This window comes from Herbidospora cretacea (genome assembly GCF_001570605.1).
Lineage (GTDB): Bacteria > Actinomycetota > Actinomycetes > Streptosporangiales > Streptosporangiaceae > Herbidospora > Herbidospora cretacea.
In genome coordinates, this window is sequence record NZ_BBXG01000001.1 from 115,344 (window position 1) to 173,014 (window position 57,671).

The 57,671-nt window shown below is 71.9% G+C and carries 43 protein-coding genes and 1 pseudogene (2 of these 44 cut by a window edge); 22 read left to right on the plus strand and 22 right to left on the minus strand.

Annotation, left to right across the window (positions count from 1 at the left end):
- Nucleotides 1-696, plus strand: partial view of an alpha/beta hydrolase gene (locus AW270_RS00460; RefSeq protein ID WP_218009040.1) — the 3' portion only. The gene continues 84 nt to the left of window position 1, outside the view; the window shows 696 of its 780 coding nt (coding positions 85-780); its start codon lies off the left edge, out of view; it ends in the stop codon at nucleotides 694-696.
- Here the strand turns inward: AW270_RS00460 and AW270_RS38290 are convergent.
- Genes AW270_RS38290 through chvE form a run of 6 tightly spaced genes read right to left on the minus strand, consistent with a single transcriptional unit; the run spans nucleotide 611 to nucleotide 6,409 of the window.
- Nucleotides 611-1,072, minus strand: coding sequence for a DUF3147 family protein (locus AW270_RS38290; RefSeq protein ID WP_169807231.1), 462 nt, complete (start codon nucleotides 1,070-1,072; stop codon nucleotides 611-613). The two genes, AW270_RS00460 and AW270_RS38290, sit on opposite strands and share 86 nt — an antisense overlap.
- Nucleotides 1,069-1,410 carry a DUF3147 family protein gene (locus AW270_RS00470; protein ID WP_061288966.1) on the minus strand — a complete coding sequence of 114 codons (342 nt, stop codon included), beginning with the start codon at nucleotides 1,408-1,410 and terminating at the stop codon, nucleotides 1,069-1,071. The genes AW270_RS38290 and AW270_RS00470 overlap by 4 nt, the downstream gene beginning before the upstream one ends.
- 57 nt (nucleotides 1,411-1,467) lie before the next feature.
- Nucleotides 1,468-2,490, minus strand: coding sequence for a LacI family DNA-binding transcriptional regulator (locus AW270_RS00475; RefSeq protein ID WP_061288969.1), 1,023 nt, complete (start codon nucleotides 2,488-2,490; stop codon nucleotides 1,468-1,470).
- 18 nt (nucleotides 2,491-2,508) lie between these two features.
- Nucleotides 2,509-3,756: a multiple monosaccharide ABC transporter permease gene (gene mmsB, locus AW270_RS00480; protein WP_061288973.1), complete on the minus strand. Its 1,248-nt coding sequence runs from the start codon at nucleotides 3,754-3,756 to the stop codon at nucleotides 2,509-2,511.
- Complete coding sequence (gene mmsA, locus AW270_RS00485) at nucleotides 3,753-5,297, minus strand: multiple monosaccharide ABC transporter ATP-binding protein (protein WP_061288975.1); 1,545 nt, start codon at nucleotides 5,295-5,297, stop codon at nucleotides 3,753-3,755. Before mmsA ends, mmsB begins: the two co-directional genes overlap by 4 nt.
- Nucleotides 5,294-6,409 carry a multiple monosaccharide ABC transporter substrate-binding protein gene (chvE, locus tag AW270_RS00490; protein ID WP_157521593.1) on the minus strand — a complete coding sequence of 372 codons (1,116 nt, stop codon included), beginning with the start codon at nucleotides 6,407-6,409 and terminating at the stop codon, nucleotides 5,294-5,296. The genes mmsA and chvE overlap by 4 nt, the downstream gene beginning before the upstream one ends.
- Before the next feature lie 209 nt (nucleotides 6,410-6,618).
- Here chvE and AW270_RS00495 point away from each other — a divergent pair, with 209 nt between their 5' ends.
- The gene (locus AW270_RS00495) at nucleotides 6,619-7,518 is read left to right on the plus strand and encodes a bile acid:sodium symporter family protein (protein WP_369408968.1); all 900 of its coding nucleotides are present in this window, start codon (nucleotides 6,619-6,621) and stop codon (nucleotides 7,516-7,518) included.
- Here AW270_RS00495 and AW270_RS00500 read toward each other — a convergent pair.
- Nucleotides 7,472-8,245: a class I SAM-dependent methyltransferase gene (locus AW270_RS00500; protein ID WP_169807233.1), complete on the minus strand. Its 774-nt coding sequence runs from the start codon at nucleotides 8,243-8,245 to the stop codon at nucleotides 7,472-7,474. The genes AW270_RS00495 and AW270_RS00500 overlap by 47 nt on opposite strands.
- A 33-nt stretch (nucleotides 8,246-8,278) precedes the next feature.
- On the opposite strand from AW270_RS00500, the gene AW270_RS42015 reads away from it, so the two are divergent.
- From AW270_RS42015 to AW270_RS00515, 4 genes are read left to right on the plus strand one after another with little or no spacing between them, the layout of a single operon-like run.
- A complete protein-coding gene (locus AW270_RS42015) occupies nucleotides 8,279-8,440 on the plus strand; it encodes a helix-turn-helix domain-containing protein (protein ID WP_218009041.1) in 162 nt (53 codons plus the stop codon).
- A complete protein-coding gene (locus AW270_RS37180; RefSeq protein WP_369408969.1) occupies nucleotides 8,386-9,471 on the plus strand; it encodes an RNA-guided endonuclease InsQ/TnpB family protein in 1,086 nt (361 codons plus the stop codon). The genes AW270_RS42015 and AW270_RS37180 overlap by 55 nt, the downstream gene beginning before the upstream one ends.
- Before the next feature lie 53 nt (nucleotides 9,472-9,524).
- A complete protein-coding gene (locus AW270_RS00510) occupies nucleotides 9,525-10,613 on the plus strand; it encodes an S-(hydroxymethyl)mycothiol dehydrogenase (protein ID WP_061288984.1) in 1,089 nt (362 codons plus the stop codon).
- A complete protein-coding gene (locus AW270_RS00515) occupies nucleotides 10,610-11,215 on the plus strand; it encodes an MBL fold metallo-hydrolase (protein ID WP_061288987.1) in 606 nt (201 codons plus the stop codon). The genes AW270_RS00510 and AW270_RS00515 overlap by 4 nt, the downstream gene beginning before the upstream one ends.
- Nucleotides 11,216-11,227: 12 nt before the next feature.
- On the opposite strand, the gene AW270_RS00520 is transcribed toward AW270_RS00515, so the two are convergent.
- Genes AW270_RS00520 through AW270_RS00530 form a run of 3 tightly spaced genes read right to left on the minus strand, consistent with a single transcriptional unit; the run spans nucleotide 11,228 to nucleotide 13,075 of the window.
- A complete protein-coding gene (locus tag AW270_RS00520; protein ID WP_061288992.1) occupies nucleotides 11,228-11,992 on the minus strand; it encodes a hypothetical protein in 765 nt (254 codons plus the stop codon).
- Nucleotides 11,989-12,516 (minus strand): RNA polymerase sigma factor, encoded by a 528-nt coding sequence (locus AW270_RS00525; RefSeq protein WP_245674508.1) that lies wholly within the window; start codon nucleotides 12,514-12,516, stop codon nucleotides 11,989-11,991. Before AW270_RS00525 ends, AW270_RS00520 begins: the two co-directional genes overlap by 4 nt.
- A gap of 31 nt (nucleotides 12,517-12,547) precedes the next feature.
- Entirely contained in the window at nucleotides 12,548-13,075 is a 528-nt protein-coding gene (locus AW270_RS00530) for a hypothetical protein (RefSeq protein ID WP_061290088.1), read from the minus strand.
- Between the two features lie 103 nt (nucleotides 13,076-13,178).
- Here AW270_RS00530 and AW270_RS00535 point away from each other — a divergent pair, with 103 nt between their 5' ends.
- Nucleotides 13,179-13,982, plus strand: a complete 804-nt coding sequence (locus AW270_RS00535; protein WP_061288995.1) for an SAM-dependent methyltransferase — start codon at nucleotides 13,179-13,181, stop codon at nucleotides 13,980-13,982.
- A gap of 100 nt (nucleotides 13,983-14,082) precedes the next feature.
- Here AW270_RS00535 and AW270_RS00540 read toward each other — a convergent pair whose 3' ends face one another.
- From AW270_RS00540 to AW270_RS00550, 3 genes are all read right to left on the minus strand, one after another.
- Nucleotides 14,083-14,433, minus strand: a complete 351-nt coding sequence (locus AW270_RS00540) for a PepSY domain-containing protein (protein WP_061288998.1) — start codon at nucleotides 14,431-14,433, stop codon at nucleotides 14,083-14,085.
- A 75-nt stretch (nucleotides 14,434-14,508) separates the two neighbouring features.
- Nucleotides 14,509-15,765 carry a sensor histidine kinase gene (locus AW270_RS00545; RefSeq protein ID WP_061289002.1) on the minus strand — a complete coding sequence of 419 codons (1,257 nt, stop codon included), beginning with the start codon at nucleotides 15,763-15,765 and terminating at the stop codon, nucleotides 14,509-14,511.
- Entirely contained in the window at nucleotides 15,762-16,445 is a 684-nt protein-coding gene (locus AW270_RS00550; RefSeq protein ID WP_061289005.1) for a response regulator transcription factor, read from the minus strand. Before AW270_RS00550 ends, AW270_RS00545 begins: the two co-directional genes overlap by 4 nt.
- Nucleotides 16,446-16,496: 51 nt before the next feature.
- On the opposite strand from AW270_RS00550, the gene AW270_RS00555 reads away from it, so the two are divergent.
- Nucleotides 16,497-16,901 (plus strand): hypothetical protein, encoded by a 405-nt coding sequence (locus AW270_RS00555; RefSeq protein ID WP_061289007.1) that lies wholly within the window; start codon nucleotides 16,497-16,499, stop codon nucleotides 16,899-16,901.
- Here the strand turns inward: AW270_RS00555 and AW270_RS39975 are convergent.
- The 3 genes from AW270_RS39975 to AW270_RS00570 are packed head-to-tail and all read right to left on the minus strand — an operon-like array spanning nucleotide 16,898 to nucleotide 22,032.
- Complete coding sequence (locus AW270_RS39975; protein ID WP_061289010.1) at nucleotides 16,898-18,703, minus strand: serine/threonine-protein kinase; 1,806 nt, start codon at nucleotides 18,701-18,703, stop codon at nucleotides 16,898-16,900. The genes AW270_RS00555 and AW270_RS39975 overlap by 4 nt on opposite strands.
- Nucleotides 18,703-20,580 carry a WD40 repeat domain-containing serine/threonine protein kinase gene (locus AW270_RS00565; RefSeq protein ID WP_061289012.1) on the minus strand — a complete coding sequence of 626 codons (1,878 nt, stop codon included), beginning with the start codon at nucleotides 20,578-20,580 and terminating at the stop codon, nucleotides 18,703-18,705. Before AW270_RS00565 ends, AW270_RS39975 begins: the two co-directional genes overlap by 1 nt.
- Before the next feature lie 21 nt (nucleotides 20,581-20,601).
- On the minus strand, nucleotides 20,602-22,032 hold the full coding sequence (locus tag AW270_RS00570) for an MFS transporter (protein WP_245674509.1): 1,431 nt from the start codon (nucleotides 22,030-22,032) through the stop codon (nucleotides 20,602-20,604).
- A 121-nt stretch (nucleotides 22,033-22,153) separates the two neighbouring features.
- On the opposite strand from AW270_RS00570, the gene AW270_RS00575 reads away from it, so the two are divergent.
- From AW270_RS00575 to AW270_RS00585, 3 genes are all read left to right on the plus strand, one after another.
- Nucleotides 22,154-23,710 (plus strand): molybdopterin-dependent oxidoreductase, encoded by a 1,557-nt coding sequence (locus AW270_RS00575; RefSeq protein ID WP_218009042.1) that lies wholly within the window; start codon nucleotides 22,154-22,156, stop codon nucleotides 23,708-23,710.
- Nucleotides 23,711-23,732: 22 nt separating this feature from the next.
- Complete coding sequence (locus tag AW270_RS00580; RefSeq protein ID WP_061289023.1) at nucleotides 23,733-24,353, plus strand: fasciclin domain-containing protein; 621 nt, start codon at nucleotides 23,733-23,735, stop codon at nucleotides 24,351-24,353.
- Nucleotides 24,354-24,439: 86 nt separating this feature from the next.
- A complete protein-coding gene (locus tag AW270_RS00585) occupies nucleotides 24,440-25,723 on the plus strand; it encodes a VanZ family protein (RefSeq protein ID WP_061289030.1) in 1,284 nt (427 codons plus the stop codon).
- Between the two features lie 12 nt (nucleotides 25,724-25,735).
- On the opposite strand, the gene AW270_RS00590 is transcribed toward AW270_RS00585, so the two are convergent.
- From AW270_RS00590 to AW270_RS00600, 3 genes are all read right to left on the minus strand, one after another.
- Nucleotides 25,736-27,058 (minus strand): phytase, encoded by a 1,323-nt coding sequence (locus AW270_RS00590; protein ID WP_061289037.1) that lies wholly within the window; start codon nucleotides 27,056-27,058, stop codon nucleotides 25,736-25,738.
- 35 nt (nucleotides 27,059-27,093) lie between these two features.
- Entirely contained in the window at nucleotides 27,094-27,621 is a 528-nt protein-coding gene (locus AW270_RS00595) for a DUF305 domain-containing protein (protein WP_063819042.1), read from the minus strand.
- A gap of 68 nt (nucleotides 27,622-27,689) precedes the next feature.
- The gene (locus AW270_RS00600) at nucleotides 27,690-28,433 is read right to left on the minus strand and encodes a lytic polysaccharide monooxygenase (protein WP_061289045.1); all 744 of its coding nucleotides are present in this window, start codon (nucleotides 28,431-28,433) and stop codon (nucleotides 27,690-27,692) included.
- A 164-nt stretch (nucleotides 28,434-28,597) separates the two neighbouring features.
- Between AW270_RS00600 and AW270_RS00605 the strand changes: the two genes are divergently transcribed.
- Nucleotides 28,598-28,945, plus strand: a complete 348-nt coding sequence (locus tag AW270_RS00605) for an MmcQ/YjbR family DNA-binding protein (RefSeq protein WP_061289048.1) — start codon at nucleotides 28,598-28,600, stop codon at nucleotides 28,943-28,945.
- Nucleotides 28,942-29,748: an aldo/keto reductase gene (locus AW270_RS00610; RefSeq protein WP_061289052.1), complete on the plus strand. Its 807-nt coding sequence runs from the start codon at nucleotides 28,942-28,944 to the stop codon at nucleotides 29,746-29,748. Before AW270_RS00605 ends, AW270_RS00610 begins: the two co-directional genes overlap by 4 nt.
- On the opposite strand, the gene AW270_RS00615 is transcribed toward AW270_RS00610, so the two are convergent.
- A complete protein-coding gene (locus AW270_RS00615; protein ID WP_061289055.1) occupies nucleotides 29,727-30,347 on the minus strand; it encodes a TetR/AcrR family transcriptional regulator in 621 nt (206 codons plus the stop codon). The genes AW270_RS00610 and AW270_RS00615 overlap by 22 nt on opposite strands.
- Before the next feature lie 205 nt (nucleotides 30,348-30,552).
- On the opposite strand from AW270_RS00615, the gene AW270_RS00620 reads away from it, so the two are divergent.
- Complete coding sequence (locus AW270_RS00620; RefSeq protein WP_061289057.1) at nucleotides 30,553-30,966, plus strand: multicopper oxidase domain-containing protein; 414 nt, start codon at nucleotides 30,553-30,555, stop codon at nucleotides 30,964-30,966.
- 24 nt (nucleotides 30,967-30,990) lie between these two features.
- Nucleotides 30,991-32,472 (plus strand): TLP1 C-terminal extension domain-containing protein, encoded by a 1,482-nt coding sequence (locus AW270_RS00625; RefSeq protein ID WP_061289060.1) that lies wholly within the window; start codon nucleotides 30,991-30,993, stop codon nucleotides 32,470-32,472.
- 33 nt (nucleotides 32,473-32,505) lie between these two features.
- On the opposite strand, the gene recD2 is transcribed toward AW270_RS00625, so the two are convergent.
- Entirely contained in the window at nucleotides 32,506-34,617 is a 2,112-nt protein-coding gene (gene recD2 / locus AW270_RS00630; RefSeq protein ID WP_061289061.1) for an SF1B family DNA helicase RecD2, read from the minus strand.
- Nucleotides 34,618-34,653: 36 nt separating this feature from the next.
- Complete coding sequence (locus AW270_RS40875; protein ID WP_061289064.1) at nucleotides 34,654-36,585, minus strand: fibronectin type III domain-containing protein; 1,932 nt, start codon at nucleotides 36,583-36,585, stop codon at nucleotides 34,654-34,656.
- 306 nt (nucleotides 36,586-36,891) lie between these two features.
- Between AW270_RS40875 and AW270_RS00640 the strand changes: the two genes are divergently transcribed.
- The 7 genes and pseudogenes from AW270_RS00640 to AW270_RS40890 all read left to right on the plus strand — a co-directional run.
- Nucleotides 36,892-37,314, plus strand: a complete 423-nt coding sequence (locus tag AW270_RS00640; protein ID WP_061289068.1) for a hypothetical protein — start codon at nucleotides 36,892-36,894, stop codon at nucleotides 37,312-37,314.
- Complete coding sequence (locus tag AW270_RS00645) at nucleotides 37,311-37,631, plus strand: winged helix-turn-helix domain-containing protein (protein ID WP_061289070.1); 321 nt, start codon at nucleotides 37,311-37,313, stop codon at nucleotides 37,629-37,631. Before AW270_RS00640 ends, AW270_RS00645 begins: the two co-directional genes overlap by 4 nt.
- A gap of 89 nt (nucleotides 37,632-37,720) precedes the next feature.
- Nucleotides 37,721-38,140: pseudogene (locus AW270_RS42020) on the plus strand (ATP-binding cassette domain-containing protein); the annotation flags it as partial.
- 21 nt (nucleotides 38,141-38,161) lie between these two features.
- On the plus strand, nucleotides 38,162-38,653 hold the full coding sequence (locus AW270_RS40885; RefSeq protein WP_245674511.1) for a DrrA family ABC transporter ATP-binding protein: 492 nt from the start codon (nucleotides 38,162-38,164) through the stop codon (nucleotides 38,651-38,653).
- A complete protein-coding gene (locus AW270_RS00655) occupies nucleotides 38,650-39,489 on the plus strand; it encodes an ABC transporter permease (RefSeq protein ID WP_082801197.1) in 840 nt (279 codons plus the stop codon). The genes AW270_RS40885 and AW270_RS00655 overlap by 4 nt, the downstream gene beginning before the upstream one ends.
- Before the next feature lie 18 nt (nucleotides 39,490-39,507).
- The gene (locus AW270_RS00660; RefSeq protein ID WP_061289073.1) at nucleotides 39,508-42,570 is read left to right on the plus strand and encodes a type I polyketide synthase; all 3,063 of its coding nucleotides are present in this window, start codon (nucleotides 39,508-39,510) and stop codon (nucleotides 42,568-42,570) included.
- A 20-nt stretch (nucleotides 42,571-42,590) separates the two neighbouring features.
- Nucleotides 42,591-57,671: the 5' portion of a type I polyketide synthase gene (locus AW270_RS40890; protein ID WP_061289076.1), read on the plus strand. It continues 7,746 nt past the right edge of the window; only the first 15,081 of its 22,827 coding nucleotides appear in the window; it begins with the start codon at nucleotides 42,591-42,593; its stop codon lies off the right edge, out of view.

Sequence of the window (57,671 nt, forward strand, 5' to 3'; positions counted from 1 at the left end):
CCGGTCAAACCCACCGTCGTCCTGATCCACGGCGCCTGGGCCGACACGTCCAGCTGGAACGGCGAGGTCCGGGCGCTCCAGAAGGCCGGATACGACGCCCGCGCCATCGGCAACCCGCTCCGCGGCCTGACGAGCGACGCCGAGACCGTGCGCGACTTCCTGAACACGGTCAAGGGCCCGGTCGTCCTGGTCGGCCACTCCTACGGCGGCTCGGTCATCACCAACGCCGCCACCGGCGACCGCGACGTCAAGGCGCTCGTGTACGTCGACGCCGCCGCCCCCGACATGGGCGAGACCACCGGGCAGCTCAGCGGCAAGGGCTCGGCCCTCGGCGGGGAGCCCGCGACCCTCTACGATCAGGTCGGCACCGACCTCTACCTGAAGAAGGACGTCTTCCAGAACTCCTTCGGCCAGGACCTGCCGAAGACCGAGTCGGCCCTGCTCTGGGCCGGTCAGCGGGCCGCCGCGATGGCCGCGTTCACGACCCCGTCGCAGGAGCCCGCCTGGCGGTCCATCCCGTCGTGGTACTTCATCGCGACCGGCGACAAGATCATCGTGCCGGAGTCGCAGCGGGCCATGGCCAAACGGGCCAAGTCGAAGGTCACCGAGTTCAACGGGGGGTCGCATCTGGCCCTGGTCTCCCACCCGGAGGCGGTGACCCGCGTGATCGAAGACGCGATCTGCTCGCTTCGCTGAGGTCGTACAGGAGCGTGGACACCGCGGCCCACACGGCCAGGGCGACGATCAGCAGCAGCCACGCCGGGAGCCGGGTCGCGAACATCCACACGCACACCGCGAACGCGGTCAGGCCGCACGCCCCGAGGATGGCGCCCATGGCGTCCTTCGCGGCCGGGCCGCGTCTGTGCTCCTCCTCCTCGATGAGGGTGAGCGTCGCGCCGAGGATGGCGGGGAAGCCCAGCCAGACGCCGCCGGCGGCCCTTCCCCAGCGCTGGCCGACCAGCCCCGCGATCACCGAGATGGCCGCGCCGAAGACGAACCGGATCGCGAGGTCGCGGAAGCGGGTGTTCCGCAGCCGCGAGGCCTTGAAGCGGACCCGCTTGTGACTCGTCACGAGACCACCATCCAGCCCAGCCAGGCCACCGCCGCCCACAGGATCAGCGACCACGCCGATCCCGCGAGCGCGCCGAACCGCCTGACCAGCGGGACCGCCAGGGCGCAGTAGGCCACCAGCGCCACCGCCCCGGCGATCATGCCCAGCCCCGACCGCTGGAGCGCCTCGCCGCCCCCGTCGACGGCGGTGATGGTCATCCCGCCGATCGCCACCGCCGGGGCAGCGGCGAAGATCCCGGCGAAGCGCTTCGGCGAGGTCGCCTCCCCGAGGAGGGCGAAGCACATCACCAGCACGCCCCCCAGCACCCCCCGCGCCACGAGCAGCCACACGTCGTCCATGGGAGATCGTTGCCCGCTGGGGCACTGTGATCAGGTCATGGGCGGGGTAATTCGGGTTTACCGGCGGCTGGTCGACTCCCTCACGACCAGTTCCGGTTCGACCGTGCGGCGCTCGGTGGTGCCGAGGCCCACCATCCGGTCGAGCAGAAGCTGGAACGCCTGGCGGCCGAGGGTGGCGAAGTTCTGCCGGACGGTGGTCAGCGGCGGCCAGAAGTGGGCCGCCTCCGGCACGTCGTCGTAGCCGACCACGCTGACGTCCTCGGGCACCCTGCGCCCGCTCTCGCGGAAGGCCCTGATCAGGCCCAGCGCCATCGGGTCGTTGGCCACGAACACCGCCGTCACCGACGGGTCGCGGCACAGCCGTTTGCCCTGTTCGTAGCCGCTGTTGGCGGACCAGTCGCCGACCAGCGGCGGCGGGGCCTCACGGTCGCGCAGGGCGTGGCGCCAGCCCTGGATGCGGTGGTAGCCGTCGATCCAGTTGACCGGTCCGCTCAGGTGGTGGACGGTCTCGTGGCCCAGGTCGAGCAGGTGCCGGGTGGCCCGGAACGCTCCCGAGTGGTGGTCGACGGCGACCGCCGGGATGGCCAGCCGCTCGCCGCCGCCGACGTCGACCACGGGCAGGTCGGGCGGCAGGTCGCGCAGGCCCTCGACGGCCGACTCGTGGGGGGCGATCACGATCACCCCGTCGACCGACTGCTGGCGCAGCCGGTCGACGCCCTCGGCGATCGACTTGCGGGTCATCGTGGCGAGACTGGCGATGTTGACCAGGTAGTCGTGCTCCCTGGCGGCGCGTTCGATGGCGTAGAGGGTGGAGGCGGGGCCGTACAGAGTGGTGTCGAAACTGACCACTCCGAGCACGCCCGAGCGGCCCGTCACCAGAGAACGGGCCGCGAAGTTGGGCCGGTAGCCGAGCTCCTGGACGGCCGCCAGCACCCGCGCGCGGGTCTCCGGACGCACCTTCTCAGGAGCGTTGAGCACACGCGAGACCGTCATGGCGGACACGCCCGCGAGGCCGGCGACGTCTTCGAGGACGGCCGCTTTGCTGCGCTCGGCCGGCCCGCCGCCGGAAGTTGTCGTCATAACATCCAAGCGTAGGACCTATTGAGCGGCACGCCGCTTCGCCCATACATCGAAGGCGACCGCGGCCAGCAGCACGACACCCTTCACGAGCATCACGCGCTCGCTCGGGGAGCCGATGAGGGACATTCCGTTGTTGATCACACCCATGATCAGGCCGCCGGTGATCGCTCCCACGACCTTCCCGACGCCGCCCTGCACCGCCGCGCCGCCGATGAAGGCCGCCGCGATGGCGTCGAGCTCGAAGGTGTTGCCGGCGGTCGGCCCGGCCTGGTTCAGCCGGCCCGCGAAGATCACACCGGCCAGCGCGGCCAGCACGCCCATGTTCACGAACAGCCAGAACACGACCTGCTTGACCTTGATGCCGGACAGCACCGCCGCCTGCAGGTTGCCGCCGATCGCGTAGATCTGCCGCCCGAACACCGCCCGGGTCGTGACCAGCGAGTACGCCAGCACGAGCAGCGTCAGCAGCACCAGCACCCACGGCAGGTTCCGGAACCGGGCGAGCTGGACCACCACGAACAGGATCACCGCCGCCGCCGCGACGATCTTCAGCAGGAAGACCGGCAGCGGGTCGACGGCCTGGCGGTAGCCGAGCCGGGCGGTCCTGGTCCGCCACTGCGACAGCGCCATGCCCCCGACGGCGACGACCCCGATGATCAGCGAGAACAGGTCGGCCCCGCCGAGCGCGCCGAGGCCGATGTTGCCGATGTAGCCGTCGGTGAACCCGTTCGACAGCGTCCTGACGGGGTCGGGGAAGGGCCCGATGCCCTGGTTCCCCAGGACGGTCAGCGTCAGCGCCCGGAACAGCAGCATCCCGGCCAGCGTGACGATGAAGGCCGGGATCCCGAAATAGGCGATCCAGTAGCCCTGCCAGGCCCCGATGACCCCGCCCGCGACGAGGGTGATCAGCAGCGCCACCGGCCACGGAATGCCGTAGTCGACCATGAGCACGGCGGCGATCGCCCCGGTGACCGCGACCACCGAGCCGACCGACAGGTCGATGTGCCCGGCGATGATGATCAGGATCATCCCGATCGACAGGATGAGGATGTAGGAGTTCTGCACGATGAGGTTGGAGATGTTCTGCGGCTGCAGCAACGCCCCATCGGTGAGAACCGCGAACAGCACCACGATCAGCGCGAACGCGATGTAGATGCCGCTCTGCCGGATGTTCAGCGAGACCCCGAAGACTCTGGTCCGCGCGGGACCCGCCGGCGGCGGTCCGGCGGGGGCGGTCGGGACGTCGGTGGGGGAGATGCTGCTCATCGGGCCGGGTCCTTGCTGTTCAACGTGGTCATCAGTGTCATCAGGCGTTCCTGGGTGGCCTCGTGCCGGGACAGTTCGCCGGTGATCCGACCGGCGGACAACGTGTAGATGCGGTCGCACAGGCCGAGCAGCTCGGGGAGTTCCGACGAGATGACCAGCACGGCCTTCCCCGCGTCGGCCAGCCGGTTGATGATCGAGTAGATCTCGTACTTGGCGCCGACGTCGATGCCCCGGGTGGGTTCGTCGAGGATCAGGACGTCGGCGTCGGTGAAGATCCACTTCGACAGCACGACCTTCTGCTGGTTGCCGCCGCTCAGCTTCCCCGTGACGCTCAGCACGCTCGGGGCCTTGATGTTCATGTCGCGCCGGTATTCCTCGGCGACGCGGAACTCCTCGTTGTCGTCGACCCAGCCCCGTTTCGCGAGTCTCCCCAGGTCGGCGGCGGAGATGTTGCGCTTGATGTCCTCGATCAGGTTCAGGCCGTAGCGCTTGCGGTCCTCGGTGGCGTAGGCGATGCCGTGGGTGATCGCGTCGCGGACGGTCCTGATCTCCACGGGACGGCCGTCGCGCAGGACGCGTCCCGAGATGCCGACCCCGTAGGAGCGGCCGAACACGCTCATCGCGAGTTCGGTGCGGCCCGCGCCCATGAGCCCGGCCAGGCCGACGATCTCGCCGTGGCGTACCGACAGATTGGCCTTGGAGACGACCACCCGGTCCCGCTGGGTGGGGGAGTGGACGGTCCAGTCCTCGATGCGGAAGGCCTCCTCGCCGATCGACGGCTCGTGCGGCGGGAAGCGGTGTTCCAGGTCGCGGCCGACCATGCCGGAGATGATGCGGTCCTCCGTCACGTCGTCGGCGCGCATGTCGAGGGTCTCGATCGACCGTCCGTCGCGCAGGATCGTGACCCGGTCGGCGACGGCGGCGATCTCGTTGAGCTTGTGGGAGATGATCACGCAGGTGATGCCCTCGGCCCGCAGGCCGCGCAGCAGGTCGAGCAGGTGCGCCGAGTCCTCGTCGTTGAGGGCCGCCGTGGGCTCGTCGAGGATGAGCAGGCGCACCTCCTTGGCCAGGGCCTTGGCGATCTCGACGAGCTGCTGCTTGCCGACCCCGATGTCCGAGACCGTGGTGACCGGGTGTTCCCGCAGGCCCACCCGTTCGAGCAGCCGGGCCGCCTCGTGGTTGGTGCGGTTCCAGTCGATCAGGCCGCGCCGGGACCGCTCGTTGCCGAGGAAGATGTTCTCCGCGATCGAGAGCTGCGGGCAGAGCGCCAGTTCCTGGTGGATGATGACGACGCCGCGCTGCTCGCTGTCGCGGATGCCGCCGAAGCGGCACTCCTCGCCGTCGAAGGTGATCTCGCCGTCGTAGGAGCCGTGCGGGTAGACCCCCGACAGGACCTTCATCAGCGTCGACTTCCCGGCGCCGTTCTCACCGCAGATCGCGTGGATCTCGCCCCGGCGCACGGACAGGTTCACGTCCTGGAGCGCCCGTACGCCGGGGAAGGTCTTGGTGATCTCCCGCATCCGAAGGATGTGGTCGCTCATTGCAACTCGGAGGCCTCGTAGTAGCCGGAGTCGACGAGGGTCTGGGTGTTGGACTTGTCGACGATCACCGGGTCGAGCAGGTACGACGGCACGACCTTGTTGCCGTTGTCGTAGTCCTTGGTGTTGTTGACCTCGGGGGTCGAGCCTTTGAGCAGGGCGTCGGTCATCTTCACGGTCACCTCGGCGAGCTGGCGGGTGTCCTTGTAGATGGTCGAGTACTGCTCGTCGGCGAGGATCGACTTCACCGAGGCCAGCTCGGCGTCCTGCCCGGTCACGATCGGGTAGGGCTGGTCGGAGGTGCCGTAGCCGTTCGACTTCAGCGCCGACAGGATCCCGATCGACAGTCCGTCGTAGGGGGACAGCACGCCGTCGACGTGGTCACCGCCGCTGTAGGTCTTGGTGAGGATGTCCTCCATCCGCTTCTGGGCGGTGGCCGGGTCCCAGCGCAGGATGGCGACCGTCTTGAAGTCGAGCTGGCCGCTCTTGACGTTCAGGACCTTCTTGTCGATGTACGGCTGGAGCACCGACATCGCGCCGTTGAAGAAGAAGGTCGCGTTGTTGTCGTCGGGCGATCCGGCGAACAGCTCGACGTTCAGCGGCCCCTTGGTCGACTCGTCCACCTTCAGGCCCTTGAGCAGCGAGGTCGCCTGCTGCACACCGACCTTGAAGTTGTCGAACGTCGCGTAGTAGTCGACGTTGGGCGAGTTGCGGATCAGCCGGTCGTAGGCGATGACCGGAATCTTCTTGTCCGCCGCCTCCTGGAGCTGGGTGGTGATGGCGGTCCCGTCGATCGAGGCGATGATCAGGAGCTTGGCGCCCTTGGTGATCTGGTTCTCGATCTGGTTGATCTGGGTCGGGATGTCGTTCTCGGCATATTGGAGGTCGACCTGGTAGCCGAGCTTCTCCAGCCCGGCCTTGACGTTGTCGCCGTCGGAGATCCAACGCTCCGACGACTTGGTGGGCATCGTCACTCCGACCAGGGTGCCGGCACTGCCGGCGGCGGCCGGCTGGGAGGCCTCCACGTCGACGGTCTTCTGGGTTGATCCGCACGCGGTCAGCGCAAAAGCCAGGACGAGGATGGCGGTGATTCGGGGGAATCTCACGTCCGTCATCCCCGTACTGTTATCGCTAACACTGATCATGTCAACCGGTTCAGTTAAATCCGATGACCCTTGATCGCCGGAGCCGCGCCGCCGCTGTCTCCGAAGAGTTACGCGTGGGTGTCGCCCGAGAGGCTCACGACGTCGCGTTCCTGCGGCGCAGGGGGCTTGATCGTCGTGGCCGCCCCTGTTAGAACCGGCGGAACCCCCTGAGAAATGCGGTGTTCCGCTTGCAACAGTCGATTCTCACCACCGTCGCCCTCCCCGCCGCCCTCGGTCTGATCATGTTCGGCCTGGGCCTCTCGCTGACCTGGCAGGACTTCGCCGGTGTCGCCCGCCGCCCCAAAGCCGTCGTGATCGCGCTGGTCGCGCAGGTGCTGATCCTGCCCGCGATCTGCTTCGGGCTGGTCGTCCTGTTCGGCCTCGAACCGCTGCTCGCGGTCGGCATGATGCTGCTGGCCGCCTCGCCCGGCGGCACCACCGCCAACCTCTACAGCCACCTGTTCGGCGGCGACGTCGCGCTGAACGTGACGCTGACGGCGGTCAACTCGGTGCTGGCCGCCTTCACCCTCCCACTCGTGGTCAACCTCTCGATCGCCCACTTCGTCGACGGCGGCGAGGCGCTCGGGCTGCAGGCCGACAAGGTCGTCCAGGTCTTCGCGCTGGTCCTGATCCCGGTCGTGCTCGGCATGCTGGTCCGCCGCTGGAAAGAAGGCTTCGCCGACCGGGCCGACAGGCCGGTCAGGATCGCGTCGGCCCTGGTCCTGGCCGCGGTCATCGTCGGCGCGATCGTCCAGGAACGGGAGCGGCTGCTCGACCACCTGGCCTCCGTCGGCGCCGTGGCCGTGCTGTTCTCCGCGCTCAGCCTGACGATCGGCTACTGGCTGCCGAGGCTGTTCCAGGTGGAGCGCCGCCAGGCCATCGCCTCGGGCATGGAGATCGGCATCCACAACAGCACCCTGGCGATCACCATCGCCCTCAGCCCGACACTGCTGAACAACTCGACGATGGCGATCCCCCCGGCGGTGTACGGAGTGCTGATGTTCGCGACAACATTGATCTTCGGTTACGCGGTCAGGGATTCGTCCAAATCCGTGCCAGCGTCGCCGGGAACGGGATGACCTCCGGCTCCGACAGCAGTTCGCGCAGCCGCCGGTCGAACTCCGGGAGCCGGGCGCCGAAGCGGTGGCGGGTGGAGCTCGACATCGAGTAGACCTCGGCGACCCGCGTCTCCGGGTCGCGGGTCAGGGTCCCCTCGGTGCGGACGGTCAGCCGTCGCGGGCCCCGCCAGCCCGCCGCCGCCAGCACCTCCTCCTCGTCGTCGAGCTTCGGCCGCCGGTATTCACCCAGGAATTCGGCGATCAGCTCCTTGACCTGCGGCGGGATGCGGCCGGGCCGGTGCATCTCGGAGACCAGCGCCAGATGGCCGCCCGGCCGGACGAACGCGCGGAGCCGGGCGGCCATCAGCGGCCGGTCGGTCCAGTGGAAGGAGCGGCCGAAGACGACCGCGTCGAGCTCGCCCGCCTCGAAGGCCAGGTCCTCGGCGCGGGCCCGCAGCCAGGTGACCGACGCGTCGCGGCGGCGGCCCCGGGCCAGCATGTCGGGGTCGGGGTCGACGCCGATCACCCGGCCGCAGTAGGGGGCCAGCGCGATCGCGAGCGGACCCGGCCCGCAGCCGATGTCGGCCACCACCGACTCGGGGCCGAGACCGATCTCCTCGGCCAGCACCTCGGGAAGCCGCGCGGCGTAGGGCAGGCGGCCGAGTTCGTAGTATTCGGCCGCGCCTTTGAACAGGTCGTCGTCTCTCGGGGCCACCTCGCGCTCCTTCCCGTCGGAGATCCAGTCCACCACGGAAGCCTGCTCACCCGGCGATCTGTCTCCGTGTCCCGCTATCGGATCCAGCCGACGCCCGCTCAGGCGGCGCTTCTGTTGGAGTATTGCGGACATGCGCGTTTCGTCTGGAACCTCGCGGTGGAGCAGCACGGTTTCTGGAACCGGGCCGGAAATCCTCACCAGGGTTCGCCGAACAGTGCCGTCAGCTGACCGAGGCCCGAGCTGAATTCGCATGGCTGCGAGCCGGTTCGGTCGTCGTTCAGCAGCAGTCGCTCAGGGATTTCGCCCAGGCCATGGCGAACTTCGTCGCCGGGACTCACGGAAGGCCGGGTTTTCGCAAGCGCGGGAAGCATGAAGGTTTCCGGATCATCGCGGTCAAAGCGACCGATATTCGGCGTCTGTCCCGCAACGTCGGCGAGGTCAGGATTCCCAAAGCAGGTTGGATCCGCTTTCGGTGGTCGAGACCTGTCCCCGATGGCGTGAAGTCCTTCCGCGTCACCCGTGACCGGGCCGGACGTTGGTTCATCGCTTTCGCCGCCATTCCTCAACCGATCGCCGCGCCGAGGACCGGTGAGGTCGCCGGTGTAGATCGCGGAGTGACCGTCAGCGCGGCGTTGTCCACCGGTGAACTGCTCATCGTCCCGGCGCTGCGGGACTCTGAGAAAGCCCGGCTCCTGCGGCTGGTCCGCAAACTGGCGCGGGCGATGCGGAGGTCGAAGCGCCGCTGCGCGGTCAAGGCGGCTATTGCCAGGCTGAAGGCCCGTGAGACCGACAGGAGAAAGGACTGGGTCGAGAAGACGAGCACTCAATTAGCGCAGCGTTTCGACGTGATAGGCGTCGAAAATTTGAAGATACGGAACATGACCCGGTCAGCGCGGGGGACGAAGGACGCGCCGGGGAAGAACGTCCGCCAGAAAGCTGGACTCAATCGGGCTGTTCTCGCCGCTGGCTGGGGTGGTCTCGTCACCCTGCTGGAGCACAAAGCCCCAGGCCGGGTCGTAAAGGTCGATCCCGCGTTCACCAGCCGGCGTTGTTCAGCATGTGGAATCGTGGATCGGAGGGCGCGCGAGAGCCAAGCCGTCTTCCGATGCCGATCCTGCGGATTCACCGGCAACGCCGATGTGAACGCAACCAGGAACATCCGAGACATCGCCGCAGGGCATGCGGTGAATGCGCGGGGAGGCGACCGGGATGCCGGGCCTGTGAACCGCGAACCTCGACTCGTCCCGCCGCTGGCATGAGACGAGTCGGAATCCCGCTCGGTAGCCGAGGGGGAGGATGTCAAAATCGCCTTATGACACACGAAGTACGCGGAGTGGTGGCCCGGGCCAAAGGCGCCCCGGTGACGTTGGAGACGATCTTGGTGCCCGATCCGGGCCCGGGTGAGGCGCTGGTGCGGGTGGAGGCGTGCGGCGTCTGCCACACCGACCTCCACTACCGCGAGGGCGCGATCAACGACGACTTCCCGTTCCTGCTCGGCCACGAGGCCGCCGGCATCGTCGAGGCCGTCGGCGAGGGGGTCACCGAGGTCGCGCCGGGCGACTTCGTCATCCTGAACTGGCGCGCCGTCTGCGGGCAGTGCCGGGCCTGCCTGCGGGGACGTCCCTGGTACTGCTTCAACACCCACAACGCCACGCAGAAGATGACCCTGGCCGACGGGACGCCGCTGTCCCCGGCCCTGGGCATCGGCGCGTTCGCCGACAAGACCCTCGTCGCCGCCGGGCAGTGCACCAAGGTCGACCCGGCCGCCGGCGCGGCCGTCGCGGGCCTGCTGGGCTGCGGCGTCATGGCGGGCTTCGGCGCGGCCATGAACACCGGCGGCGTCGGCCGGGGCGACTCGGTCGCCGTCATCGGCTGCGGCGGGGTCGGCATCGCGTCGGTCATGGGCGCCCGGCTGGCCGGGGCCGCCAAGGTCATCGCGGTCGACATCGACGGGCGCAAGCTCGAATGGGCGAAGAACCTGGGCGCGACGCACACGGTCGACTCCTCCGCCACCGACCCGGTCGAGGCGATCCGCGAACTCACCGGCGGCCACGGCGCCGACGTCGTGATCGACGCGGTCGGCATCCCGAAGACGTACGAGCAGGCCTTCTACGCCCGTGACCTGGCCGGGACGGTCGTGCTGGTCGGCGTGCCGTCGCCGGAGATGAAGCTGGAGCTGCCGCTGCTCGACGTGTTCGGGCGGGGCGGCGCGCTGAAGTCGTCGTGGTACGGCGACTGCCTGCCCTCCCGCGACTTCCCGATGCTGATCGACCTGCACCTCCAGGGCCGCATCGACCTGGCGGCGTTCGTCTCGGAGACGATCCCGCTCGACGGCGTGGAGGCCGCGTTCGAGAAGATGCACCACGGCGAGGTGCTGCGCTCCGTGGTGGTGTGGAAGTGACCGCCCGGATCGACCACGCGGTGACGTCGGGGACCTTCAGCCTCGACGGGCAGACCTTCGACGTCGACAACAACGTCTGGGTGCTCGGCGACGACACCGAATGCGTCGTGTTCGACGCGCCCCACGACGTCGACGCGATCCTGAAGGTCGTCGGCGGCCGGCGGGTGACCGCCATCCTGGCCACCCACGCCCACGACGACCACGTGCGCCAGGCACCCGCGCTGGCCGAGGCGACCGGCGCGCCGATCCTGCTCCACCCCGACGACCTGCCGGTCTGGCGGCTGACCCATCCCGACCGCGCCCCCGACGGGGAACTGTCCGACGGGCAGCGCATCGAGGTCGGCGGCACCGAGCTGACGGTCCTGCACACCCCGGGCCACGCGCCCGGCGCCTGCTGCTTCCACGCCCCCGGCCTGGGCGTCGTCTTCACCGGCGACACCCTGTTCCAGGGCGGTCCGGGCGCGACCGGCCGGTCGTTCTCCGACTACGACACGATCGTGGCGTCGATCAGGGAGAGGCTGCTGACCCTGCCGCCGGAGACCGTGGTGAAGACGGGCCACGGCCCCGACACGACGATCGGGGCGGAGAGCCACCCCGCCTGAGGACGCCGGTCCTCAGCACAGGGCCCTGGTGTTCACCGGGCCGGCGTGCTCCGGCACGTCCGGGGACGGACCGGCCAGCAGCAGAGCCGTGTCGGCCGCCCACATGACGCCGTCGTGGACGAACCAGTCGTCCTCGGCGGCGCCGCCGGCGGCCGTCACGTTCGTGACGCCCTTCTCCGCCAGCAGCGCCTTCACCGCGCCGAAGCGCAGGCTGCGGAAGTCGACGCAGTGCAGCGGCTCGCCGGGGGCGTCGATCCGGCCCGGCATGGCGTAGCGTTCCCCGGCGGCGGCCTCCCGGCCGAGGCTGATGCCGATCGGGCCCGAGTAGCCGACCCTGATGCGCAGGCCGACGATGCAGTCGGTCAGGACGCAGTCGCCCTCCTTCGACAGGAAGTCGACCCCCTGGATGAGTTCGGGGCCGCCGGGGAGCGCGGTGCCGACCAGGCTGGGCGGGGCGGGGACGGTCCGCAGTTCGACCTCCAGCCCGACGCCGCGCAGCAGGTTCCGGTAGGTCACCGGGTCGGCGGTCAGGTCGTTCACCGTCACCACGTAGGCGTCGCCGTCGCGGTGGATGTCGAGGGCGGCCGCCGGGCTCGGCCAGGCCGCCCAGGTCACCGTCGCGGCCGTGACGGCCGCGAGAGGCACGGCCACCCGGGTCCGGCGGCGTCTCGGTGACGGGAGTGTCTTGACCTCCTCCAGCAGCGCGAGCGCGCCGGGCGTGATCGGGGCGTCGTCACGGGCGGGGTTGATCCGCGCCACCATCTCGTCGACGTTCATGAGTGTCCTTTCGCCAGGGAGGCGGCGCGGGAGCCGTACCGGGACAGGTCGAGGTCGGCCGCGGCGAGCAGCCGGGCGAGGCGCTTGCGCGCGCGGTGGAGACGCACCCGGGCCACGCCCTGCGGGCAGCCGAGCACCGTCGCGATCTCGGCGGTGGTCAGCCCCTCCCAGCCCGCCAGCGACAGGACCTCGCGGTCGAGGTCGCTGAGCTGGGTGAACGCGGCGCGCACGGCGTCGGTGTCGTCATCGGGTTCTGGCTGCGGCCGGGTGGCGAGCTCGTCGCGCAGCCGTCCGGCCAGGGCGGTGTGCCGGTGGTCGGTGCGCCGCTGGTTGGCCAGCACTCGGCGGGCCACGCCGAACAGCCACAGGCGGGCCTCGGCGGGGATCGCGTCGCGTCTGCGCCAGGCGGTGGCGAAGGTCTCCGCGATCGCGTCGGCGGCGTCGTCGGGTAACGCCGTGCGGCGTCTGATGTAGCCCATCACCGCGGGGTAATGGGTCAGGTAGAACTCGTCGAATGCCGTCACGACCGGGTAGATGTCCGGATCTCCCGAGAAGTTACAGGGACGCCCCGACACCGGCCACGGCCAGCAGCAGTCCCGCCGCGGTGAGCACCGCCCCGGCGATCGCGGCGAACCGGCGGCCGGGCAGCCGCAGCCAGTAGAGGATCACGTAGGGCAAATAGCCCAGCCCGCCGAGCCCCACCCCGACCAGGGCCAGCGCCGCCAGCACGCCCTTCACGCCGGTCGGCTCGGCCCGGTCGCCCTCGGGGGTGAGCTGGGCCCGCTCGACGTCGCCCGCGTCGGAGTCGGGGGAGGCGTCCACCGCGATCGCCGGGCCGCCCGAGTCGGGCCGGAAGGTCCCCTTGCAGTCGTACCGGCCCTGGCCGAGCGCGACGCACGACTTCACGGTCAGCGTCCCCGGGGTGCCGACCTGGCCGGTGGCGAGCCGGAGCGCGGGCACCGCGAAGTAGACGGGCATGACGCTGACGGTCAGCCACAGCACGATCAGGATGATCTTCCCGAACAGCCCGGGACCCCGGCGGCCAGGGGTGACTCCGGTGAGGACATCGGCGAACTCGCTCATGACGCCCATCGTGGCCGAAGCGACTTGTGGTTCTCTTGTAACGCTCTTCGCCACTAAAAGTATGATCTTGACGTCCCGGAACATTTCCGTACAGGGAGCCGATATGGCCGACGACTTAACGAACCCGCGGGCCGACTACGCGGCCAAACTGAACACGAACGTGCCGCACGCCGCGCGCATCTGGAACTACTGGATGGGCGGCAAGGACAACTACGCGGCCGACCGCCAGGCGGGTGACGCGGTCGCGTCGGTCTACCCCGACATCGTCACGATGGCCAAGCAGTCGCGGAAGTTCCTCATCCGCACCGTCGGCTGGGTCGCGGAGGAGGGCGGCGTCAAGCAGTTCCTCGACATCGGCACCGGCCTGCCGACCATGCAGAACACCCACGAGGTCGCCCAGTCGGTCCACCCCGACGCGCGCATCGTCTACGTCGACAACGACCCCATGGTCCTGGTCCACGCCCGCGCCCTGCTGGTCAACACGACCCCCCAGGGCGTCACGACCTACGTCGAGGCCGACTACCACGACCCCGAGCTGATCGTCGCCGACGCGAAGAACGTCCTCGACTTCACCCAGCCGATCTGCGTCATGTTCATGGGCGTCCTCGGCTACGTCGAGAAGCTCGACGAGCTCAAGTCGATCGTCGACCGCGTCATGGCCCACGTCCCGTCGGGCAGCTACATGATCTTCTGGGACAGCACCGAGGGCGACGAGATCGGCGACGGGGCCGACAAGCTGGTCGAGTCGGGCGGCGTGCCCTACTACCTGCGCAGCGTCGAGGAGCTCAAGTCGGTCTTCGACGGCCTGGAGTTCGTCGAGCCGGGCCTGGTCCCGCTGGCGGAGTGGCACCCCTCGGGCTACGAGCGCTCCATCGACTCCTACGGCGGCGTCGCCCGCAAGCCGTAGCGCCGAAGCGGCGGCCGGACCGGGCCGGCCGCCGTCTTCGAAGCCTCATTCTCCGTTACGGCTCCCGCCTGAGGTCAGACGGTCCACGGCCGGAAGCCGGTCAGTCGTCGTCCTGGCCGTCGTCGTCGGTGTCGTTGGCGTCGTCGTCCGCGGGGGCCTGCACGACCGTGCCCTTGGCGGCGTCGACGTACACCTCCTTGACGGTGCCGTCGGTCCCGGCGACCTCGATCTCCCACGTGGCGCCCTCGAGGTCGGACGAGACGACCCACCCGCCGGCGACCTGGCCCACGGCGGTGCGCTGCGCGGCGTCGATCAGCACGGCCGGGCGCGTGGGGGCCTTGTCGGGGGTGTCCGTGCCGTCGCTGTCGGCCGACGCGATGCCGACCCCGGTCACCCCGGCGGCCAGAGCGGTGGCGAGGACGCCGGTGGCGATAAGAGTCTTCCTGCGCATGTCATCTCCTCAAGTGGTTCCGTGCTTGCTCCTCCACCATCGGAGACCGGGGCCTATCGAGGCCCTGCCGGTTTCCTAACGAATTCCCAAGTCCACGACCACCTGCGCGCCCACCGGCCCGTTCCGCACCCGCAGCGCCCCGCCCGACCCCTCGGCGGTCCGGCGGGCGATGTCCAGCCCCAGCCCGGTCGAACCGGCCCCGCTGACGCCCCGTTCCACCAGGTCGGAGCCCGGGAAGCCGGGGCCTTCGTCGCTGACGGTCAGCCGCGCGCCGCCGGGCCGTCCGGTGAGCTCGACCGCGAAGGGGGTGCCCTCGGGGGTGTGCGCGAACACGTTCTCCAGCAGCAGGTCGACGAGCGCGGCCAGGTCCTCGGCGCGGACCGGGACGGGGAGGGGGCCGGGCGAGAGCCGTACCGAACGAGGGCGGTTCTGGTCGTCGGCCAGAGCCGACCAGAACGCCACCCGCTCGGCCACCACCTCGGCCGCGTCGCAGGCCGGGCCGGGTTCCGCGCCCGAGCGGCGGGCCTCGGTGATGACCTGGGTGACCATGCGTTCGACGCTGGCCACGGCGCTCCCGACGCGGGCGGCGTCCTCGCGGTCGCGCATCGCGTCGACCTCCAGGCGCAGCGCCGTCACCGGGGTGCGCAGCCGGTGGGACAGGTCGGCGACGGACTCCCGCTCGCGGCGCAGCAGGCCGTCGATCCGCCCGGCGAGCTGGTTGAGCGCCGTGCCGACGTCCCGGATCTCCGGCGGGCCGCCCGGGGTGACCCGCGCGGCGAGGTCGCCGCCGCCGAGCCGCCGCGCCACGCCCGCCGCGTCGGCCACCGGGCCGATCAGCGACCGGGCCAGCCGGTCGGCGACCAGCGCCCCCACGGCCAGCAGGACCAGCCCCATCAGGCCGAGCACCAGCCACGTGCGGGTCACCCCCTCGCGCAGCCGATCGGGCGGGACCAGCGCCCGGACCACCGACGTCCCGTCGCCCTGCACGGCGACCAGCACCTCCCGGCCCTGCGGCGTGTCGACGGTCAGGCTGCGGCCGAGTTCGGCCAGCCGCACGCCCGGCCCCCGCGCGGCGGGCTCGCCCACGAACCGGTCGCCCGGCAGGAACACCGTCACCGGCACGCCCGCGCCCCTGGCCTGCGCGACGGCGGCGGCCAGCGCCTCGCGGTCGCCGGTCGCGGCCGTCGCGGCGACGGAGGCGGCCCAGGCGGCCGCCGCCCCGGTGGCGCGCTCGGCGGCCAGCGCCTGGACCAGCACGGCCAGCGGGACCAGGAACGCCACCAGCACCAGCGACGTCGTCGCCAGCGCCAGCGAGGCCAGCCGCCGCCTCACCGGGTCGGGTCGACGATCTTCACGCCGACCCCGTGCACCGCGTGCAGGTAACGCGGGTTCTGCGCTGTCTCGCCGAGCTTGCGCCGCAGCCACGACAGGTGCACGTCCACCGTCTTGTCGCCGCCCCCGTAGGCCATCCGCCAGATCTCGGCCAGCAGTTCGCGTTTCTGCACCACCTGCCCGGCCCGCGCGGCGAGGTGGTGCAGCAGGTCGAACTCCTTCGGCGTCAGGTCGAGCCGCCGCCCGTCGAGCGAGGCCTCCCGCGCCGCCGGCTCCACCCGCAGCCCGCCCACGACGATCACCTCGGGCTCGGCCTGCTCCCGGCCGCGCCGCAGCACCGCCCGCACCCGCGCGTCGAGCTGCGCGGCCCCGAACGGCTTCACGATGTAGTCGTCGGCCCCCGCGTCGAGCGCCTTGACGATCTCCGGCTCGGCGTCCCTGGCGGTGGCCACGATCACCGGGATCGCGCTGACCGCCCGGAGCATCCGCAGCACCTCGCACCCGTCGACGTCGGGCAGCCCGAGGTCGAGCACGACCAGGTCAGGCCGCTCCTCCAGGGCCTGGCTCAGCCCGGCCATGCCCTGCGACGCCGAGCTGACGGCGTGCCCCAGCCCGGTCAGCGCCCGGATCAGGGCCGATCTGACCTGGGGATCGTCCTCCACGAGAAGCAGGTGTGCCACCTGGCCGCCTTTCTGGGTAGTGACTCTTGCGTTCCCTCAGAAAGGCGGAAGATGCGCGGAGCGGGACTGGCGGGCTGGCTGCTGGCGGCGGCCTGCGCCACGTCGGTGGGCGTCTGGGCGGTCTCGCTCGTCGCGCCCGGCGACGTGCTCACCGTGGCCCAGGTCGAGGAGGCGCTGGTCACCGCCTCGGCGCTGCCCCCGCCGCCGCCGGGTGTGACCCTCCGGGCCGGTGGCAGCTTCGCCTACCAGGAGGGCTCGGTGACCGCCGCCTGCTCGGGCGGCCGGGCCGTGCTGCTGTCGTGGACCCCGGCCCAGAACCACAGCGTCGAGGACGTCGAGCGGGGCCCGGCGGCCACGGCCTCGGTGACCTTCGAGTCGGCCGACGACCGGACGGCCACCGTGACCGTCCGCTGCCCCGGCCCGGTCGCCTCGGTCGTGCGCGGCACCGACGACTAACGGACGGTCCAGTAGAGCCGCATGTCCTCGAACACCTTGTCCGGGCCGTCGGCGACGACCCTGACCTGCTCGCCGTCGAGATCGAGCAGGACGACCTCGAACCTGTCCCCGCTCCGCCGGCTCGCCAGGACGTGGTCGTCGTCGAGCCAGCCGTCCACGTTCAGCCCCTCGTCCAGCGCGAAGCGCCGCCGCTCCGCGCCGGTCGCCGCGTCGAGCACGCACACCTGCCCGTCCGCGCAGCCGGTCAGCAGCCGGTCGTCGCGGGTGGCGTGCAGGTCCCCGGTGTCCTTCAGGACCCTGACCACCTCGCCGGTCAGGGTGTAGACGGTGGTGGTGCCGCCGGTCTCCCGGGCCAGGGTGTCCTTGTCCGGTCCCCAGTGGAACGCCTCCTGACCGGGGAGCGAGAGGTCCCGGACGGTCGCGGTGACCGCCACCGGGTCGACCAGCACGAAACCGGTGACCGCGCTGTCGGGCTCGTCCCCCCGGACGGTCATCAGCAGCCGCGCCCCGTCGGCCGACCAGGCGGGCTGGTGGCCCAGCGCGGGGCGGGGGACCGTCCCGACCTCCCGGGTCGCGCCGGTCCGCCGGTCGGTGACGCGGACGAAGTCGGCGTCGGGCGCCAGCAGCCGGGCCGCCGACAGGACCGCGACGAACCGGCCGCCTGGGGAGACCAGGGGGTCGGCCAGGTTTCCCACGGAGCTGAACCTCCCGGTTGCGGGGTCGCGGACGTAGCCGCCGCTGGTGCCCCGCGAGTCCTCGTAGGAGGAGACCCAGAGGCCGTCGCCGGGGTTCTCGTGGAGCGTGACGCCCAGCGACTCGATCTCGACGTCGACGGTGGAGGTCGCGGCCATCGGCCTGGCCACGACCGGGACCACGACCGGAGCCGGGGCCGGGGCGACCGGGGGGCCGGGCCGGGTCGCCACCACGGCGACGGTGACGGTCACCGCGAGGGCGACCGCGACGGCCGGCCACCATCTCCGGGATCGGCGCGGCCGGGGCAGCTCCTCCGTGGCCGTGATCTCCGTGCTCGTGGTCTCCGGCCGCGTCTGGTCGCCGAGCAGGCGCATCAGCGCCGACTGTGCGGTCGGCCGGGCCGCCGGGTCCTTGTCCAGGCAGGCCACGACCAGCTCGCGCAGGTCTCCGTCGAGTCCGCCCAGGTCGAGTCCGCCCAGGTCGGGCTCGCGGTTGAGGATGCGGTTGACGACGGCAGGAACGGGCTCGGTCCCGAACGGCGGCCGGCCCGTCGCCGCGCAGACGATCGTCGACGCCCACGCGAACAGGTTGGCGGGCGGTCCCGACGGGCCGCCCCGGAACTGCTCGGGGGCCATGTAGGGCGGCGTGCCGACGACCTCGGAGGCGGTCGCGTCGCCGAGCTGGGCGATGCCGAAGTCGATCACCCGTGGCCCGTCGCGGCCGAGCAGCACGTTGGCCGGTTTGAAGTCGCGGTGCACCACCCCGGCGCGGTGGATGGCGGCCAGCGCCGTCATCGTCCCGATGGCGAGCCGGCCGAGCTCGGCGTTCCTGAGAGGTCCGCGCTCGGCGAGGGCGGCGGCCAGGCTGGGGCCGTCGACGTACTCGCTGACGATGTAGGGCGACCCGTCGGCCACGCCGGTCTCCAGCACCTGGGCGGTGCAGAAGGTGCGCACCCGGCGCACCATGTCCGACTCGGCCAGGAACGCCCCGACGTCGCCGCCGCGCAGCACCTTGACCGCCACCCGCTCCCCGGAGGGCGATTCGCCCAGGTAGACGACGCCCTGGCCGCCGGATCCGAGCTGCCCGAGGATCCGGTGGCCGCCGATCATCACGGGAGCGCGCCGAAGCGGAAGAAGACCGTCTCCTTCTTCTGCTCGACCGTCGCCAGCACCCGCTCGACGTTGCCGAGCAGGTCCACGATCCGGAGTTCGTAGCCCTTCTTGGTCGGCACCCGCACGACGAAGTGGCGGTCGGTGAACCATCCCTGCCAGTACGAGTACGAGTCGTCCGGGGTCGGCACCGTGGCCAGCCGGGCGCCGGATTTCATGTCCCAGACGCAGATGTCGTCGGAGTTGGGGCAGAGCGTCGCCAGGCTGCGGCCCGACGGGCTGAACCAGCTCCGGTCCCGGGGCACGCCCACCCAGTGGAGCGTCCGGGTCAGCATGCCCTGGGTGTCGTAGACCTCCAGCCCGCGATGCCGGCCGTCGGAGTAGCCGCGCGCGACCTGCCCGTCGGGGGTGAAGCCGAACGGGTAGGCGGTCCCGCCGGTGTACTCGGTCTTGACGAAGTTCGCCACCCGCGTGCCGACGTCGACGACGACGAACCCGACCGTGCGCTTCTCCTCGGTGTCCTCGACGGAGAGCACGATTCTCGTCCCGTCGCGCGACCAGCTGGGCACGACGGTCTGCAAGGGTTTGCGCACGGTGTTCACGGTGAACTCGGCCCCCGTCTTGAGGTCGCGGACCGTGACGTAGTCGTAGTCGGAGCGCAGGTACTTCACCCACGGGCTCAGCACCACCCGCTTCCCGTCGGGCGACACCATGGGCTCCTCACCGCGCCCGACCTCCGTCACCGTGCCGTTGGCCCGCCGGACATAGGAGGCGAACGGGGCGTCCAGCAGCAGATAGCCGTTCATCCGCACCGGGTCGTCGGCGCTCTCGCGCAAAACGACCGGCGCACCGTCGATCCTGACCGCCGTCGTCTTCTCGGGCACCGAGTCGAGCTCCACCGCGACGGTCGCCGCGGCGGTGACCGAAGGGGGAGCCACCGGCACGCGCACCACCTCGGTCCGGGGCGGCACGGCGAAGAAGACGGCCGGCCCGGCGACCAGCGCCCCCGCGAGGAACGCCGCCCCGGCCCGCCAGGAGACCCTCCTCCGCCGCCGGGACGCCTGCCCGGTGACCTGGAACAGCGACTCCTCACCGATGAGCCGTAACAGGACGTCACTGGCGACCAGCCGATCGGCGGGATCCTTGGCCAGGCAGCGCGCCAGCACGCTCCGCAGCTCCACGTCGATCACGCTGAGATCGGCCGGGTCGTGCAGCACCCGGTTGACCGTCGCCGCCACCGAGTCGCCGGCGAACGGGTCGCGTCCGGTGGCCGCGAACACCATCGTGGCCGCCCACGCGAAGACGTCGGCGGGAGGCCCCGCCCGCGCGTCCGAGAACTCCTCGGGCGCCCGGTAGGCCGGTTTCCCCACGTGCCGCGTGGCGGTGGTCTCGGAGGTGCGCAGCGCCTCGTTCAGCCCGAAATCCGACATCCGCGGGCCGTCTGGCCCCAGCGCGACCGTCCCCGGCCGGATGTCGCCGTGCAGCACCCCGGCCTGGTGGATGGCGACGACCGCGCTCATGGTCCCCACCGCGAGCCGGTGCAGCGCCGCCCCGCTCAGAACCCCGCTTTCCTGTACGGCTTCCGCCAACGTCGGGCCGTCCACGTGTTCGGAGACCACGTAGGGCCGATCGCCGAGCGTGCCGCTGCCGAGGACCTGGGCGACGCAGAAGGCGGGCACCCCCTTGAGCGGCCCCACGGCGGCGGTGACCCGCTCGGGCTCCGCGACGGCGGCCAGCAGCCGGACGACGACCGGCGTGCCCTGCGGATCGGTGGCCAGATAGGCGTCCTCCGGTCCGGGCTCGTCGAACCTGGCGGTGATCCGATATTCGCCGACGACGGTGGGATCGTCGGGCCCGAGCGGAACGGCGCGCGCCATGGAGACATTATGTGCGCATATCTACGGATGCCACATCTTCTCCAGCGGATGCTTGTGGACGTGCCGGTAGACCGCCCGCTGCGCCCACCGCCCGGTCGTGACCAGCCCGATCGTCATCACCAGCAGCCCGCACAGCACGATGATCGACCAGCTGATCCGGTAGGCGGCGGTGAACCCGGGCCCCGGCGCCAGCACGGTGGTGTGCATGGCGATGACGCTCCCGATGACCGCCACCCCGAGCGTCACCCCCGTCTGCCGCATCGTCGACACGATGCTGGCGGCCACCCCCGCCTGCGCGTTGGGCATCCCCGACACGGCGGTCGTGGTGATCGCGGCGTTCATCCAGCCGAGCCCGAACCCCATGAGGGCGTAGCAGACGTACATGCGGAGCCCGAGCGGAAGCTCGGCCGGGACGGCGGCCAGCAACCCCGCGCAGACGCTCCCGGCACTGCCGATCGCCAAGGACGGCCGGGGCCCGTAGCGGCCGACCACCCGCCCGGAGATCGGCCCGAACAGCGCCTGCATCGCCGGCATCGGCAGGATGGAGAGCCCCGCCTCCAACGGCGAGAACCCCAGCACGGCCTGCAGGTACAGGGTGTTCACGATCAGGAACCCGCCCTGGGCGGTGTACATGAGCAGCGCGATCGCGGTGGCCCCCGAGAACGGCGGCGACCGGAAGAACCTCACGTCGATCAGCGGCTCCTGCTTCCGCAGCTCGACCACGACGAGGACGCAGAGACAGACCACCGAGGCGACCAGCGACAACACGGTCTGCGGCGCCCCCCAGCCGGCGTTCGGCGCCTCGATGATGCCGAACGTCAGCAGGAACACCGCCGCGATGACGAGGATCTGCCCGGCCGGGTCGAACTTCCTCGGCTGCGGCGCCCGCGACTCCGGAACGTGCAGTTTCGCGAGCACGAACGCCGCGATCCCGATGGGAATGTTGACCCAGAACACCGCCCGCCAGTCGACGAACTCGACCAGCGCACCCCCGATGAGCGGCCCCGCCGCGACGCTGACCCCCACCATCCCGCCCCAGACCCCGATGGCCCTGGCCCTCTCCCGCGGTTCGGTGAACGTGTTGGTGATGATCGACATGGCGACCGGGTTCAGCATGCTGCCCCCCACGGCCTGGATCGCCCGGAACACGGTCAGGGCCTCAAGACTGGGAGCGAGGCTGCACAGCAGCGACCCGAAGGTGAAGACCACGAGCCCCGTCTGGAACACCTTGCGCCGCCCGATCCGGTCGGCGGTCGAGGCCGACAGCATCAGGAACGAGGCGAGGGTGAGCGTGTAGGCGTCGAGGGTCCACTGCGCACCGGAGATGCTCGCGCCGAAGTCCCGCTTGATCGAGGGCAGGGCGACGTTGAGGATGCTGCTGTCCATGCCGACGATGAACACGCTCACACAGCAGATGGCCAGCACGACGCCGGGCCGGGAACATGTGGCCACCCGCCATGCCTACCCTGCTTGAGCTGGGCCGATGTGATGGCGCGCGCACACTTTGTCATTGGGTGATGACGATCTGTGAAGTCAGGCCAATCCGGAAGGTGAGCGGCCCCGAAGACCCGGCGTGAGATTCGACGGGGACTCGGCACGCGGTCTGCTCGCCGCGGCGGTGGCGCTGGGCGTGGGCGAACTGGCCGCCCTGGTGGTCCGGCCCTCGGCCTCGCCGCTGGTCGCGGTCGGCGGAGCGGTCGTCGACACCGCCCCGGCGGCCCTGAAGGACTTCGCCATCCGGACGTTCGGCGTGCACGACAAGGCCGTCCTGCTCGGCTGCGTGGTCGTGGTGGTCGCCGTGGTCGCCGTCTTCGTCGGCCGGGCATCCGCGCGGTGGCCCCTGATCGCCGTCGCCTCCATCGGATGCGCCTCGACGGCCGCCGCGACAGTGGCGGCCGGTCGCCCTGCGGCGGGCCCGCTGGACGTGGTTCCCTCAGTCGTCTCCGGTCTGGCCGGAGCGGCCGCGCTCTTGACGGCCCTGGCGTGCCGAGGCGGGCGCGCGCGGCAGAGGGTCTTTCCGCCGGGCTTGTTGCCGGAGGTGCTGACCCGTTCCGCACCTGAAGCGCGGCGTTCGGCGGGGCGGCGGATTTTCCTCGCGGGGTCGCTGGGGTTGCTCGTGGTCGCTGCCGTCGGGGGAGTGGCAGGTCGTCTGGCCGGGTCCGGGCGTGCGGTGGCGGCGACGTTCCGCCTGCCCCGGCCGGCGTCGCCGGCGAAGCCGTTGCCCCAAGGTGCCGACCTGCGGATTCCTGGGCTCGCCCCCTTCACCACGCCGAACCACGACTTCTACCGGGTCGACACCGCCTTGGTCGTGCCGAGGATCGACCCCCGCGAATGGACGCTGCGGATCACCGGCATGGTCGACCGCCCCATGGAGATCACCCTCGAAGACCTGCTCGCCCGCCCACTCGTCGAACGTGACATCACCCTGACCTGTGTCTCCAACGAGGTGGGCGGCCCCTACGCGGGCCACGCGCGATGGCTGGGCGCACCCCTGCTGAACCTGCTCCGGGAAGCGGGCGTGCGACGGGGCGCCGACCAGCTCCTCAGCGTCTCCGCCGACGGCTTCACCTGCGGCACCCCACTCGCTGCCGTCATGGACGGCCGCGACGCACTCCTGGCCGTGGCGATGAACGGCGAGGTCCTCCCCGCCGAACACGGCTTCCCGGCCCGCATGGTCGTCCCCGGCCTGTACGGCTACGCCTCCGCCACCAAATGGGTCGTCGACCTGAGACTCACCACGTTCGCCGCCGAACAGGCCTACTGGGTCCGCCGGGGCTGGGCGGCCGACGGACCGGTCAAGACGATGTCGCGCATCGACGTGCCCGCCCCGCTGGCCAGGGTGCCGGCCGGGCCCGTCCAGGTCGCCGGTGTGGCGTGGGCGCAACGACGGGGCGTCGCCGCCGTCGAGGTCCGCGCCGACGACGGCCCCTGGTCGCCCGCCCGCCTGGCCGACGTGCCCGGCATCGACACCTGGCGTCAGTGGGTGTGGACGTGGCAGGCCACGCCCGGCACCCACCGCCTGGAGGTCCGCGCCACCGACGGCACGGGCCGAACCCAGCAGACGGTCCGTGTGCCGCCCTTCCCGGACGGCGCCACCGGCGATCACTCAATCGTGGTCACGGTCCCGTGACCCGTACCGGAAAGAGGATCCGATGAAGAAGACGTTCCAGCTCGCCCTGGCCACCGCAGCCATCGCCGCGACGTCGGCCTGCGGAGCCGGAACCGCCGGCACGGCCGCCGAGAGCCCGGCGAACGTGCCTGCCTCACCCCCCGCGTTGGCCCCGGCCGCCGCCCAGCCGGTCGCGGCCCCCTTCGGCCCGGCCTGCTCGGCGGTGCCCACCGACGGCGAGGGCAGCTTCACGGGGATGGCCGACGACCCGGTCGCCACGGCGGCCTCCAACAACCCGGTCCTCTCGACGCTCGTGACCGCGGTGAAGAAGGCCGGCCTGGTCGACACCCTCAACAGCGCCAAGGACATCACCGTGTTCGCGCCCACCGACGACGCGTTCGCCGCCATCCCGAAGGACCAGCTCGACAAGGTCCTGGCCGACAAGGAGACGCTGACCAAGATCCTCACGTATCACGTGGTGCAGGGCCGCCTGGCGCCCCCGGCCCTCCCCGGCGCCACGCCCGCCACCCTTCAGGGCGGCACCCTCGCCGTGACGGGAACGGGTGAGGACCTCTCGGTCAACGAGGCGAAGGTGGTGTGCGGGGGCGTCCAGACCGGCAACGCGACCGTCTACATCATCGACAAGGTCCTCATGCCGATGTAGTCCTGCGAGTAGCGGCTCTGTGGTCGGCCGGGCCGGTCCGTGTGTGGCAGGCTCAGGCTCGTGCCGACCACAGAGATGTCGATGCGGTGAACCATTTCGTGGTCGTGGCGCCGCTGATCCTGATCGTTGCCGTGGTCGTCTCCACGGTGGTCTTCTTCGCGGTACGCCGCCGCTTCGCGGACTTCCTGCTGACCGGCGCCGCGGTGACCTTCGTCCTGGTCACCCAGGTGATGCCCTACGGGGGCGAGACCGGCCACCACCTGAACCTGGAGCCGCTGAGGCACCTGAGGGTGGCGCTCGAACACGGCGTCGTCAGCGCACCCCCGCTGACCCAGGTGCTCCTGAACATCCTGCTGACCGTCCCGATCGGCGTTCTGCTGCCGATCGTGTTCCCCGAACGCTTCGGCCGGCTTCGCGTGGTCTTCGCGGCCGGTCTGGTGGTGTCCGTGATGACGGAAGGCGTGCAGTACCTCACCGGACGGCAGGCGGACCTCGACGATGTTCTGGCCAACACGGCAGGGGCTGTCCTGGGCGCGGCGCTCGTCCTCCTCGTTCGCCGGCGGAGCGTCCGGTCGGCGGCTCTTTCTGTCGTGGTGGTGGTCGCGCCGATGGCGGCGGTGTACGTGATCGACACCCCTGGCTCGGTGCACTACTGGAGCATCCGGGCGTCCGCGGTGCGGGTCCCGGAGGGGATCTCGTCGCGTGGGTCGACGGCTGTGCTCTACCGCCACTCGGACGCGGAATCCCAGGAGCAGACCATGGCCCGTTTACGCGCCCATCTTGAGGAGCCGCTGAACTGCGAGGACCAGAGCGGAGACCTGGTCTGCTCGGACGGACGGCTGACACGGCTCGCGGTGCACCGCTGGAACACCTGGAGCTACCTGACCGACCCCGGCTCCACCGCCGGTCCGGCGGTGGCCATGATCGAGCGGACGGCCGAGGACCGGGCGGCGCGCCACCTGGCCGTCATGGGCGTCGACATCGGGACGCTCACCTTCGTCGAGGCACGGGCCGACCCCGTCTCCGATCGGATGACGGTCACCTTCGAGAGCTCCGTGGAACAGCTCTGGGGCCGGGTGCACGTCACCCTCGACGGCGACGGGGACCTGGCCGCCGTTCAGGACGGCCGGATCCCCATGAGGGTCGTCGAGCGGGTGGAGACGAGGTCGCCGAGGTCGGCCATCGACATCGCCCAGGACCTCGGCGACGGTCCCGCCAGCGGTGTGGCGGTGGTGCGCTCGGTCGAGATCGACCACGAGTTCGACGAGGAGAGCGGTTATCTGATTCCGGTGTGGCGGATCAGGGGCATCCTGACGACGGCCGATGGCCGGAGGGTGGACTGGGCGCCGGCCATCGACGCCCGGTCGTGAAGCGGGCGTCCGTCAGAAACGCGGGTCGTTGCCCCGGCCCGTGTCGACCTTGAGCTTCAGCGCGCGCGCCACGTCCCCCCACGACACGTACGAGAAGTTGGTCGCGTCGCGCTTCTCGTTCACGTTCCGTCCCGTGTCGGGCTCGTCGTGGGTCACCAGGAGGCCCTTCGTGTACTTCCCGACGGGCCGGTTCGTCACCGTCAGGCCGTCGGAGCCGTTGACGTCGTCCACGCCCTTGACGCCCTTGATCCGGAACGTCCCCAGCGCCTTGTTCGCGCCCTGCCGGTCGTACACCGCGAACGTGTCGTCGCCCTGGCTGGACACGATCACATACCCTGACGAGCCGCCCGCGTAGTAGACGTCGACGCCCTCCGCGTCAGCGGTCAACTGGTCGCCGCCGAAGCCGGTGGCCTTGGGGTCGACCGGCTCGCACTCCTCGGTCTCCTCGTCGTAGGTGTCCTCGACGCCGAAGTCCTTCACCTTGTCGACCAGGGTCGGCTTCGACGAGCCCAGCGGCAGCGGGAGACGCCACAGGCCGACGTCCTCCTGGGCGGCGTACAGGACACCGGAGCGCTGGTCGACGGCCAGGCCCTCGAAGTGGGGGAGGACGCCGGGCTCCTCGCACGGCTTCCACGTCGTCCCGTCCGGGAGGGGGAAGGTCGCCGGCATGGTCTGCCGGCGGATGTCGGTGTAGCCCAGGCGGCCGTTCTTCTCGACGATCCGGGCGGTGGCGAGGGTGGTCGCGCCCTCCTGGGTGACGACGGCGTAGGACACGCCGGGCCTGGGCTGCCAGACGGCCAGGCCGTAGGCGGTGTGCTCCTCGTCGACCGCGTCGCGGTCCTTGCTGAACAGGAACCTCTGGTCGGGGGCGGTCACCTCGCGGAGCGGCTTGGGCGCCGCCGAGCCCGCCGGATCGATGGCGAAGAAGCGGATCTGGTCGTTGTAGCGGTCGGAGACGACGGCCACGTCGACCTCGCGGCCTCCCAGGCGCACGCCGTAGGCGATGTCGACGTTGTTGTAGCGTCCCTCCGCGCCGTCGCGGCGGGGGGCCTTGGTGGCCTTCAGCGACTGGAGTTCGCGGGAGCGCAGGTCGTAGACGCGCAGGCCGCCCTCCTTGGCCGTCACGATGACGACGGACTTGCGGGAGTCGCGGGGGTGGACCCAGATCGCCGGGTCGTCGCCGGAGGCGTTCCCTCCACGCTGGTCGTCGTAGAGGACGGGGGTCTCGTTGTCGGTCGTCACGACCTTGGGGCCCTCGGCCTGGGCGGGGGCGGCGGAGAGCAGGACGGTGGCGAGGACGCCTACCGCCAGCGCGGCTCTGGGGGTGCGTGTCACGGGGGTGAGGGTGCCCGATCAATCTGACCAGCGGGTTAACGCTGTGGTGCCGACAGGAGCCGGAGCATCTCCTTGATCTGGGCCTCGCGCGACTCCTCGATGTGTCCGGCCAGGTCCTTCGTGGCGGTGTCCCGGCCCGTCTTCATCTCGGTGCGGGCCATGTCGACGGCGTTGTGCTGGTGGCCGGTGAGGAGGTTCAGGAAGTTCGTGTCGAACTGGTCGGCCGGGACGTCGTTCAGCGACAGGATGTCGGAGGCGCGGGTCTCGTGCAGGCCGCCGTGGGCGTCGTGGGAGCCGGGGGGCGCGTCCATCGGCTGGTCCCAGCCGGTCAGGCGGGTCGTCATGGTCTTCGCCTCGTCCGACTGGGTGGCGCGGATCGCCGACGCCAGCGCCTTCACCTCGGGGCGGGCCGACCGGGCCTCCGCGATCTTCGCCATCTCGATGCCCTGCTCGTGGTGCGGGATCATCATCTGCAGGAACATCACGTCGGCCGCGTTGAACGCCGGCGGGGGCGGCGCGGAACAGCCCGCCACTAGGGCGAGGACGATTGCCAGACGCTTCATGGCTCCCTCATTGTTGGTCGGAGCCGGCACGGCGCGCGGACTGCGCCGTGCCGGCGGTCTTCAGACGGCTACACGCGCGACCACAGCGCGGGCACGTTCGGCGGCTCCCAGCCGGCGAGCGAGGTGTGCGCCTGGAGGCAGCGGTAGGTGGCGCCGCCGTAGGTCACGGTGGAGCCGGTGGCGTAGTAGGTGCCGGTGCGCCACGTGCCGCCCGCCGGGGGCGGGGTGACGGTGGGCGTCGGCGACGGCGGACGGGGGGTCACGGTCGGCGTCGGGGTCGGCTGCGGGTTGCCGCCGCCACCGCCGATCTGGAGGTCGACGCAGCTGTAGAAGGCCATCGGGGTGTCGGCGATGTTCCAGACGGCCAGCAGGCGCTGACGTCCGGAGAAGCCGCCGAGGTTCACGTTGTGGGAGACCGTGGCGCCCGGCTGGCGTCCGCCGTCGTTGAAGACGGCGACCCGGGTGTTGCCGATGAAGTACTCCCACGTGCTGGTCGAGTGGCGGGCGGTCAGGACCCAGTTGAACGTCACATTCTGACCGACCGACGTGGCCGGCCACGGCTTGCTCTCATCGCTGAGCTGCGCGAACTGGGAGAGACCGCCGTGACAGTTCTTCTGGCCCTTGGCGCCCTCGACCGACTGGGGCTCGTAGACGATCGGGCCGCAGTTGGCCACCCGGCCCTGGGCGCAGTTCGCCTGCCGGCTGGGCGGCGAGGAGATGTAGCCGTGCGCGCTGGCGGGGGCGGTGAGGACGACCAACGTCGATGCCACGGCGGCCAGCGCCGTGCCGATCGACAAGATCGTTTTTCTCATGTGAAGCTCTCCTTCCTGGGGGGCTTCCTGGCAATGTAAAAGAAAGTTTCTTAAGAGTAAATGGCGTATGGGGCCTCCTGTCAGGGCCTTGGTCAACAGCGTCAGGTAGTTGTCGGTACACCCAGATACGGTGCTCCCGACGGCCGCGTTCAAGGAGGATTCCGATGGTCGACGTCGACGACGTGCGCCGGGTCGCGCTGCCCCTGCCCCGCACCACCGAGCACCTCATCCGCGACCGGGTCAAGTTCCGGGTGGGGCGCATCGTCTACGTCGCGTTCTCCCGCGACGAGACCACGATGGGGTTCGGCTACCCGAAGGAGGAGCGGGCGGCCCTGGTCGCGGCCCAGCCCGAGACGTTCTTCCTGCCGGGGCCGGTCGACATGCGCTACCAATGGGTGGAGTGCCGCCTCGACCGCCTCGACCCCGCGCAGATGGAGGAGCTGGTGGTGGACGCCTGGCGCATGTGCGTCCCGAAGAAGGTCGTCCGCGAGCACCTGGGAGAACTCTCATGACCGTCCCGACCGGCACGATCGGCTTCGGCGCGATGCGCCTCGCCGACGCGGACATCTGGCACGGCCCGGCCGACCGCCCGGCGGCGATCCGGCTGCTCAGAACGGTGGCCGACCTCGGCGTGCCGCTCATCGACACCGCCGACGTGTACGCCCTGGGCGACAACGAGACCCTCATCGCCGAGGCGCTGCACCCCTATCCCGACGGGCTGATGATCGCGTCCAAGGCCGGGGAGACCCGGCCGTCGCCGGGCGAATGGGTGCCCGTGGGGAATCCCGCCTACCTGAAGCAGCAGGCCGAGCTCAGCCTGCGGCGGCTGCGCGCCGACCACATCCCGCTGTTCTACCTCCACCGCGTCGATCCCCTGGTGGCGCTGGAAGACCAGCTCGGCGCGCTCGTCGAGTTGCGTGACGCGGGCAAGATCGGGGCCATCGGGCTCTCCGAGGTGAGCGTCGAACAGCTCGACGCCGCGCTGCGCGTCACCGGGATCGCGGCGGTGCAGAACGCGTACAACCTGGGGGACCGCACCCATGAGCCGGTGCTCGACCGGACCGCCGAGCTGGGCATCGCCTTCGTGCCCTTCTACCCGATCGCGGCGGCCCACCCCGTGGTCGACGGGATCGCCGCCGAGCTCGGCGCGACGAGGGCGCAGGTGTCGCTGGCCTGGCTGCTGCGCCGCGCGCCGAACATCCTGCCCATCCCCGGCACGACCTCAGAGGTCCATCTCAAGGAGAACCTGGCCGCGACCGGCCTGACGCTGACGGGCGACCAGTTCGACCGGCTTCAGTCCGTGGCCGGCGGATAGAGCGCGATCGCGGCGGTCAGCACGAACTCGATGAGCCGGTCGGCGTACGCCGGAGCCTGGATCCGCATCTCCTCGCGGAGCTCCTCCGGCGTCGCCATCACGTGCTGGAGGACCGCCCCGAGCAGCGTGTCGAGGATGAGCGTGGGGGAGGCGTCGGGGCCCAACTCGCCCCGGGCGCTCGCCCGCCGGATGATCGCCCGCGCCTCCAGCACCCGCGACCGGCGGATCACCCCGGTCACCGGGGAGAACAGCTCCGGATAGGCCCGGGCCTCGACGATCAGCCGCAGCCCGGCCAGGCCGTAGGGCCCCAGATAGTGCGACAGCATCGCGCCGGTCAGTTCCCGCAGGTCCTGCCGGAGCGTGCCGGTGTCGATGTCGAACGACGGCACGACCAGGGCCGACTCGATGGCGTCGGCGATCAGCCGCTCGCGGGTGGGCCAGCGCCGGTAGAGCGCGGCCTTGCCGATGCCCGCCCGGCGGGCGACCGCGTCGAGCGTGAACTTCGCCCAGCCCAGTTCGGCGTACAGGGCCAGTGCGGCTCTGAGGGCCTTCCGGTCGACCTCGGCGTCCCGCGGACGGCCGGGTCCCGGAACGGGCATACCGGGGTCGCTGCTCACAAGGTCAGCAGGCTAGCTCCGGGGCGTCCGGCCGAAGCGGCTTCGCGGGCGGCCGTCGCCGAGGGGTCCGGGCGGTGAGATGAACGGCGTTTCAGTCAATTTGACGATTCCGCTGGTCACGAGTGACGTCAGGCGGTGGGAGCGGGTTGCGCCCCATAGTTGCGGGAAGTAGTTGAATCATCACGCTATGGGGGATTCCGTGAAGCTGACCAGAAGGCGGTTCGGCCAGATCGCGCTGGGCACGGGGGTGGCCGTCACCGGTCTCCACGTCCTGGGCCCCCTCGGCGGCGCGACCTGCTCCAGCCGGCGGTCGACGTCACCCTCCGGACCCTCCGGCGCGAGGTCCCGGGCGTCCCGCCCGATCCGCCCGGCGGCCAAACCGGTCCTGGAGCGCTACCTGCGGGGAGAGGTGGTCGCGCCCGAGGAGCAGGAGCGGGGCCGGCTGGACACGACGGTGGCGCAGCCGGGCATGGTCACCCGGATCGTGCTGCGCTTCGACCTGCCCACCGGCAGCGCGCTTCCCGCGACGTACATCCAGCACTGCCACATGCTGGAGCACGAGGACAACGAGATGATGCGCCCCTGGCAGGTGGTCTCCTGACGCCCTGTTGGTACGTTCGGACCGATGCATGATCCACGTACTCCCGTCCTCGTCGGGGCCGGCCAGTTCTCCGAGCGCATCGGCGACGCCGCCTACCGCGCAATGTCCCCGGTGGGCCTCGCCGTCGCCGCTGCCCTCCAGGCCGTCGAGGGCGTCGACCCGCGCGCGATCGACACCGTCGCCGCGGTGCGCCAGTTCGAGATCTCCACCCCCTACTCCGTCGCGCCGCTGGGGAGGTCGGACAACTTCCCCCGCTCGGTCGCCACCCGTATCGGCGCGAACCCCAGGCGGGCGATCCTCGACGTCACCGGCGGGCAGTCGCCGCAGCGTCTGGTCACCGAACTGGCCGCGTCGATCGCGGCGGGGGAGTCGCAGGTCGCCCTGGTGGTCGGGGCGGAGGCCATCTCCACCATCGCGCATCTGGTGAAAAATCCGGATAGGCCGGACTTCACGGAGAGCGTCCAGGGGAGTCTCGAAGACCGAGGCCACGGGCTCGACGGACTGATCGACCTCGAACTCGCCCGGCACGGCCTGACCAGCGCTGCCGCCCAATATGCCCTGTTCGAGAACGCCCGCCGCGCCCGCCTCGGGCAGACCCGCGACGACTACGCCCACGGCATGGGCGCCCTCTTCGCGCCCTTCACCAAGGTGGCGGCCCGCAATCCGCACGCCGCCGCCCCCACCGAGCGGACCGCCGGGGAGCTCGTCACGGTCTCGCCCCGGAACCGCGTGATCGCCGACCCCTACACCCGCTACGTCGTCGCCAGGGAGAAGGTCAACCAGGCGGCGGCGGTCCTGCTCATGTCGCAGGAGAAGGCGCGCGAACTCGGCGTTCCCGAAGACACGTGGGTGCACCTCCACGGCCACGCCGACGTCCGTGAGCAGGACATCCTCGCCCGGCCCGACCTCAGCCGCAGCCCCGCCGCGATCCTGGCCGTCACCGACGCGCTCGCCCAGGCGGGCGTCACCCCCGGCGACGTCGCCGCCGCCGACCTCTACAGCTGCTTCCCGATCGCCGTCTCCAACATCACCGACGCCGTGCCGCTGACCTGCCCCCTCACGCTGACCGGCGGGCTGCCGTTCTTCGGCGGGCCGGGCAACGACTATTCGCTCCACGCCATCGCCGAGGCCATGGCCTTCTGCCGGAGCCGTCCCGGCGACCTGGCTCTGGTCGGCGCCAACGGCGGCCTGCTGACCAAATACTCCGTCGGCCTGTACGCCACCACCCCCGCCCCCTGGCGCGAACAGTCGGACCTCCAGAGCCAGGTCGACGCCTGGCCCCGGGTCGAGACCGCCACGGAGGCCGACGGCCCGGCCACGATCGAGACGTACACGATCAGATTCAGCCGGGACGGCCGCCGGACCGGCATCGTGCTCGCCCGCCTCGACGAGGGCCGCCGGTTCGCCGCCACGGCCGACCCCGACCTGCTGACCACCGGCGAACCCGTCGGCCGCCGGGTCGAGGCCCGGTCGTCGGCCACCGGCAACAGGGTGACGGCGGGCTGACCCCGGGATCGGGACCCCGGCGTCCAGGGCCGATCAGACGCTCAGCCGCCGGGCCAGGCCCGTGTTGCGCGCCACCCCGAGCTGCCGGACCGCCTGCTCCAGCGCCTCACGGTGGCCCACCAGCACGACCCACGAACGGGCCCGGGTGACGAGGGTGTAGAGCAGGCGGCGGCGCAGCATGACGCCGCCCGACTCGGCCACCAGGGGCGCGACCACGAACGGGTATTCGCTGCCCTGGGCGCGGTGGACGCTGATCGCGTAGGCGTGGGTGAGGTCGTCGAGCTCGTCGAGGCCGTATTCGACCTCGCGGCCGTCGTCGACCCGGAACGCCGCCGTGCGGCCGGGCAGGTCGAGGGCCGTGATCGTGCCGGTCTCGCCGTTGAAGACGCCCTTGTCGTAGTTGTTGCGCACCGGCATGACCCGGTCGCCGACCCGGAACACCTCGGGGCCCGACCAGAACTCGGCCACGCCCTCGCGCGCGGGATTGCGCCGCTCCTGGAGCAGCCGCCCGATCTCGACCGTCCCGGTCACCCCGCGCCGCATCGGGCAGAGCACCTGCACCTGGTCGGGCGGCACGCCCTGCTTGCGCGGGATCCCCTCGGTCGCCAGCTCGACCACCCGGTCGGCGACCAGCTCGGGGTCGCCCGCCTCCTCGAACCAGAACCCGCCCCGCCCCGGCAGCTCGGGCAGGTCGCCGCCCCTGATGAGATGGGCCGCCCGGACGATCCCGCTGCCCTCGGACTGCCGGAACACCTTCGTGAGCCGCACGCGGGGGACGTCGGGCACCTTCAGCACGTCGCCCAGCACGTTGCCCGGCCCGATCGAGGGGAGCTGGTCGGTGTCGCCCACCAGCAGCAGGTGGCTGCCGTCGGGGATCGCGGCGGTCAGCCGGACCGCCAGGTGGAGATCGAGCATCGACGCCTCGTCGACCACGACCAGGTCGGCCCTGGCCGGGGCCTCCGCGAACAGGGTGGTGCCGTCGTCGTCGGGCGCCATCAGCAGGCGGTGGACGGTCATCGCCGGCAGCCCGGTCAGCTCCGACAGGCGTTTGGCTGCCTTCCCGGTCGGCGCGGCCAGCGTGACGGTGCCGCCCATCGCCCGGACGGCGCGGGCGATCGACCGCACGGTGTGGCTCTTGCCGCAGCCGGGGCCGCCCGTGAGCACGGTCACCGGGCAGGTCAGCGCCAGGGTCACCGCCGCCCGCTGGTCGTCGTGGAGCGAGGCGTCCTCGTCGTAGTGGCGCATCGGCATCGTCGAGCGGGCCGACATCAGGCGCTGGAGGTGACCGGCCAGCGCGACCTCGCGGCTGTGCAGCTCCTTCTCGTAGACGACGACCCTGCCGGGCTGCTCCCCGGCCTCGACCACCACGCGGCGCTCGGCGGTCAGGGCGTCGACCATCGAGCGGACCAGCTCGGGGTCCTGGTCGATGAGCTCGGCCGTCTGGGCCAGCACGGCGGGCATCGCCAGATAGCAGTGGCCGCCGCGCGCGGCGGCGGATTCGAGCCGGTCGAGGATCGCGGCCTTGACCCGCTGCGGGCTGCGTTCGGGCACGCCGGATCTGAGGGCGATGCGGTCGGCCACGCCGAACCCGATGCCGCGCACCCGGCCGATGAGCCGGTAGGGATCGGTGGTGACGACCTCTTCGGCGTCGCTCCCGAACGCCTGGTAGATCTTGGCCGCCAGCAGCGGGGAGACGCCGAAGCCCTGCAACGTGACCATGAGGGCGGCGACCGCCTTCTGGTCGAGCCAGGCCTCGACGATCTGGGCCCGCCGCTGCGGGCCGATGTTGGTCACCTCGGTCAGCCGGTCGGGCTCGGCGTCGATCACGGTCAGGGTGTCCGCGCCGAAGTGCCCGACGATGGCCGCCGCCAGGCGGGGGCCGATGCCCCGGATCAGCCCCGACCCCAGGTAGGCCTGGATGGCCGGGATCGTCGCCGGGGTCACCCGCTCGCACGCCTCCACCGCGAACCTGCGGCCGTGGCGGGGATGTTCCGACCAGCCGCCGGTGAGCCTGAGGGTCTCGCCGGGCTGGATCCCCGCCAGCGCGCGACCGGCGGCGACGAAACCGCCGCCGCCGTCGCTCATCCGCGCGACCGTGTATTCGTCGTCGCGGACGAACACCAGCCGCTCGACCGTCGCCTCCACGGGCGCAACTCTAGGAGCCCCGGGCGACAGTTCTCGCTACACGGGCACGATGTCGAACTGCTCCCAGCCGCCGATGGCCGCCCGGTTGGCGATCAGCGCGGCGGCGCCGCTGTTCTCGGCGCAGACGTACTGGTTGTTGGCCTGCGCGCGGAGGCTGACCGAGCCGTTGGAGTTCTGCACCAGCGTGAACGTCTCCCACGGGCCGACCGCGGCGCGGTTGGCGATCAGCGGCGCGGCGCCCGCGTCGTCGGCGCAGACGTACTGGTTGTTCGAGCGGGCCCGCAGCGCGATCTGGCCGCCCGACAGGGTGACGCGCTCGAACTGCTGGGCGGTGCCGGCCGTCGTCGCGTTCGCGATGAGGGCCTGTCCGGCGGCGGCCGTGACGAACCTGCTGTTCACCCGGGCCCGCAGCGCGACGAACGCGGTGGTCTGCGCGAGCGTCGTCGCCGACACCTGGTTCGACGGGCCGGAGGTGTTCCCGGCCGCGTCGCGGGCGGCGACGGTGAAGGTGTAGGCCGTGTTGGGCGTCAGCCCGGTCACCGTGAAGGTCGTCGCCGCCGTCGTGCCGGCCGCCGTGCCGCCCCGGTTGACCTGGTAGGACGCCACGCCGACGTTGTCGGTCGAGGCGGCCCACGACAGGGTGACGGAGGTCGCCGTCCGGTCGGTCACCACCAGGTTGGCCGGGACCGACGGGGCCTGGCCGTCGCCTGAGGAGACCACCGGCGGGGTCGGCCGGGTCGCGGTCAGCGGGATCTGCCCCTTGAGCATCCGCCCGCCGTCGCCGGTGAGCCGCAGGTAGTAGTCGGAGGAGCAGAAGGTGCCGTCCTCGTCGAGCGCGAGGATGCCCGAACCGGCCGGGACCCACGCCGAGGTCTCGGCGGTCTTCGCGATCTGGTTGCCCTCGTTGTACTCGTCGAACATCGAGATGTAGAGGCCGTGGGAGCCCGCGCGGATGGTGTTGTAGAACATCCGCCACATGAAGTCGCCGTGGGAACGGGCCCGCGACTGGAGGTCGCCCGGCATGACGCAGGGCTGGTAGTCGATGCCGCGCGCGTTGCACTCGGCGACGTCGGGCACCGTCAGGTTGGTGTAGAAGCTGTCGAGGCCCGAGATCGAGCCGGTGCGGCCGACCATCCACGGCGAGATCATGTTGAACGCGCGGTAGACGTCGCCGAACCCGGCGCGCGAGTCGTTGATCCCCTGCCGCCAGTAGGTCGGCACGCCGCCGATGACGTAACAGCCCTGGGCCTTGAACCAGTTGACGACGTCGAGGCACTGAGCCGGGGTGAACGGCCGCCCGGGGTCGTTGAACCCGAAGCCCCAGATGCAGACGACGGGCTTGCCGTTCTGCTTGGCGTACATCGGGCTCTGGGTGTACGCCGACATCTTGGTCGTCCAGTCGGTCTTGATCTCCGACTGGAAGTTCGTCCAGCTCGTGACGTCGTACATGATGTAGAACTTGCGGCCGTAGGCCTCGGCGGCCTGCCGCACCTTCACCGTGATCGCGTCGCGGATCGGGCCCTCGCCGCTGAACGGGTTGAAGCGCTGGAGGGCGGCGGTGTCGCAGTTGTAGTCGCGCATCCACTTGAAGTGGGTGTCGATCGTCTGCTGGTCCCACGACGAGAACAGGTTGGCAGTCTGGCCGTTGTTCAGGTTCGGGTAGGCGGTGGGGTAGGTCCGCGTGTAGTCGCGGACGTCCGGCCACGACACGATGGTGTTGTTCGTGGGCGAGGGCGGCTGGCTATTGTTCGCACCACTCCAGTGCCACCACAGGTCGATGGGGGACCCGTCGCCACGGCAGGCGAACCAGCCCTGATATCCGACGGTGACCTTCCCCACCACGTCACCGGGCGGGCTCGCCGCGTGTGCCGGGCTGGAGAGCGCGGACAGCACACCGGTCGAGGACACCGCGGCGAGGGCGGAGCCGGTCATGGCGGAGGTCATGAACCCCCGGCGGGAGACGGCCACGTGGAACTCCTTCGGTCTGGCGGAGAGGAAAGCTCGTCGCGGTGTTATCGCCGCGTAACATCGGACGGCTCGGCGTCATCTTGACAGCGGTCGACACACGAACGCAACATTCGGCGCTCTGCTGGAAACTTCTCGATCGATGATCGACAAGACGGCGCAGGTCAGAGTGTCGGCATGGACCGCTCCAGCTTGGCAAGATCTGTCAAGATCCCTTCGACTTACTCGAAAAGATCGGATCTCTGGTCATCCACTTGAACGGCGGTTGAGTACTCGCTATCGTTTGAGTACGGGAACAGAGGAGGAGTAATGGAACTGTCCGCCAGTTCGGCGTTCGACGAGATCCGCCGCGTCGAGGAAGAGGTGCGCAAGGCGCGCCGCCACTTCGGCACCACCCTGCTGATCACCGGCCTCGCGGCCGCCCCCTTTTGGTGGACGCAGTTACTCGCGCCCGACTGGGTCCGCAACGCCGGCTACGTGGTCTGGATCGTGGGCGGCATCGTGCTGTACGCCGTCCCGCGCGGGGACCGCCACCGCGGCCAGGTCTCGGCGGCCTGGTACACGCGCGGCTGGGTGGCGCTCGCGTTCCTCGTCTTCCTGCTGCCCCCGGCTGTCGGCCTCGGCCTCAAGCTCGGCGGGGTCGACGGCCTCGACTGGCTGGTCGCGCTGCTGTGCCTGGTCTCCGGCGCGCCCGCGATCTACGCCGGGTGGCGTTTCCGGAGCGGGCGATGAGCGCCAAGCCGCCGGAGGGTCACACCCACCCGCGCTTCGACCTCGACGACGTCATCCACGCCCCCGTGCGCCTGTCGATCATGGCCGCCCTCGCGGCGGCCGACGAGGCCGACTTCCGTTTCCTCAAGGAGACGATCGAGGTCAGCGACTCGCTGCTGTCCAAGCACCTGCTGGCCCTGGAGGAGGCCGGCTACGTCAACGCGACCAAGGGCTACGAGGGCAAACGCCCCCGCACCTGGCTGTCCCTGACCGACCAGGGCCGCGCGGCGTTCACCAATTACATGGACGTGCTGCGCAGAATCATCGGAAACCCGTAACAGGACCCGGGGCACCCCTATCCACGATTCCGGCGGCTGTGATCGCCGACGGCCCCGCGGTTAGCCTGAGCACCGTGAACGATGCTGTCGTGGTAAGGGATCTCGTCAAGAGATATAACAACAACGCGCCCGCCGCCGTCGACGGACTGAGTTTCTCCGTCGCGCAAGGCGAGGTATTCGGTCTCCTCGGGCCGAACGGCGCCGGCAAGTCGACCACCATCGGGGTGCTGACGACGCGTGTCCTGCCCACGTCAGGCCAGGTCACGATCGATGGGGTCGACGTAGTGGGCAATTCCACGGGCGCCAAGCGCGTTCTCGGAGTCGTCCCCCAGAGAGTGAATCTCGACCGGGCTCTCAACGTCCGGCAGAATCTCCTTTTTCATGCCGCATATCACGGTGTGCCGCGTGCGGAAAGGAATCGGCGGGCCGATTCCATTCTTGAGGGAATGGGCCTCGCCGACCGGGCGAAAGCCAGAATCGATTTCCTTTCCGGCGGCCAGGTGCAGCGTGTGATGATTTCCCGCGCGCTCATGCACAGCCCCCGGGTGCTGTTCCTCGACGAACCCTCGACCGGGCTCGACCCGCAGTCGCGCCTGTTCGTCCACGAGCGGGTCGCGGCCCTCCGCGACGAGGGCGTCACCGTCGTCGTGACCACCCACGACATGGACGAGGCCGAGAAGCTCTGCGACCGGATCGGCGTCATCGACCACGGCAAGCTGATCACCTGCGACCTGCCCGAGAACCTCGCCCGCGACATCCAGGGCGCCACCACCGTCACCTTCACGGTCGGCGGCGACACCGAGGGCCTGCCCGGGGCGCTGGCCGCGCTGCCCGGCGTCGAACGGACCGAGGACCTCGGCGAGGGCCGGGTGCGCCTGTTCACCGACCTGACCAGCGGCGAGATCCTGCCGGTCGCGCTCCGGCTGCTGGCCGAGCGGGACCACGAGGTCCGCGACGTGGCCGTCGCCCGCCTCAGCCTGGAGGACGTCTTCATCCACATCACCGGACGGGAAGTCAGATGACCGCCACGCTGTCGGCGCCCGAGAGCGTCGAGGAGACCCCGCTGCCGCCCGCCCCCGAGGTGAGAAGCAGCCCGCTGCGCACCTTCGGCTCGGTGCTCTGGCGCGACCTGTTCGTCATGGCCCGCGAGCCGTTCGACTTCCTCGCGCAGTCGATCGTGCAGCCGTTCTTCATGCTGTTCATCTTCGGCATGGTGCTCGCCGAGGTCGGCTTCACCGGCGACAACTTCGCCGCGATCCTGCTGCCCGGCATCATCGCGCTGAACGCCCTGCTCGGCGGCGTCTACGCGACCTCGCTGCCGCTGGTCTTCGACCTGGCGATCACGCGGGAGATCGAGGACCGCCTGATGGCGCCGCTGCCCATCTGGGCGGTCGCCCTGGAGAAGATCCTGTTCGGCGGCCTGCGCGGCACGCTGGCCGCCCTGGTCATGGTGCCGTTCGGCTTCCTGCTGTTCCCCGGCGTCTCGTGGCCGGTCGAGGGTCTCGCGCCCGCCTTCGGGGTGCTGTTCGCCGGGGCCGTCGCCGGCGCCGCGATCGGGCTGGCCATCGGCACGTCGGTCGCCCCCAAGCGGATCGAGATCATGTTCGCGGTGCTGCTCACGCCCATCGCGTTCACCGGCTCGACCCAGTACCCGTGGCACTCGATCGCCGACCTCGAATGGTTCCAGTGGGTGTCGGCGGCCAACCCCCTCACGTACGTCAGCGAGGGCATGCGGGCCGTCCTGGTGCCCGACGTGACCTCGATCGCGCTGTGGATCGACCTCAGCGTGCTCGGCGGCTGCTGCCTGCTGTTCGCCGTCATCGGCGTCGTGGGCTTCCTGCGCCGCGCGCGCGACTAGCCCCCTCCGAGGAGCGAGATGACGTACCAGCCCGTCGCCGTGGTGGGGCTGGCCTGCCGGTTACCGCAGGCGCCCAGCCCGGAGGCCTTCTGGCAGTTGCTCCGCGACGGCCGCGACGCCGTCACCGAGGTCCCGCCCGGACGATGGGACGACACCGTCCCCGCTCCCCGGGCCGGGGCCTTCCTCGACGACGTCGCCGGATTCGACGCGGCCTTCTTCGGGATCTCCCCCCGGGAAGCCGCCGCCATGGACCCCCAGCAGCGCCTCATGCTCGAACTGAGCTGGGAGGCGCTGGAGGACGCGGGCATCCCGGCCGCGCGCGGCCACAGGACCGGCGTCTTCTACGGCGCCATCTGGGACGACTACGCGACCCTCGGCCGCCAGCGGGACGTCTCCCTCATCGGCCGGCACACCCTCGGCGGCACCCAGCGGTCGGCCATCGCCAATCGGGTGTCCTACTTCCTGGGGGCCTCCGGGCCCAGCATGGTCGTCGACTCGGGGCAGTCGTCGTCGCTGGTCGCGGTGCACCTGGCCGCCGAGAGCCTGCGCCGGGGCGAGTGCGCGGTCGCGCTCGCGGGCGGCGTGAGCCTCAACCTGTCGCCCGACAGCGCGCTGGCCTGCCAGGAGTTCGGCGGGCTCTCGCCCGACGGGCGCAGCTACGTCTTCGACGCCCGCGCCAACGGCTACGCGCGCGGCGAGGGCGGCGGGGTCGTCGTGCTGAAACTCCTCGACGACGCCGTCGCCGACGGGGACGACGTCTACAGCGTGCTGCTCGGCAGCGCGGTCAACAACGGCCAGGGCGGCGGGCTGACCGTGCCGTCGGCCGCCGCCCAGGAGGAACTGGTCCGGCTCGCGTGCGAGCGGGCCGGGGTGCCCTTCGGCTCCGTCCAGTACGTCGAACTCCACGGCACCGGCACCCCCGTCGGCGACCCGATCGAAGCGGCCGCCCTGAGCGCGGCCCGGGGCGCGGACGCGCCGCCCCTGGTCGTGGGCTCGGTCAAGACCAACATCGGCCACCTGGAGGGCGGCGCCGGCATCGCCGGACTGCTCAAGACGGTGCTGGCCATCCGCCACCGCGAACTGCCCGGCACGCTCAACCACGAGACGCGCAATCCCGCCGTCCCGGCGGACATCGTCGTCCAGACCTCGACCGGGGCGTGGCCGTCGCCGGGGGAGCGGCTGGTCGCGGGCGTCAGCTCGTTCGGCATGGGCGGCACCAACTGCCACGTGGTCGTCGCCGAACCCGCCCGGGTACCTGATCGTGTTCCCGAGCCCGGCCCCGACCGTGTCGCCGGTGAGCCGCCGTGCCACGCGGGGCCGGTCGCCTGGGCGCTGTCCGGCCACACCCCCGCCGCGCTCCGCGCGCAGGCCGCACGGTTGCGGCAGGCCGCCGAAGGCGCGGCTCCGGCCGACGTCGCCCACACGCTGCTGACCGGACGGGCCGCCTTCGAGCACCGCGCGGTCGTCCTGGGGGAGGGCGCCGAACTCCTCGACGGGCTCGACGCCCTCGCCGCCGGGCTGCCCGCCCCGAACCTCGTGCAGGGGACGGCCCGGCCCGCGCCCGGGATCGTCATGGTCTTCCCCGGGCAGGGGTCGCAGTGGCCGGGGATGGCCGCCGACCTGCTCGCCACCTCGCCCGTGTTCGCCGCGCGGATGGCCGAGTGCGCCGCCGCGCTGCGCCCCCACGTCGGCTGGGACCTCCTCGACGTCCTGCGGACCGGGCGCGACCTCGACGCCGACGACCTGGTGCAGCCCGTCCTGTGGGCGGTGATGGTCTCGCTGGCCGAACTGTGGCGGTCCCACGGGGTGGAACCGGCCGTCGTGGTCGGCCACTCCCAGGGGGAGGTCGCCGCCGCCGTCGTCGCCGGGGCGATCGAGCTCGCCGACGCCGCGCGGCTGGTCGTGTCACGGGTGACGGCGCTGCGCGCCATCCGGGGGCGGGGCGCGATGCTGGCGCTCGGCATGTCGGCCCAGGACGTCGCGCCGTACCTGTCCGAGCGGGTCGAGCTCGCGGTCGACAACGGGCCCGAGTCCGTCGTCGTCTCCGGGGATCTGGAGCCGCTCGCCGAGATCGAGGCCGCCGCCGTGGCGCTCGGCGTCCGCAGCCGGGTGCTGCCCGTCGGCTACGCCTCCCACTGCCACCAGGTCGAGGACGTGCGCGACGCGCTCCTCACCGAACTCGGCTTCATCTCCCCGGTCCCCGCCCGGGTGCCGTTCTTCTCCACGGTCACCGTCGACTGGGCGCAGACCGGCGGGCTCGACGCCTTCTACTGGTACACCAACCTGCGCGAGACGGTCCGCTTCCGGGAAGCCGTGACCGCGCTCACCAACTCGGGCTACGGGCCGTTCATCGAGGTCAGCCCCCACCCGATCCTGTCGCAGCCGCTGTCGACGCTGCGCCGGGACGAGGGCGCGCGGCGCTTCCTCACCTCCCTCGCCGAGGCCCACGTCGCCGGGGTGCCGGTCGACTTCGGCATCGCCGGACGCCGCATCGCCCTGCCCACCTACGCCTTCCAGCGCAGGGACTTCTGGCTGGAGGGCGCGGCCCGAGAGCGGCTCGCCGCCGACTCCGTCGAGTCCGCCGACGGTCCCGCGGAGGCCGGGTCGGCCACCTCGTACGAGGAGGTGCTCGCCCTGGTGAAGGGGCACGCGGCGGCCGTGCTGGGACACGGGACGGCCGGCGACGTCGACGGCGCGCACACCTTCAAGACGCTCGGCTTCGACTCCCTCGGCGCGGTCGAACTGCGCAACCGCCTCGCCGCCGCGACCGGGCTGAGCGTCGACGGCGGCATGATCTTCAACTTCCCCACCCCCGAGGCGCTGGCCCGGCACCTGTACGACCGGCTCGCCCCGGCCTGCGGATCCGAGGGCGGCCCCGCCGACGCCCTTGAACTGCTGGGCGACCTCGACCGGCTGAAGGCCACACTCGGCCGGCTCGACGCCGACGGGCCCGACCGCGACCGGATCACCGCCCGTCTCGCCGATCTGCTCGCCGCGTGGCAGGGACCCGGCGCCGACCTCGGCTCCTTCTCCGACGACGAACTCTTCGACGTCATCGACAACGAACTCGGCATCGCCTGATCGCGTCCAGGAGACACCAGATGAGCAATGAGCAGCGCCTGCGCGACTATCTCAAGCGGGTCACCGGCGATCTCCAGCAGGTCAGGCAGCGCCTGCGGGACCTGGAGGACCGCGAGCGCGAGCCGATCGCCATCGTGGGCATGGGGTGCCGGTTCCCCGGCGGCGTCACCTCACCGGAGGAGCTGTGGGAGCTCGTCGCCGGTGAGGGCGACGCCATCACCGCGTTCCCCGAAGGACGCGGCTGGGATCCCGGCCTGTACGACCCCTCGCAGTCCCGCTCCGGCACGACCTACGTGCGCCAGGGCGGGTTCCTGCACGACGCGGGCGACTTCGACGCGGCGTTCTTCGGCATCTCCCCGCGCGAGGCGCTGGCGATGGACCCGCAGCAACGGGTGCTGCTGGAGACCGTGTGGGAGGCGCTGGAGCGCGGCGGCGTCGACCCGGCGTCGCTGAAGGAGAGCCGGACCGGCGTCTTCGTCGGCGCGGTGACCCAGAGCTACGGCGCGCTGCGCTTCCGCGAGCCCGAAGGGCTCGACGGCCACCTGCTCACCGGGACCACGCCGAGCGTCGTGTCCGGCCGCGTCGCCTACACCCTGGGCCTGGAGGGCCCGGCGGTGACGGTCGACACGGCGTGCTCGTCGTCGCTGGTCGCGCTGCACATGGCGGTCCGGTCGCTGCGCGCCGGAGAGTGCTCGCTGGCCCTGGCGGGCGGGGTCACCGTCATGGCCACCCCCGAGATCTTCGTCGAGTTCAGCCGCCAGCGCGGCCTCTCGCCCGACGGCCGCTGCCGCTCCTTCGCCGCCGCCGCCGACGGCACCGGCTGGAGCGAGGGCGCCGGCATGCTCCTGCTGGAGCGTCTCTCCGACGCCCGCGCCCACGGCCACCGGGTCCTCGCCGTGATCAGGGGCTCCGCCGTCAACCAGGACGGCGCCTCCAACGGCCTCACCGCCCCGAACGGCCCCTCGCAGCAGCGCGTCATCCGCCTGGCCCTGGCCGACGCGGGCCTCGCGGCGACCCAGGTCGACGCGATCGAGGCCCACGGAACCGGCACCCGCCTCGGCGACCCCATCGAGGCCGGCGCCCTGCTGGCCACCTACGGCCAGGACCGCGACCGCCCCGTCCACCTGGGCTCCTTGAAGTCCAACATCGGCCACGCCCAGGCGGCGGCCGGCGTCGGCGGCGTCATCAAGATGGTCATGGCTCTCCGCCACGGCCTCCTCCCCAAAACCCTGCACGTCGACGAGCCGACCCCGCACGTCGACTGGTCGGCGGGCTCCATGGAACTCCTCCGCGAGCCGACGGCCTGGCCGGAGACCGGCGAACCGCGCCGCGCGGCGGTGTCGTCGTTCGGCATCAGCGGCACGAACGCCCACCTGATCCTCGAATCAGCCCCCGGGACCGGGGACGCCGAGACCTCGGCCGGGGGTGACGTCGCTGGGGGGCGGGAACCCGCCGTGGCCGGCACGACCGGGCAGCCGGCATCCGTGCGGGACGCCTCAGCTGTAGCCGGCCGCGATGGGGCCGGAGTCGCTGGAACGGTGGCTGGCGGGAGCGAAGCGACTGGAACTGAAGCGACTGGAACTGAAGCGACTGGAACCGGGGCGGCTGGGGCCTACGCGGCAGGTCGCGATGAGGCCTCGGGGGTCTCTGCGCCCTGGCCTCTGGTGATCTCTGGGCGGGGGGCCGAAGGGCTTCGGGCGCAGGCTGTGCGGTTGCGGGGGTTCCTTGAGGAGCGGGGCGATCTCCCGCTGGGGGACATCGCGTATTCGCTGGTCACCACGCGGGGGGTGCTGGAGAACCGGGCCGTTGTCGTCGGGCGTGACCGGGATGAGGTGCTGGCCCGTCTGCTGGACGTCGACGGGGGGCCTGCCGCTGGTGGTCGGCGGCTCGGGGTGCTGTTCAGCGGGCAGGGGTCGCAGCGGGCGGGGATGGGGGCCGAGCTTTACCGGGATTTCCCGGTGTTCGCCGCTGCTTATGACGAGGTCTGCGGGTTCTTTCCGGGGCTGGCTGATGTCGTGGCTTCGGGTGTTGGGCTGGATGAGACGCGGTTCACGCAGGCGGGGTTGTTCGCGTTCGAGGTGGCGCTGTATCGGCTGGTGGAGTCCTTCGGTGTGGTGGCTCATTCGGTGGGTGGGCATTCGGTGGGGGAGATCGTCGCGGCTCATGTCGCGGGGGTGCTTTCGCTGGGTGACGCGTGTGTGCTGGTGGAGGCGCGTGGGTCGTTGATGCAGGCGTTGCCCCGGGGTGGGGCGATGGTCGCCCTACAGGCCGCGCCAGGCGAAATTTCGGGAAACGTCGACATTGCCGCCATCAACGGGCCTCGCTCGGTGGTGATCTCGGGGCCTGAGGATGTGGTGCTGGTGGAGGCGGCGCGGTTCGAGAGGACCAAGCGGCTCACGGTCTCGCATGCGTTCCATTCGTCGTTGATGGAGCCGATGCTGGGCGAGTTCCGGGCGCGGATCGAGGGCCTCACGTTCCACGCGCCGCGCATCCCGTTGATCTCGATGGTGGGGCCGGATGCGGACTTCACCGATCCGGGTTACTGGGTGGAGCATGTCCGGGCCACGGTCAGGTTCTCGGAGGGTGTGGCGGGGGCGGACGCTGATCTGTTCTTGGAGATCGGGCCCGACGGGGTGCTGTCGGCGCTGGTGGAGGACGGCGTACCGGCGTGCAGGAAGGGCCGGGAGAGCGAGGCGTTGCTGTCCGCGCTCGGGTCCCTTTACGCCAAGGGTGTGCCGGTCGTCTGGGAGCAGGCCTTTCTCGGGCGGGACGTCGAACAGGTCGAGCTGCCGACCTACGCGTTCCAGCGCCAGACGTACTGGCTGGAGTCGGTGGGCAGGGCCGAGCCGCTGGAGCCCGCCTTCTGGGAGGCGGTCGAGCGGGGCGACGTGGAGACCGTCGCGGCCTGGGGGCGGCGGCACCGGGAGCAGGCCGTCATCGACGACTGGCGCTATCGGGCGGTCTGGCGGCCACTCGCCGACGGGCCCGCGCCGGAGCTCATCGGGAACTGGCTCGTCGTCCACGACGGGCCGCTTCCCGACGGGCTGCGGGAGGTGTTCCCCGGCTCCACCGTGTACGCCGCCTCGATCCAGGACACCGACGGCCGCGAGTTCACCGGGGTGGTCTCGCTGCTGGACGACGTACAGGAAGTGCTCGCGCTCTTCCAAGCCGTCGACGCGCCGCTGTGGTGCCTGACCAGGGACGCCGCCGTCTGGGGGTTCGGACGGGTGGCGGCGCTGGAGCGGCCCGAGAGGTGGGGCGGGCTCGTCGAGATCCCGGACGTGCTGGACGCGCGGGCGCGGATCCGGCTGCGGGCGGTGCTCGCGGGCGGTGAGGACCAGGTCGTCATCGGGGCCTCGGGTGTGCTCGTGCGCCGGGTCGAGCGGGTTCCCCTCGGGGCGCCGCCGGTCGACGGCGGGGCGTTCGACGGGACCGTGCTGATCACGGGCGGCACCGGGGCGCTGGGCGCGCATCTGGCGCGGTCGCTCGCGGCGACCGGCACGCCCCGGCTCGTGCTCGCCGGGCGGCGGGGTCTGAACGCCCCGGGCGCGGGCGACCTCGCCGCGGAGGTGACCGCGCTGGGGGCCGAGGTCGCCGTCGTCGCGTGCGACGTGACCGACCGGGACGCGCTGGCCGCGCTGCTGGCCGACCATCCGCCGACCGCCGTCATCCATGCCGCCGGCGTCCTCGACGACGGGCTGATCGACACGCTCACCCCCGAACGGCTGGCGAGGGTCCTCACGGCCAAGGCCGAATCGGCTCGCCACCTGCACGAACTCACGTCCGGCCTGAAGGCGTTCGTGCTGTTCTCCTCGATCGCGGCGACCTTCGGGACGCCCGGCCAGGCCAACTACGCCGCCGCCAACGCCGCCCTCGACGCGCTGGCCGAGGAACGCCACGCGCTGGGGCTGCCCGCCACGTCGATCGCCTGGGGCCCGTGGGCGGGGCGGGGCATGGCCGCCGACGGCCCCGCCGGGGAGATCCTGCGCCGGCGCGGCCTCGCCGGGCTCGACCCCGGCCGGGCGGTGGCCGCGCTGCGGCAGGCCGTCGACCACGGCGACACGGTCGTCACCATCGCCGACGTCGACTGGGACGTCTTCGCGCCCGCCTTCACCTCGGGCCGTCCGAGCCCGCTGCTGGCCGCCTTCACCGCGCCCGCCGCGCCCTCGGGCGGGCTGGCCGGGCTGTCCGGCCCCGACCGGGCCAGGGCGCTGGCGGCGTCGGTCCGCGACCAGGTCGCGGCCGTCCTCGGGCACGCCTCCGGCGAGGCCGTCGACGTCTCCCGCACGTTCAAGGAGCTGGGGTTCGACTCGCTCACCGCCGTCGAACTCCGCAACCGTCTCAGCACGGCGCTGGGCCGCCGCCTCCCGTCCACCCTGATCTTCGACCACCCGACCCCGGCAGCTCTGGCGGCCGCGCTGACCGGCGACGACAACCCCGTCGAGGAGACACGTGCGGCCGCGCGCGACGACGACGACCCGATCGTCATCGTCGGCATGGGCTGCCGGTTCCCCGGCGGCGTCACCTCGCCCGAGGCCCTGTGGGACCTGCTCGCCGACGGCCGCGACGCCCTCGGCGACTTCCCGGCCGACCGGGGCTGGGACCTCCCCGCCGACACCACCTACGCCCAGACCGGCGGCTTCGTGGACGGAGCCGGGGTCTTCGACGCGGCCTTCTTCGGCGTCTCCCCGCGTGAGGCCGTCGCGATGGACCCGCAGCAGCGGCTCCTGCTGGAGGTGTCGTGGGAGGCGCTCGAACGTTCCGGCCTCGACCCCCACGCCCTGAAGGGCACCCGCACGGGTGTCTTCGCCGGCACGAACGGTCAGGACTACGGCACCCTCCTCGACGGGCTGGGCGGCGCGGAGGGCTACGCCGTCACCGGCGCGGCGGCGTCGGCGGTGTCGGGCCGGATCGCGTACAGCTTCGGCTTCGAGGGCCCCGCCGTCACGGTCGACACGGCGTGTTCGTCGTCGCTGGTCGCGCTGCACCTGGCGGTCCAGTCGCTCCGGCAGGGGGAGTGCGACCTGGCTCTGGCGGGCGGCGTGACCATCATGTCGACACCCGGCCTGTTCGAGGAGTTCGCCCGCCAGGGCGGCCTGGCCGCCGACGGCCGCTGCAAGGCCTTCGCGGCCGGGGCCGACGGGACCGGCTGGGGCGAGGGCGTCGGCGTCCTCGTGGTCGAGCGTCTGTCCGATGCGCAGGCGCGTGGCCACCGGGTCCTCGCGGTCGTGCGCGGCTCGGCCGTGAACCAGGACGGCGCGTCCAACGGTCTGACCGCGCCCAACGGGCCGTCGCAGCAGCGGGTGATCCGCCAGGCCCTGGCGAGTGGCGGTTTGCGGGCGGCCGACGTGGACGTGGTCGAGGCGCACGGGACGGGCACGCGGCTGGGCGACCCGATCGAGGCGCAGGCCCTCCTCGCCACTTACGGCCAGAACCGCGAGACGCCGCTTTTGCTGGGTTCGATCAAGTCGAACATCGGCCACACGCAGGCGGCGGCCGGCGTGGCCGGGATCATCAAGATGGTCCAGGCCATCCGGCATGGCCAGGTCCCCCGAACCCTCCACCTCGACGAACCCTCCCCCCACGTCGACTGGACGTCCGGCGCCATCGACCTCGCCCTTACTCACACTGCTTGGCCCGCGACGGAAGGGCTGCGCCGCGCGGGCATCTCGTCGTTCGGCATCAGCGGCACCAACGCCCACACGATCATCGAGGAGTGGCGCGAGGAGCCGGTCGCGGCGTCGAGATCGACCGTGTCGGGCGCAGGGTCCGCCGACGAGCCGGTCATGCCGATGGTGGCGTCGGGCGTCGAGTCGGCCGCGCGGATCGGGTCGCCCACCGGTGAGCCGGTCGTCCCGGTCGCAGGGTCGGGCGTCGAGCTGGTGGGCCCGATCGCTGCGTCGAGATCGACCGTGTCGGGCGCAGGGTCCGCCGACGAGCCGGTCATGCCGATGGTGGCGTCGGGCGTCGAGTCGGCCGCGCGGATCGGGTCGCCCACCGGTGAGCCGGTTGCCCCGGTCGCAGGGTCGGGCGGTGCTCTGTCGATGCCGGCCGCGCAGGCTGGCGATGAGCTGTCCCTGCCGGGTGCGGCGGTCGGTGACGGTCCGGTCGTTCCCTGGGTTCTGTCGGCCAGGGATGATGCCGCGTTGCGGGCTCAGGCTGAGGCTTTGGCCGGGGTGGTCGCGGGTCTGAGTCCTGTGGATGTGGCTTTCTCTTTGTCGTTGCGGGCGTCGTTGGAGCGGCGTGCTGTGGTGGTGGGGCGGAGCGTGGGGGACTTCATCACCGGGCTGTCGGCTTTGGTCGCGGCCGGGCCGGTGGCGGGGCGGACGGCGGTGATGTTCTCCGGGCAGGGTGCGCAGCGGGCCGGGATGGGGGTCGGGCTGTCGGCGGCGTTCCCGGTGTTCGGGGAGGTGTTCTCCGATATCTGTGTGCGGCTCGGGGTGGCGGAGGTCGTCGCTTCGGGTGAGGGGCTGGATGAGACGGGGAACACGCAGCCGGCGTTGTTCGCGTTCGAGGTGGCGTTGTTCCGGTTGCTGGAGCATTTCGGTGTCCGGCCGGACTTCCTGATCGGTCACTCAGTGGGTGAGATCGCCGCCGCTCACGTGGCGGGGGTGCTGTCTCTGGATGATGCCTGCGCGCTGGTGAAAGCGCGGGGTTCGTTGATGCAGGCGTTGCCACGCGGCGGCGCGATGGTGGCCATCCAGGCCGCATCTACCGAAATTTCGCCCGGCGTGGACATCGCCGCCATCAACGGGCCTCGGTCGGTGGTGATCTCGGGGCCGGAAGAGGTGGTGCTGGCGGAGGCCGCGCGGTTCGAGAAGACCAAGCGGCTCTCCGTGAGTCATGCGTTCCACTCCTCGTTGATGGACCCGATGCTGGAGGACTTCCGCCGGGTCGTCACGACGCTCACGTTCAACACCCCCCAGATCCCGATCGTCGGCGCTGACGTGACCGACCCCGAATACTGGGTCGCCCATGTCAGGAACACCGTCAGGTTCCACGACGGCATCACCTGGCTGGAGAACGAGGGCGTCACCCGGTTCGTCGAGGTCGGACCCCGCCCCGTCCTCACCGCGATGGCCTCCGGCGACCACCTCTGGATCCCGCTGGCCAAGCCCGACCGCGACGAGGTCACCGCCTTCTACGAGGGCCTCGGACAAGTCCACGCCTCCGGCACCGCCGTCGACTGGCACCTCGAAGGAACCAGGGTCGACCTCCCCACCTACCAGTTCCAGGGCCGTCACTACTGGCCGCGCCGACCCCTTCTCGACCCCCCGGTCCAGCTGGCCGACGGCGGCCTGCTCCTCCAGGGCAGGCTCTCGCTCCGCAAACACCCCTGGATCGCCGACCACGTCGTGAACGGCTCGGTCCTGTTCCCGGGGACCGGGTTCGTCGAGCTCGCGGTGCAGGCGGCGGCCCACGCCGGGTGCGCCGTCGTCGACGACCTGACCGTCGAGGCGCCGCTGGTGATCGACCCGGCCGCCGAGGTCCAGGTCGTCGTGGCTCCGGCGGGTGACGACGGGCGGCACGCCTTCGCCGTCCACGCGCGGGCGGACGGTTCCCACGCCTGGACCCGGCACGTCTCCGGCACGTTCAGCCCCACGCCCGTCGCCGCCCGGCCGTTCGAGCGCGCGGGCGAGCCGGTCGACGTGACCACCTTCTACGACGATCTCACCGGCCTGGGCTTCGGCTACGGGCCGGCGTTCCAGGGTGTCACGCGGGCCTGGCGGGACGGCGACGACGTCTACGCCGAGATCCGCGGCCCCCAGGACACGCAGGGGTTCGGGCTGCATCCCGCGCTGCTCGACGCCGCGCTCCAGGCGTGGCTGCTGGGGGAGGGCGCGCGGGGCGGGATGGTGCCGTTCTCGTTCACCGATGTCGCGCTGCACGCCGAGGGCGCGTCCACGCTGGTGGTGCGGCTGACCAGGACCGGGCCCGAGTCGATCGCCGTCGAGGCGGCCGACCCGGCGGGGCGGCCCGTCGTCTCGATCGGCAACCTGGTGCTGCGGGCCGTCTCCGCCGAGCGGCGGAGCGACTCGCTGTTCCGGATCGACTGGCGGCCGGCGGCCGTTCCGGCGGCCGAGGCGATCCCGTCGGTGGTGGTCGAGCTCGAAGGGCCGGAGCGCACGCTCGCCCGGCTCCAGGAGTGGGACCGGCCGGAGCGGCTCGTCTTCGTCGGCCACGGCGACGACCTGGCGACCGCCGGGTCGCGCGGCCTCATCCGGTCGGCGCAGTCGGAGACGCCGGGACGGTTCGTGCTCGTCGACACCGACGGCACCCCGCTCGACGACGCGCTGCGGCTGGACGAACCCCAGATCAGGCTCCGCGACGGACAGGCCTTCGTGGCGCGGCTGGCCCGCGTCGAACCGGGTCTCGAACTCCCCGACGGGCCCCACCGGCTGGAGATCACCCAGAAGGGCACCCTCGACGGCCTCGCGTTCCTGCCGGTCGACGCGCCCGAACTCGCGCCCCACGAGGTCCGCGTCGGCGTCCGGGCGGCGGGGCTGAACTTCCGCGACGTGCTCAACGCGCTCGGCATGTATCCGGGTGAGGCGGGCCTGCTCGGCGCGGAGGTCGCCGGTGTGGTCCTGGAGGCGGGCGCGGACACGCCGTTCGCGCCGGGCGACCGGGTGTTCGGCATGGCCCAGGGCGGCTTCGGCCCCCAGGTCGTGACCGACGGCCGCCTCCTGGCGGCGATGCCCGCCGGCTGGTCCTACGACGTCGCGGCGTCCATCCCGATCGTCTTCCTCACCGCTCTGTACGCGTTCACCGACCTCGGCGCGGTCCGCAGGGGCGAGAAGGTGCTGATCCACGCCGCCGCCGGCGGGGTCGGCATGGCCGCGGTGCAGGTCGCCCGCCACCTCGGCGCGGAGATCTACGGAACCGCGTCCGAGAGCAAGCAGCACGTGCTGGAGGGCCTGGCCGGGATCGCCAGTTCCCGCACCCTCGACTTCGCCGACCGGTTCCCCCAGGTCGACGTCGTGCTCAACGCCCTCGCGGGCGAGTTCGTGGACGCCTCGATGGGCCTGCTCAACGAGGGCGGGCGCTTCCTGGAGATGGGCAAGACCGACATCCGGGACGGCGACGGCTACCGCGCCTTCGACCTGTCGGAGGCCGGGCCCGACCGCATCCGCGAACTGCTCGCCGAGCTTCTCGGCCTGTTCGAGGCGGGCGTGCTGACGCCGCTGCCCGTCAGGGCGTGGGACGTGCGCGAGGCACGGGACGCCTTCCGGTTCGTCTCCCAGGCCAAGCACATCGGCAAGGTCGTGCTGCGGGTCCCCGAGCCGGTCGACAGGGACGGCACGGTCCTCATCACCGGCGGCACCGGCGCGCTCGGCACCCTGCTGGCCCGCCACCTGCTCGACCAGGGCTACACCGACCTGCTCCTCGTCAGCCGGACCGGCCGCACCGCCCTCGAAGGTGTCCGCACCCGCGCCTGCGACGTGACCGACCGCGCCCAGCTCGAAGCCCTCGTGGCCGAAGAGGACATCAGGGGCGTCGTGCACGCCGCGGGCGTCCTCGACGACGGCGTGATCTCCTCGCTCACCCCGGAGCGTCTGGAGCACGTCCGCCGGCCGAAGCTCGACGCGGCCCTCCACCTGCACGAACTGCTCGGCGACATCCCCCTCTTCGTGCTCTTCTCCTCGGCCGCCGCCGCGTTCGGCACGGCCGGGCAGGGCAACTACGCCGCCGCCAACACCTCCCTCGACGCCCTCGCCGAGCTCCGGCGCTCCCAGGGGCTGGCCGCGACCTCGCTGGCCTGGGGGCTGTGGGCCGGGGGGATGGGCGAGACGCTCGACGCGACGGACGTGCGGCGGATGGCGCGGGCCGGCATCGCGCCGCTGCCCCCGGACGAGGGGCTGGCGCTGTTCGACCGGGCCGTCGCCCGGCCGGAGGCACATCTGCTGCCGCTCAAGCTCGACCCGTCGGTCGTCGCGTCGGGGCAGGTGCCCCCGCTGCTCCAGGGCGTGTTCAAGGTCGCGCCGCGCCGCGCGGTCGCCGCGAAGGCCGCCCGGGTGACCGACCCGCTCGACCTGGTCAGGGAGCACGCCGCCGCCGTGCTGGGCCACTCGGGGCCCGAGGCGATCCAGCCCGACCGCACCTTCAAGGAGCTCGGGTTCGACTCGCTCACCTCGGTCGAGCTGCGCAACCGCCTCAACGCGGCCACCGGCCTGCGGCTCCCGGCGACGCTGGTCTTCGACCATCCGACCCCGGCCGCCCTGGCCGCCGAGCTGACCGGCGGCGACACCCCCGAGGTGGAGGTCCGGTCCACAGTGACCGACGACGATCCCGTCGTCATCGTCGGCATGGCCTGCCGGTTCCCGGGCGGGGTCGCCTCGCCGGAGGACCTGTGGCGGCTGGTCGCCGAGGAGCGCGACGCCGTGTCGGGCTTCCCGGCCGACCGGGGGTGGGCGGTCCCGTTCGACGCCGACCCCGACCGGCAGGGCGCGACCTACGTCCAGAGCGGCGCGTTCCTCGACGACGCCGCCGCGTTCGACGCCGGGTTCTTCGGCATCTCGCCGCGTGAGGCGCTGGCGATGGACCCCCAGCAGCGGCTGCTGCTGGAGACCTCGTGGGAGGTCTTCGAGCGCGCCGGGATCGACCCCGCCACGCTGAAGGGCACGCCGGGCGGCGTGTTCATCGGCCTGAGCTCCCACGGGTACGCCACCGGCCTCACCCGCGTCCCCGAGGGCGTCGAGGGCCACCTGCTGACCGGCACGACCACGAGCGTGGCGTCGGGGCGCATCGCGTACACGTTCGGGCTGGAGGGCCCGGCCGTCACGGTCGACACCGCCTGTTCGGCGTCGCTGGTGGCGCTGCACCTGGCGGTCCGGTCGCTGCGGTCGGGGGAGTGCTCGATCGCGCTGGCGGGCGGCGCCGCGATCATGGCCGACCCGGGCATGTTCACCGAGTTCAGCCGCCAGCGCGGGCTGGCCCCCGACGGGCGGATCAAGCCGTTCGCCGCCGCCGCCGACGGCACCGCCTGGGGCGAGGGCGTGGGCGTGCTGCTGGTCGAGCGGCTCTCCGACGCCACCGCCAACGGGCATCCGGTGCTGGCGGTCGTCCGGGGCACCGCCGTCAACCAGGACGGCGCGTCCAACGGCCTGACCGCGCCGAACGGCCCCTCGCAGCAGCGGGTCATCCGCCAGGCGCTCGCCGACGCCGGCCTGCGGCCCCAGGACGTGGACGCCGTCGAGGCCCACGGCACCGGAACCAAGCTCGGCGACCCGATCGAGGCCCAGGCCCTGCTCGCCACCTACGGCCGGGACCGCGAGGAGCCGCTCCTGCTCGGCTCGCTCAAGGCCAACATCGGCCACACCCAGGCCGCCGCCGGCGTCGCCGGGGTGATCAAGATGGTCATGGCGATGCGCCACGGCGTGCTGCCGCGCACGCTCAACATCGACGCGCCCACCCCTCACGTCGACTGGGCCGAGGGCGGCGTCGAGCTGCTCACCGAGGCCCGCGACTGGACCTCGGCCGTCAGGCGGGCGGCGGTGTCGTCGTTCGGCATCTCCGGCACCAACGCCCACACGATCCTCGAACAGGCCCCGGAACAGGCCGCGCCGGCCGCCGCCGACGCGCCGATCGTGCCGCTGGTGCTCTCCGCGAGGACCCTCCCGGCGCTGCGGGCGCAGGCCCTTTCCCTGGTCCCGTACGCCGAGGGCGACCTGACCCCGGTCGCCCGCGCGCTGGCGTCGCGGGCCACGCACGAGCACCGCGCGGTCGTCCACGACGCCGACGGCCTCCGCGCCCTGGCCGCCTCCGAGGCCGCGACGACCAGGCCGGGCTCGCTCGCGTTCCTGTTCACCGGCCAGGGCAGCCAGCGCGTCGGCATGGGCCGGGACCTGCGGGTCTTCCCCGTGTACGCGGAGACCTTCGACCGGATCGCCGGGCTGGTCGGGCTCGACCTCGACGCGATCGTCCGCACCGGCGACGGCCTCGACGAGACCGGGCACACCCAGCCCGCGATCTTCGCCCTCGAAGTGGCGCTGTTCCGGCTGCTGGAGTCGTGGGGGGTGACCCCCGATTTCGTGGCGGGCCACTCGATCGGCGAACTCGCCGCCGCCCACGTGGCGGGCGTGCTCACCCTGGAGGACGCGTGCGCGCTGGTCGCCGCGCGGGCCGCGCTGATGCAGGCGCTCCCGAAGGGCGGCGCGATGGTCGCCATACAAGCGACGCCAGGCGAGATTTCGGGAAATGTCGACATCGCCGCCGTCAACGGCCCCCGATCCGTCGTCATCTCCGGGCCCGAGGACGCCGTGCTCGCCGAGGCCGCCCGGTTCGAGAAGACCAGGCGGCTCACCGTCTCCCACGCCTTCCACTCGTCGCTGATGGACCCGATGCTCGGCGAGTTCCGCCGCGTCGCCGAGTCGGTCACCTACCACCCGGCCCGCATCGCCTTCCGGGGCGGCGACACCCCCGGCTACTGGGTCGGCCAGGTCAGGGGCACCGTCCGGTTCTGGGACGACCTCCGCCACCTCACCGGCCGGGGCGTCACCCGCTTCGCCGAGCTCGGCCCCGATGGCACCCTGATCGCGATGGCCCAGCAGGCGCTCGACGACCCCGGCGCGCACACCTGGGTCAGCGCCCTGCGCGAGGGCCGCCCCGGTCCCGGCACCGTGGCCGACCTGCTCGCGGGCCTCCACCAGGCCGGGCAGGACGTCGACTGGGCCGCCGTCCTCGGCGAGGGCCCCAAGGCCGACCTGCCGACCTACCCGTTCCAGCGCGAGCGCTACTGGCTGACCCGCGAAGCCGACGCCATCCCCGACGACCTGCGCTACGACACCACCTGGACGCCCTTCACCCCCGCGCCCGCCCCCGCCACGGGCACCTGGCTGCGTGACCTGACCCCGTCGACCGACCGCGAGGCGCTGGCGGAGGCGCTCAGGTCGTACGGGGAGATCGACGGCATCATCGCCACGGGGACCCTGGCCGAGCATGTCACCCTGGTGCAGGCGCTCGGCGACGCCGGGATCACCGCCCCGCTCTGGATCCTGACGAACGGCGCCGAGACCGATCCGGGCCAGGCGATGATCTGGGGCTTCGGCCGCGCCGTCGCGCTGGAGCACCCGGGCCGCTGGGGCGGCCTGATCGACGTCACCACCGGCGCCGACCCCCTCCCCGTGATCCTCGGCGCGGGCGGCGAGGACCAGATCGCGGTCCGCCCCGACGGCACGTTCGCCCGGCGGCTCGTCCGGGCCCCGCGCCCGGTCAGGACCCGCGACTGGCGGCCCGGCGGGACCGCGCTGATCACCGGCGGCACCGGCGCGCTCGGCGGCCACGTCGCCCGCTGGCTCGCCGACAACGGGACCGACCACCTGCTCCTGCTCAGCCGAAGGGGGGCCGAGGCCCCCGGTGCGGCCGAACTCGCCGCCGACCTGACGGCGCGCGGCGCGCGGGTGACGTTCGCCGCCTGCGACGCCGCCGACCGCGCCGCCCTCGCCGACCTGGTCTCCCGGCACGACGTCACCACCGTCGTGCACGCCGCCGGGGTCAGCCACCGGGCCCCGCTCGACGGCACGCCCCTGGAGGAGTTCCAGCAGGTCGTCGACGCCAAGGTCACGGGCGCGGCCAACCTCGACGCGCTGCTCCCCGACGTCGGCGCGTTCATCCTGTTCGCCTCGATCTCCGGCGTCTGGGGCAGCGGGCAGCAGGCCGCCTACAGCGCCGGCAACGCCTTCCTCGACGGCCTCGCCCGCGACCGGCACGCCCGGGGCCTGGCCGCGACCTCCGTCGCCTGGGGTCCGTGGGCCGAGATCGGCATGGCCGCCGACGGCGAGGCCCGCGACCACCTGGCCAGGCGCGGCCTCACCGGGCTGCCGCCCGGCCTGGCCACCACCGCGCTCCGCGAGGCGGTCGAGAGCGGCCGTCCCACGGTGACCGTCGCCGACGTGCGGTGGGACCGGTTCGCGCCGTCGTTCACGTCGGGCCGCCCGAGCCCGCTGCTCAGCGGCGTCCCCGAGGCCGGGATCACCGAAGAGTCCGCGGAGAGCGGCGGCCTGACCGGGATGAGCCCCGGCGAGATCCTCCACCTGGTCCGGGCCGCCGCCGCGGCGGTGCTCGGCCACGCCTCGCCCGAGGCGATCGAGCCCGACCGGCCGTTCAAGGAGCTCGGCTTCGACTCGCTCACCGCCGTCGAACTGCGCAACAAGCTGATCGCCGGGACCGGCCTCAAGCTGCCCGCGACGCTCGTCTTCGACTACCCGAGCGCGTCGGCGCTCGCCGCTCACCTGGCCGGAGCGGCTCCCACCGTGGAGACGATCATGAGAGCGGCCGACGAGCCCATCGCGATCGTGGGCATGGCCTGCCGCTACCCCGGCGGCGTGACCACGCCCGAGGCCCTCTGGGACCTGGTCGCCAGCGGCGGCGACGTCGTCTCCGGTTTCCCGGCCGATCGTGGCTGGGACCTCGACGACCTGCACTCCGGCCGCTCGTCGGCCCGCGACGGCGGGTTCCTCGACGACGTGGCCTCCTTCGACGCCGCCTTCTTCGGCATCTCGCCGCGCGAGGCGGTCGCGATGGACCCGCAGCAGCGGCTGCTGCTGGAGACCTCGTGGGAGGCGTTCGAACGCGCCGGCCTCGACCCGCTCGCCCTCAAGGGCACCCCGACCGGTGTCTTCGCCGGATCCAACGGCCAGGACTACGCGACCCTGCTGACCGGCGGCGACGAGACCGACAGCTTCTTCGCCACCGGCAACGCGGGCGCGGTCGTCTCCGGCCGCCTCTCCTACGCCTTCGGCCTGGAGGGTCCCGCCGTCACGGTCGACACGGCGTGTTCGTCGTCGCTGGTCGCGCTGCACCTGGCCGTCCAGTCGCTGCGGCGGGGCGAGTGCTCGATGGCGCTGGCGGGCGGCGTGACCGTGATGTCGACGCCGACGGCGTTCATCGAGTTCACCAAGCAGCGCGGCCTGGCCGCCGACGGGCGCTGCAAGGCCTTCTCGGCCGCCGCCGACGGCACCGGCTGGGGCGAGGGCGCGGGCATGCTCGTCGTCGAACGCCTCTCCGACGCGCTCGCCCAGGGCCACCCCGTGCTCGCCGTGATCAGGGGTTCGGCGGTCAACCAGGACGGCGCGTCCAACGGCCTGACCGCGCCGAACGGC

Coding starts and splice junctions, on each gene's coding strand:
- AW270_RS00470 (WP_061288966.1), bottom strand. CDS start 1,410: ATGGACGACGTGTGGCTGCTCGTGGCGCGGGGGGTGCTGGGGGGCGTG.
- AW270_RS00475 (WP_061288969.1), bottom strand. CDS start 2,490: ATGACGACAACTTCCGGCGGCGGGCCGGCCGAGCGCAGCAAAGCGGCC.
- mmsB (WP_061288973.1), bottom strand. CDS start 3,756: ATGAGCAGCATCTCCCCCACCGACGTCCCGACCGCCCCCGCCGGACCG.
- mmsA (WP_061288975.1), bottom strand. CDS start 5,297: ATGAGCGACCACATCCTTCGGATGCGGGAGATCACCAAGACCTTCCCC.
- chvE (WP_157521593.1), bottom strand. CDS start 6,409: ATGACGGACGTGAGATTCCCCCGAATCACCGCCATCCTCGTCCTGGCT.
- AW270_RS00510 (WP_061288984.1), top strand. CDS start 9,525: ATGACACACGAAGTACGCGGAGTGGTGGCCCGGGCCAAAGGCGCCCCG.
- AW270_RS00520 (WP_061288992.1), bottom strand. CDS start 11,992: ATGAACGTCGACGAGATGGTGGCGCGGATCAACCCCGCCCGTGACGAC.
- AW270_RS00530 (WP_061290088.1), bottom strand. CDS start 13,075: ATGAGCGAGTTCGCCGATGTCCTCACCGGAGTCACCCCTGGCCGCCGG.
- AW270_RS00535 (WP_061288995.1), top strand. CDS start 13,179: ATGGCCGACGACTTAACGAACCCGCGGGCCGACTACGCGGCCAAACTG.
- AW270_RS00540 (WP_061288998.1), bottom strand. CDS start 14,433: ATGCGCAGGAAGACTCTTATCGCCACCGGCGTCCTCGCCACCGCTCTG.
- AW270_RS00555 (WP_061289007.1), top strand. CDS start 16,497: ATGCGCGGAGCGGGACTGGCGGGCTGGCTGCTGGCGGCGGCCTGCGCC.
- AW270_RS39975 (WP_061289010.1), bottom strand. CDS start 18,703: ATGATCGGCGGCCACCGGATCCTCGGGCAGCTCGGATCCGGCGGCCAG.
- AW270_RS00565 (WP_061289012.1), bottom strand. CDS start 20,580: ATGGCGCGCGCCGTTCCGCTCGGGCCCGACGATCCCACCGTCGTCGGC.
- AW270_RS00580 (WP_061289023.1), top strand. CDS start 23,733: ATGAAGAAGACGTTCCAGCTCGCCCTGGCCACCGCAGCCATCGCCGCG.
- AW270_RS00595 (WP_063819042.1), bottom strand. CDS start 27,621: ATGAAGCGTCTGGCAATCGTCCTCGCCCTAGTGGCGGGCTGTTCCGCG.
- AW270_RS00600 (WP_061289045.1), bottom strand. CDS start 28,433: ATGAGAAAAACGATCTTGTCGATCGGCACGGCGCTGGCCGCCGTGGCA.
- AW270_RS00605 (WP_061289048.1), top strand. CDS start 28,598: ATGGTCGACGTCGACGACGTGCGCCGGGTCGCGCTGCCCCTGCCCCGC.
- AW270_RS00610 (WP_061289052.1), top strand. CDS start 28,942: ATGACCGTCCCGACCGGCACGATCGGCTTCGGCGCGATGCGCCTCGCC.
- AW270_RS00615 (WP_061289055.1), bottom strand. CDS start 30,347: ATGCCCGTTCCGGGACCCGGCCGTCCGCGGGACGCCGAGGTCGACCGG.
- AW270_RS00620 (WP_061289057.1), top strand. CDS start 30,553: ATGGGGGATTCCGTGAAGCTGACCAGAAGGCGGTTCGGCCAGATCGCG.
- AW270_RS00625 (WP_061289060.1), top strand. CDS start 30,991: ATGCATGATCCACGTACTCCCGTCCTCGTCGGGGCCGGCCAGTTCTCC.
- AW270_RS00640 (WP_061289068.1), top strand. CDS start 36,892: ATGGAACTGTCCGCCAGTTCGGCGTTCGACGAGATCCGCCGCGTCGAG.
- AW270_RS00645 (WP_061289070.1), top strand. CDS start 37,311: ATGAGCGCCAAGCCGCCGGAGGGTCACACCCACCCGCGCTTCGACCTC.
- AW270_RS40885 (WP_245674511.1), top strand. CDS start 38,162: ATGCACAGCCCCCGGGTGCTGTTCCTCGACGAACCCTCGACCGGGCTC.
- AW270_RS00655 (WP_082801197.1), top strand. CDS start 38,650: ATGACCGCCACGCTGTCGGCGCCCGAGAGCGTCGAGGAGACCCCGCTG.
- AW270_RS00660 (WP_061289073.1), top strand. CDS start 39,508: ATGACGTACCAGCCCGTCGCCGTGGTGGGGCTGGCCTGCCGGTTACCG.